51 protein-coding genes (2 of these 51 cut by a window edge) are annotated in these 57,142 nt (G+C 63.5%); 30 read left to right on the forward strand and 21 right to left on the reverse strand.

Annotated features, from left to right (window positions below; genetic code table 11):
* The 4 genes from MAFF_RS21395 to MAFF_RS21410 all read left to right on the forward strand — a co-directional run.
* Positions 1-339, forward strand: partial view of an ABC transporter ATP-binding protein gene (locus MAFF_RS21395; protein WP_010913048.1) — the final stretch only. 468 nt of this gene lie to the left of the window's left edge; only the last 339 of its 807 coding nucleotides appear in the window; its start codon lies off the left edge, out of view; its stop codon occupies positions 337-339.
* 23 nt (positions 340-362) lie between these two features.
* Positions 363-1,610: an SfnB family sulfur acquisition oxidoreductase gene (locus tag MAFF_RS21400; RefSeq protein WP_010913049.1), complete on the forward strand. Its 1,248-nt coding sequence runs from the start codon at positions 363-365 to the stop codon at positions 1,608-1,610.
* 62 nt (positions 1,611-1,672) lie between these two features.
* Entirely contained in the window at positions 1,673-2,233 is a 561-nt protein-coding gene (msuE, locus tag MAFF_RS21405; RefSeq protein ID WP_010913050.1) for an FMN reductase, read from the forward strand.
* A 115-nt stretch (positions 2,234-2,348) separates the two neighbouring features.
* A complete protein-coding gene (locus tag MAFF_RS21410; protein WP_010913051.1) occupies positions 2,349-2,834 on the forward strand; it encodes a hypothetical protein in 486 nt (161 codons plus the stop codon).
* Between the two features lie 219 nt (positions 2,835-3,053).
* Here the strand turns inward: MAFF_RS21410 and MAFF_RS21415 are convergent, their stop codons facing one another.
* From MAFF_RS21415 to MAFF_RS21435, 5 genes are all read right to left on the reverse strand, one after another.
* On the reverse strand, positions 3,054-3,596 hold the full coding sequence (locus MAFF_RS21415) for a hypothetical protein (protein ID WP_010913052.1): 543 nt from the start codon (positions 3,594-3,596) through the stop codon (positions 3,054-3,056).
* Positions 3,589-6,474 carry a sarcosine oxidase subunit alpha gene (locus tag MAFF_RS21420; protein ID WP_010913053.1) on the reverse strand — a complete coding sequence of 962 codons (2,886 nt, stop codon included), beginning with the start codon at positions 6,472-6,474 and terminating at the stop codon, positions 3,589-3,591. The genes MAFF_RS21415 and MAFF_RS21420 overlap by 8 nt, the downstream gene beginning before the upstream one ends.
* Complete coding sequence (locus tag MAFF_RS21425; protein WP_010913054.1) at positions 6,471-6,737, reverse strand: sarcosine oxidase subunit delta; 267 nt, start codon at positions 6,735-6,737, stop codon at positions 6,471-6,473. The genes MAFF_RS21420 and MAFF_RS21425 overlap by 4 nt, the downstream gene beginning before the upstream one ends.
* 20 nt (positions 6,738-6,757) lie before the next feature.
* Positions 6,758-8,011: a sarcosine oxidase subunit beta family protein gene (locus tag MAFF_RS21430; protein ID WP_010913055.1), complete on the reverse strand. Its 1,254-nt coding sequence runs from the start codon at positions 8,009-8,011 to the stop codon at positions 6,758-6,760.
* 95 nt (positions 8,012-8,106) lie between these two features.
* Positions 8,107-8,766 carry a TetR/AcrR family transcriptional regulator gene (locus MAFF_RS21435; RefSeq protein WP_010913056.1) on the reverse strand — a complete coding sequence of 220 codons (660 nt, stop codon included), beginning with the start codon at positions 8,764-8,766 and terminating at the stop codon, positions 8,107-8,109.
* 239 nt (positions 8,767-9,005) lie between these two features.
* Between MAFF_RS21435 and MAFF_RS21440 the strand changes: the two genes are divergently transcribed.
* Positions 9,006-10,445 carry an aldehyde dehydrogenase family protein gene (locus tag MAFF_RS21440; protein ID WP_010913057.1) on the forward strand — a complete coding sequence of 480 codons (1,440 nt, stop codon included), beginning with the start codon at positions 9,006-9,008 and terminating at the stop codon, positions 10,443-10,445.
* 49 nt (positions 10,446-10,494) lie between these two features.
* Positions 10,495-11,070, forward strand: coding sequence for a DUF1349 domain-containing protein (locus tag MAFF_RS21445; protein ID WP_010913058.1), 576 nt, complete (start codon positions 10,495-10,497; stop codon positions 11,068-11,070).
* A 65-nt stretch (positions 11,071-11,135) separates the two neighbouring features.
* Here MAFF_RS21445 and MAFF_RS21450 read toward each other — a convergent pair whose 3' ends face one another.
* The 5 genes from MAFF_RS21450 to MAFF_RS21470 all read right to left on the reverse strand — a co-directional run bounded on the left by MAFF_RS21450 (position 11,136) and on the right by MAFF_RS21470 (position 17,238).
* Positions 11,136-12,359: a glycosyltransferase family 4 protein gene (locus MAFF_RS21450; RefSeq protein WP_010913059.1), complete on the reverse strand. Its 1,224-nt coding sequence runs from the start codon at positions 12,357-12,359 to the stop codon at positions 11,136-11,138.
* Positions 12,360-12,521: 162 nt separating this feature from the next.
* On the reverse strand, positions 12,522-14,051 hold the full coding sequence (locus MAFF_RS21455) for a mercuric reductase (protein ID WP_010913061.1): 1,530 nt from the start codon (positions 14,049-14,051) through the stop codon (positions 12,522-12,524).
* On the reverse strand, positions 14,041-15,390 hold the full coding sequence (locus tag MAFF_RS21460) for a glucoamylase family protein (protein WP_044551129.1): 1,350 nt from the start codon (positions 15,388-15,390) through the stop codon (positions 14,041-14,043). Before MAFF_RS21460 ends, MAFF_RS21455 begins: the two co-directional genes overlap by 11 nt.
* A gap of 224 nt (positions 15,391-15,614) precedes the next feature.
* Positions 15,615-16,364, reverse strand: a complete 750-nt coding sequence (locus MAFF_RS21465) for an SDR family NAD(P)-dependent oxidoreductase (RefSeq protein ID WP_010913063.1) — start codon at positions 16,362-16,364, stop codon at positions 15,615-15,617.
* 103 nt (positions 16,365-16,467) lie between these two features.
* Entirely contained in the window at positions 16,468-17,238 is a 771-nt protein-coding gene (locus MAFF_RS21470) for a helix-turn-helix transcriptional regulator (protein ID WP_010913064.1), read from the reverse strand.
* Between the two features lie 110 nt (positions 17,239-17,348).
* On the opposite strand from MAFF_RS21470, the gene MAFF_RS21475 reads away from it, so the two are divergent.
* The 5 genes from MAFF_RS21475 to MAFF_RS21495 all read left to right on the forward strand — a co-directional run bounded on the left by MAFF_RS21475 (position 17,349) and on the right by MAFF_RS21495 (position 24,731).
* The gene (locus tag MAFF_RS21475; protein ID WP_010913065.1) at positions 17,349-19,490 is read left to right on the forward strand and encodes a hydantoinase/oxoprolinase family protein; all 2,142 of its coding nucleotides are present in this window, start codon (positions 17,349-17,351) and stop codon (positions 19,488-19,490) included.
* Between the two features lie 14 nt (positions 19,491-19,504).
* On the forward strand, positions 19,505-21,709 hold the full coding sequence (locus MAFF_RS21480) for a hydantoinase B/oxoprolinase family protein (RefSeq protein ID WP_010913066.1): 2,205 nt from the start codon (positions 19,505-19,507) through the stop codon (positions 21,707-21,709).
* On the forward strand, positions 21,706-22,191 hold the full coding sequence (locus MAFF_RS21485; RefSeq protein ID WP_010913067.1) for an acetone carboxylase subunit gamma: 486 nt from the start codon (positions 21,706-21,708) through the stop codon (positions 22,189-22,191). The genes MAFF_RS21480 and MAFF_RS21485 overlap by 4 nt, the downstream gene beginning before the upstream one ends.
* Positions 22,192-22,254: 63 nt before the next feature.
* Positions 22,255-23,082 (forward strand): SDR family NAD(P)-dependent oxidoreductase, encoded by an 828-nt coding sequence (locus MAFF_RS21490; protein ID WP_010913068.1) that lies wholly within the window; start codon positions 22,255-22,257, stop codon positions 23,080-23,082.
* Positions 23,083-23,417: 335 nt separating this feature from the next.
* Positions 23,418-24,731, forward strand: a complete 1,314-nt coding sequence (locus MAFF_RS21495) for an O-antigen ligase family protein (protein WP_010913069.1) — start codon at positions 23,418-23,420, stop codon at positions 24,729-24,731.
* Between the two features lie 313 nt (positions 24,732-25,044).
* On the opposite strand, the gene MAFF_RS21500 is transcribed toward MAFF_RS21495, so the two are convergent.
* The gene (locus MAFF_RS21500; RefSeq protein ID WP_010913070.1) at positions 25,045-26,304 is read right to left on the reverse strand and encodes a polysaccharide biosynthesis/export family protein; all 1,260 of its coding nucleotides are present in this window, start codon (positions 26,302-26,304) and stop codon (positions 25,045-25,047) included.
* A gap of 84 nt (positions 26,305-26,388) precedes the next feature.
* A complete protein-coding gene (locus tag MAFF_RS21505; RefSeq protein WP_010913071.1) occupies positions 26,389-27,066 on the reverse strand; it encodes a sugar transferase in 678 nt (225 codons plus the stop codon).
* A gap of 600 nt (positions 27,067-27,666) precedes the next feature.
* Here MAFF_RS21505 and MAFF_RS21510 point away from each other — a divergent pair.
* On the forward strand, positions 27,667-27,942 hold the full coding sequence (locus tag MAFF_RS21510) for a hypothetical protein (protein WP_010913072.1): 276 nt from the start codon (positions 27,667-27,669) through the stop codon (positions 27,940-27,942).
* Between the two features lie 24 nt (positions 27,943-27,966).
* Here the strand turns inward: MAFF_RS21510 and MAFF_RS21515 are convergent, their stop codons facing one another.
* The 6 genes from MAFF_RS21515 to MAFF_RS37875 form a co-directional block, all read right to left on the reverse strand.
* On the reverse strand, positions 27,967-29,808 hold the full coding sequence (locus MAFF_RS21515; RefSeq protein WP_010913073.1) for an ABC transporter ATP-binding protein: 1,842 nt from the start codon (positions 29,806-29,808) through the stop codon (positions 27,967-27,969).
* 8 nt (positions 29,809-29,816) lie between these two features.
* Positions 29,817-30,818: a hypothetical protein gene (locus tag MAFF_RS21520; RefSeq protein WP_010913074.1), complete on the reverse strand. Its 1,002-nt coding sequence runs from the start codon at positions 30,816-30,818 to the stop codon at positions 29,817-29,819.
* Positions 30,815-32,734 carry a lasso peptide isopeptide bond-forming cyclase gene (locus MAFF_RS21525; RefSeq protein ID WP_010913075.1) on the reverse strand — a complete coding sequence of 640 codons (1,920 nt, stop codon included), beginning with the start codon at positions 32,732-32,734 and terminating at the stop codon, positions 30,815-30,817. Before MAFF_RS21525 ends, MAFF_RS21520 begins: the two co-directional genes overlap by 4 nt.
* A complete protein-coding gene (locus MAFF_RS21530; RefSeq protein WP_244420585.1) occupies positions 32,731-33,141 on the reverse strand; it encodes a lasso peptide biosynthesis B2 protein in 411 nt (136 codons plus the stop codon). The genes MAFF_RS21525 and MAFF_RS21530 overlap by 4 nt, the downstream gene beginning before the upstream one ends.
* Positions 33,142-33,229: 88 nt before the next feature.
* On the reverse strand, positions 33,230-33,529 hold the full coding sequence (locus tag MAFF_RS21535) for a PqqD family protein (RefSeq protein ID WP_010913077.1): 300 nt from the start codon (positions 33,527-33,529) through the stop codon (positions 33,230-33,232).
* A 137-nt stretch (positions 33,530-33,666) separates the two neighbouring features.
* Positions 33,667-33,819 (reverse strand): lasso peptide, encoded by a 153-nt coding sequence (locus MAFF_RS37875; protein ID WP_010913078.1) that lies wholly within the window; start codon positions 33,817-33,819, stop codon positions 33,667-33,669.
* 516 nt (positions 33,820-34,335) lie between these two features.
* On the opposite strand from MAFF_RS37875, the gene MAFF_RS21540 reads away from it, so the two are divergent.
* From MAFF_RS21540 to MAFF_RS21575, 8 genes are all read left to right on the forward strand, one after another.
* Positions 34,336-35,460 carry a nucleotidyltransferase family protein gene (locus MAFF_RS21540; protein WP_044548789.1) on the forward strand — a complete coding sequence of 375 codons (1,125 nt, stop codon included), beginning with the start codon at positions 34,336-34,338 and terminating at the stop codon, positions 35,458-35,460.
* A gap of 64 nt (positions 35,461-35,524) precedes the next feature.
* Complete coding sequence (locus MAFF_RS21545; protein ID WP_010913080.1) at positions 35,525-36,547, forward strand: glycosyltransferase family 2 protein; 1,023 nt, start codon at positions 35,525-35,527, stop codon at positions 36,545-36,547.
* Positions 36,548-36,832: 285 nt separating this feature from the next.
* On the forward strand, positions 36,833-37,234 hold the full coding sequence (locus tag MAFF_RS21550; RefSeq protein WP_010913081.1) for a hypothetical protein: 402 nt from the start codon (positions 36,833-36,835) through the stop codon (positions 37,232-37,234).
* Between the two features lie 154 nt (positions 37,235-37,388).
* Entirely contained in the window at positions 37,389-38,270 is an 882-nt protein-coding gene (locus tag MAFF_RS21555; RefSeq protein ID WP_010913082.1) for a glycoside hydrolase family 16 protein, read from the forward strand.
* A gap of 49 nt (positions 38,271-38,319) precedes the next feature.
* Complete coding sequence (locus MAFF_RS21560; RefSeq protein WP_010913083.1) at positions 38,320-39,651, forward strand: UDP-glucose dehydrogenase family protein; 1,332 nt, start codon at positions 38,320-38,322, stop codon at positions 39,649-39,651.
* A 64-nt stretch (positions 39,652-39,715) separates the two neighbouring features.
* On the forward strand, positions 39,716-41,158 hold the full coding sequence (locus MAFF_RS21565; protein WP_044551133.1) for a GMC oxidoreductase: 1,443 nt from the start codon (positions 39,716-39,718) through the stop codon (positions 41,156-41,158).
* A 13-nt stretch (positions 41,159-41,171) separates the two neighbouring features.
* Positions 41,172-41,621, forward strand: coding sequence for a hypothetical protein (locus tag MAFF_RS21570; RefSeq protein ID WP_010913085.1), 450 nt, complete (start codon positions 41,172-41,174; stop codon positions 41,619-41,621).
* Positions 41,622-41,687: 66 nt separating this feature from the next.
* On the forward strand, positions 41,688-42,767 hold the full coding sequence (locus MAFF_RS21575) for a glycosyltransferase (RefSeq protein ID WP_010913086.1): 1,080 nt from the start codon (positions 41,688-41,690) through the stop codon (positions 42,765-42,767).
* 23 nt (positions 42,768-42,790) lie between these two features.
* On the opposite strand, the gene MAFF_RS21580 is transcribed toward MAFF_RS21575, so the two are convergent.
* On the reverse strand, positions 42,791-43,813 hold the full coding sequence (locus MAFF_RS21580; RefSeq protein WP_010913087.1) for a phosphoribosyltransferase family protein: 1,023 nt from the start codon (positions 43,811-43,813) through the stop codon (positions 42,791-42,793).
* A gap of 53 nt (positions 43,814-43,866) precedes the next feature.
* The gene (locus MAFF_RS21585) at positions 43,867-45,363 is read right to left on the reverse strand and encodes a lipopolysaccharide biosynthesis protein (RefSeq protein WP_044548796.1); all 1,497 of its coding nucleotides are present in this window, start codon (positions 45,361-45,363) and stop codon (positions 43,867-43,869) included.
* Positions 45,364-45,550: 187 nt separating this feature from the next.
* On the opposite strand from MAFF_RS21585, the gene MAFF_RS21590 reads away from it, so the two are divergent.
* The 6 genes from MAFF_RS21590 (at position 45,551) to MAFF_RS21615 (ending at position 53,280) form a co-directional block, all read left to right on the forward strand.
* Positions 45,551-46,723, forward strand: coding sequence for a hypothetical protein (locus tag MAFF_RS21590; protein WP_010913089.1), 1,173 nt, complete (start codon positions 45,551-45,553; stop codon positions 46,721-46,723).
* Between the two features lie 16 nt (positions 46,724-46,739).
* Positions 46,740-47,729 carry a glycosyltransferase family 2 protein gene (locus MAFF_RS21595; RefSeq protein ID WP_044551135.1) on the forward strand — a complete coding sequence of 330 codons (990 nt, stop codon included), beginning with the start codon at positions 46,740-46,742 and terminating at the stop codon, positions 47,727-47,729.
* Positions 47,729-48,679: a glycosyltransferase gene (locus MAFF_RS21600; RefSeq protein ID WP_010913091.1), complete on the forward strand. Its 951-nt coding sequence runs from the start codon at positions 47,729-47,731 to the stop codon at positions 48,677-48,679. The genes MAFF_RS21595 and MAFF_RS21600 overlap by 1 nt, the downstream gene beginning before the upstream one ends.
* Positions 48,669-49,637: a glycosyltransferase family 2 protein gene (locus MAFF_RS21605; RefSeq protein WP_010913092.1), complete on the forward strand. Its 969-nt coding sequence runs from the start codon at positions 48,669-48,671 to the stop codon at positions 49,635-49,637. The genes MAFF_RS21600 and MAFF_RS21605 overlap by 11 nt, the downstream gene beginning before the upstream one ends.
* Before the next feature lie 74 nt (positions 49,638-49,711).
* The gene (locus MAFF_RS21610; RefSeq protein WP_010913093.1) at positions 49,712-50,608 is read left to right on the forward strand and encodes a UTP--glucose-1-phosphate uridylyltransferase; all 897 of its coding nucleotides are present in this window, start codon (positions 49,712-49,714) and stop codon (positions 50,606-50,608) included.
* 284 nt (positions 50,609-50,892) lie between these two features.
* On the forward strand, positions 50,893-53,280 hold the full coding sequence (locus MAFF_RS21615) for a polysaccharide biosynthesis tyrosine autokinase (RefSeq protein ID WP_010913094.1): 2,388 nt from the start codon (positions 50,893-50,895) through the stop codon (positions 53,278-53,280).
* 89 nt (positions 53,281-53,369) lie between these two features.
* On the opposite strand, the gene MAFF_RS21620 is transcribed toward MAFF_RS21615, so the two are convergent.
* Positions 53,370-54,260, reverse strand: coding sequence for a LysR family transcriptional regulator (locus MAFF_RS21620; protein WP_010913095.1), 891 nt, complete (start codon positions 54,258-54,260; stop codon positions 53,370-53,372).
* Between the two features lie 290 nt (positions 54,261-54,550).
* Here MAFF_RS21620 and MAFF_RS21625 point away from each other — a divergent pair, with 290 nt between their 5' ends.
* The 4 genes from MAFF_RS21625 to MAFF_RS21640 all read left to right on the forward strand — a co-directional run.
* The gene (locus tag MAFF_RS21625; RefSeq protein WP_010913096.1) at positions 54,551-55,285 is read left to right on the forward strand and encodes an SDR family NAD(P)-dependent oxidoreductase; all 735 of its coding nucleotides are present in this window, start codon (positions 54,551-54,553) and stop codon (positions 55,283-55,285) included.
* Positions 55,286-55,333: 48 nt separating this feature from the next.
* Positions 55,334-56,086: an SDR family NAD(P)-dependent oxidoreductase gene (locus MAFF_RS21630; protein ID WP_010913097.1), complete on the forward strand. Its 753-nt coding sequence runs from the start codon at positions 55,334-55,336 to the stop codon at positions 56,084-56,086.
* Positions 56,087-56,117: 31 nt separating this feature from the next.
* Positions 56,118-56,720, forward strand: coding sequence for an NADPH-dependent F420 reductase (locus tag MAFF_RS21635; protein WP_010913098.1), 603 nt, complete (start codon positions 56,118-56,120; stop codon positions 56,718-56,720).
* An 82-nt stretch (positions 56,721-56,802) separates the two neighbouring features.
* On the forward strand, positions 56,803-57,142 hold the 5' portion of the coding sequence (locus MAFF_RS21640) for a nuclear transport factor 2 family protein (protein ID WP_010913099.1). 107 nt of this gene lie beyond the right edge of the window; only the first 340 of its 447 coding nucleotides appear in the window; its start codon is at positions 56,803-56,805; its stop codon lies beyond the right edge, outside the window.

A 57,142-nucleotide genomic window follows, 5' to 3' on the forward strand; every position in this document is an offset into this window, starting at 1 on the left:
GCGATCGGCCGCGCGCTGATGTCGCGGCCGCGCCTGCTGGTCCTCGACGAACCGTCGATGGGGCTCGCCCCACTTATCGTCCAGGACATCTTCCAGACGCTGAGAAAACTGAACCGCGAAACCGGTCTGTCGATCCTGGTCGCCGAGCAGAACTCGGCGGTCGCGCTACGATACGCCGACCACGCCACGGTGCTCGAAAACGGCGTCTCCGTTCTCTCCGGCGCCGCTGCCGATCTTCGCCAGCGCGAGGACGTGCGCGCCTTCTATCTCGGTCAATCGACCACCGGCCAACAGCCCTCGCCGGCTGCCAAACCAGCCCATCTCCATGCCGTCGCTTGAACAGAATCTCAAGGAGCAGTGAAATGACCGTCTCGACCGTCAAGACCGACCATGCTTCCGCCGCCGTGCCGCCAGTCGCAAGGCCAGCCGTACCGGCGCACATCATCAGGGATGACGCCGAGGCGATTGCGATCGCCCATGCGCTCGCCGCCGAATTCGTCAAGGAGTCGTCCAGGCGCGACCGCGAGCGGGTCTGGCCAGTCGCCGAACTCGACGCCTTCTCGCAGAGCGGACTGTGGTCGATCAACGTGCCCAAGGCATTCGGCGGCCCGGAAGTATCCTACGCGACGCTGGCCAAGGTGATCGAGATCATCTCGGCGGCGGATTCCTCGATCGGCCAAATCGCGCAGAACCATCTCGGCGTCGTCGCCGCGATCCGCACCGTTTCCGACGCGGACCAGCAGAAGCTGCTGTTCGCCGAGGTGCTGAACGGCACGCGGTTCGGCAACGCCTTTTCCGAATTCGGTTCCAAGCGCGCCGCCGATTTCGAGACCCGCTTCACCGATGCGGGCGACCACGTCGTCGTCAATGGCCGCAAATTCTATTCCTCCGGCGCGCTGCTTGCCCATCTGGTGCCGATCGTGGCGCTCGATGACGAGGGCCGCGCCTGGTATGCGATCGCCGACCGTGGCGCGCCGGGACTGACCGTCATCGACGACTGGTCGAGCTTTGGCCAGCGCACGACTTTGTCCGGCACCGTCATCATCGACAACGTCAAGGTGCCGAAGACTTTTCTCGTACCCGGCTACAAGGGCTACGACCGCCCAACCGCCGACGGCGCCATCTTCCAGATCATCCAGGTGGCGGTCGACACGGGTATCGCCCAGGCGGCCATCGACGAAACGGTTCATTTCGTCAGGACCAGAAGCCGTGCCTGGATCGACAGTGGCGTCGACAATGCCTGGGACGATCCCTACACGATCCAGGCGGTCGGCGACCTGACGCTGCGCCTGCACGCCGCGCAGGCGCTGCTTGAAAAGGCCGGTCTGGCGATCGACAAGGCTGTGGCCGAGCCGACGGCCGAGACGGTGGCGCATGCGCAGATCGTCACCGCAGAAGCAAAAATCCTGTCGACCGAGATCGCGATCGCCGCCACCAACAAGCTGTTCGAACTGGCCGGCACGCGCTCGACGCTGGCCGAGCACAATCTCGACAGGCATTGGCGCAATGCCCGCACCCACACGCTGCACGATCCGGTACGCTGGAAGTACTCGATCCTCGGCAAATATTTCCTCAATGGCGAAAATCCGCCGCTTCACGCCTGGAGCTGATTTCCCATCGGCGGGCCGGTGGCCCGCCACTTCAAACTTCGACATCCAAGAGGCCCACTGCCATGTCAAACCCCACAGTCGTCGGTTTTTCCGGCAACATCACCCGGCCGTCAAAGACACGCGCCTTCGTCGAACTGGTCACCAGGGACATCGCCGCGCGTCACGGCCTATCGGCTGTTACCTACGATATCGAGGATGTCGGCCCTTCGCTGGGCACGGCAAGATGGGCGCGCGACCTCGACAGCCAGGCGCAACCGATCCTGGCGCAAATCCTCGCGGCCGATGTGCTGGTGGTCGGTTCGCCGACCTACAAGGGCAGCTATACCGGCCTGTTCAAGCATTTCTTCGACCTGATCGATCCGGCAGCACTCCGCGGCAAGCCCATCGTGCTGACCGCGACCGGCGGCGGCGAGCGCCATGCCTTGATCGTCGAACATCAACTGCGGCCGCTGTTCGGCTTCTTCGAGGCCTTTGCCTTGCCCACAGCCGTCTATGCCACCGACAAGGATTTCACCGACGGCGTGCTGCGCTCCGAGGCGATCCTGAAGCGCGCGGCGCAGGCGGTAGACGAGGTCGGCTTCGTGCTGGCCAACCGCTCGGCAGGCAGGATCGCTGCCGAATAGCAGCCGACAGCGGATTTCGCCGATTGAAATCCGCGCGGGCGGCTCCCCCACTTACGTGCAATTTACGACCGCCCGATACAAAGTTCCTGTCTGATTCGCCCGGGACAGGAACACCATGAGCAAAGCCCTCACGACCTTCGCACTCGTCGCCGTGCTGACCGCCTTGCTCATGGCGCTGAGCCTTGCGGTGGCCCGGCACGGCTATCCCTATGGCGCGATCGGCGTCAGGCGCCTCGACGGCATTGCCGATGCCGGAACCTTCATTCCGCTGGCCGCCGTCTTTTTCTTCAGCGCGCTTTTGATGATGATCCTGCCGATCCGCGCGGCCAGCATCGTGCTGACCCATGCCGCCGACGCGATCTTCTGGACGGTGATCGTGCTGTTCGCCACCATCGTAGGCGGCCTTCTCGCCCGATGGGCTTTCGGCCAGGGCAGCGCAATGCTCGCGTTGCTGAACTGGCGGTTCCTGTTTGCCGTGGCTGTCGTTGGTTGCCACTTCGTCATGAACGAACTGCGCCGCAACGTGCTGTTGCGCAGCCTGTTCTTCGTGGTCTTCGCCGCGGCGACGCTCGCCTGCCTGTTCTGGTCGTTCACGCTCTAGAGGGCGGAAATAGTCGTTCCCTGTGCCGAGGTGGCAGGACGCTGCATCGCTTGTCGTCGTGCATCCCACAGGGCGCAATTTGCGCAAATATACAATCCGCGCGGCCGCCGTTCCTCGTGCCGTCCATTCCGGGGACTGCCTTCTCCGGCAGAACGGCTCTCTGCGCCCCACTCCGACCTGGGAGTGGCGATCAGCCAGGGCCGGCATTGTCGTGGCCGGTTAATTCTGGGATCCGGTGGCGATGTTGGCGGCAACCGTTTCCATCCATGTCCAGAGATAGGCGGCGAGGCCACGATCGACATGGATGCGCAGGCTGCGCTGACGGCGGTACACGATGGCGCCGATGCCGGCGAAGGAAAGCGTTGCACTGGCGCTTGGCGGCCCAGCGGGGTCGAGCGTCGTCCCGCGTGCGATGAAGGCATCAAGCGCCGGGCCTTCGACCTCGAACACCTGCAATCCGGCGCTGATCTCCGTCACAGCGAACCCCTCGCTGAACCACCCGGTGGCCATGCCGAAGGGCGTGGTGGAAACGGCGAGCAAGCGGTCGCGTGCCAGGCGGACCGAATAGCGCATGCCCTCCGCCAGGCCGAATGCCCCGACGGCTGGTCCATCGAAGCCGGAAGCCTCGGCCCATGCCGCAAGGTCGCCACTGACCAGGCGTTGGTGCAGCCCGGCAACGGCGCCTATTTTGAGCCCCGGCACTTCAATGGTGGCGTTCCGCCAGTCCGGTGGGACGGACCATTTTTCCGCGAGATCACGCATGGAGCCGGTCTCCTGCCGGGTCGAAGGCGCAAGGCGCGGCGATCGTCGCCGTCCTGACCTTGCCGAGATGCTGGACTTCGATCGTCTCGCCGTGGCGCGCCGCGCCGCGCTCGATCAGAGCGAGCGCGATGGGCCGGCCAAGCGTCGGGCTCCGGTAGCTCGAGGTGACGAAGCCCTGGCTGTGCAGCCTGCCGCTCTCCCGCTTGATGCCATGCGCGCCGGTTGGCAAAGGCGCTTCGCCGGACGGCACCGTCAGCCCGACAAGCTGCAGGCGATCGCCGCGCGAGGCCTCCTCGGTAAACAGCGAACGGCGGCCGACATATTCGCTCTGGCGTTTGGTGCGTGGGCCTTCGCTGCCGAGGTCGTGTGGCAGCGTGGTGCCGTCCGTATCTTTTCCAATGACGATGAAGCCTTTTTCGGCACGCAGGATCATCAGCGCTTCGAGACCGATGACGACGGCATCGAATGACTGCCCGGCTTGCCGCAGATGCGCCCATAGCGGCTCGGCGCGATCGGCGCGAATCGAAATTTCATAGCTCCTGTCGCCGGTGAAGCTGACCCGCGCGATGCGCACCGCGTCGCCGCCATAGCTGCCATGGCCGATCGCCATATGTGGCAGATCGGCATCGTCGAGCGAGAGGCCAAGATCGACTGTTTCGAGCAGCTTGCAGGCGTTCGGTCCGGAGACGGTCAGCGTCGCCATGTCCGATGTGGCGTTGTGGATATAGACGGCCTCGCGGCCAAAGCGGTCCTGGCGCCATTCCTCCAGCCGGGCATGTACGGCAGCGACATGCGAGGACGAGCACGACACGACGAAGCGATGCTCGTCCAGCCGCACCAGCACGCCGTCGTCGAAGACCACGCCATTCTCCGACAGCATGAAGCCATAGCGGCAGCGGCCCGGCTTCAGCGTCGACATGGTGTTGTAGTACAGGAAATCGACGAATGCGGCCGCCTTCGGTCCGATCACCTCGATCTTGCCGAGCGTCGAACCGTCGAACAGCGCGACCGACCGGCGCGCGCGCAACGCCTCGTCCTGGATGGCGCGATCCGTATCGGCGCCACGGCCGCCATAATGGGCAGGCCGCAGCCAGCCGCCATATTCCTGGAAGATGGCGCCGCTTTCGCGATGCACGCTCTCCAGCGGCAGCCGGCGCACCGGCGCCATCAACTCGCCAACGCGCGCGCCGGCAAAGCTCGCCAGCGGCACCGGCGTGAAGGGCGGACGGTAGGTGGTGGTGCCGACCTCCGGCACGGTGCGGCCGGTAATCCCGGCCATCAGCGCCAGGCCGGGCAGGTTGGAGGTCTTGCCCTGGTCCGTCGCCATGCCAAGCGTCGTGTAACGCTTCAGATGCTCGACCGAGACGAAGTTTTCGCGTGCCGCCAGTTCGACGTCCTTCACCGTCACGTCGTTCTGATAGTCGATCCAGATGCGCCCTTTCGAGCCGGGCACCGGCCACGCTGCAACGATGCCGCCAGTCGCCTCCGGTCCGGTGCTGCGCGGTAGGGCGGCCGTCGTCGGACCAAGCGGCGCAACAGCTGTCCGCGCGTCGGCAAACACTTCCGACAACGAGACGGAACCGGCTGCCGCACCGGCGACGGAAATGCCGTCAACGGGATCGCCCGGCAGGAAGGCGGCGCGGGCCCCGCTCCAGGCGAGCTTGCCCTTGGCCTGGCCAAACAGATGGATGGTGGGCGTCCAGCCGCCCGAGACCAGCAAGCAATCGGCGTCGAGCCTGGTGCCGTCATCCAGCGTCACGCCCTCGACGCGCAGTCTGCCCATGGCGGCCGCAAGCGGCCGCCCTTTGACCAGCCGCACCTTGGCCGGCGTTTCGGGGATGCCGTCGCGCCTGATGTCGACAAGCGTGACGTCGGCGCCAGCCTCGGCCAACGCTGCCGCGACTTCGCAAGCACTGTCATTGTTGGTCGCGACGACAACACGCCGGCCGACGAGAACCGCATGGCGCCTGAGATAGACGAGTGCCGCATCCGCCGACAGGATGCCCGGCAGGTCGTTGTTGGCGAAGGGCAAGGGCCGCTCGATGGCGCCGGTCGCCAGAACGATCCGGCGCGGCCGGACCCGCCACAGCGTGTCGCGCCGGCCATCGAAATGGCGCTGGTTCAGCCCCACCAGATTGTGGTCGTAGATGCCGAAGGCGGTGGTCGATGGCAGGATGAGGTGACCGCCGGCGGTAAGTTCCGCAACCGTCTCCTCGATCCACATGGAAGCCGGCTTGCCGTCGATCTCGCCGGCGCGATGGCCGAGCGATCCGCCCGGTTCACGCTGGTCGTCGACCAGCGTGACGGAGAGGCCCGCGCCGGCGGCCATCCTGGCTGTCGCCAGTCCGGCCGGTCCAGCGCCGACCACCAGCACGTCGCAATGATGGTTGACCTGGTCCGCCGTGCCCGGCGAGGTCCAGTCGGTGTCGACCTTGCCCAGTCCGGCCATGGCGCGGATGCGCGGCTCGAACATGTGCCAGTCCGGCCACATGAAGGTCTTGTAGTAGAACGCCGCCGGGATGAAGCGCGCAAAACGGTCGAGGAAGGCGTTGCGGTCGCTCAATGCATTCGGCATGGCGTTGACGCTTTTCGCCACCAGCCCGTCGCGCGCCGGCTCGGTCGTGGCCCGCGCGTTCGGCGTCGCCTGCGGGCCGCCAATATCGACCAGCGCGTTCGGCTCCTCGACGCCGGCACCCCAGATGCCGCGCGGCCGGTGGTATTTGAAGCTGCGGCCGACGACCGCGATATCATTTGCGAGCAGTGCCGAGGCGATGGTGTCGCCGGCAAAACCGTCCACGCTTGTGCCGTCGAAGCTGAAGCGGATCGGTCGCGAGCGGTCGATGGCGCTGCCGCCGGTGGCGAGACGCGAGGCGCTCACGCCGCGTGCTCCCCGCCAAGCGCGGTCGACGACAGCACCTCGTGGGTGACGGTGTCACGCTCCATGACGAAGAACTCGCCGCAGCTCATGTGAACCCAGATCTCGCGCGCCGTGCCCTTCGGGTTGCTGCGCAGATAGAGATAGCTTGCCCAGCTTTCGATCGGCACCTCGGCGCCGTCAGGCCTGGCGTTGCCGGCATCGCCGCCATAGTGGAATTCGGTCTCGTCGCGCGGACCGCAGAACGGGCAAGGGAAAAGCTGCATGATTGCCTCGGATTCTTGTCTCAGTGCGCGATGCCGGAGCCGGCCGCTTCGTCGATCAGCCGCCCGCTGGCGAAGCGATCGAGATCGAAGGGGCGGCTGATATCGTTGTGCTTGCCGGTCGCCAGCAGGTTCGCCAGCAGCGTGCCGCCGGCAGGAATGGCCTTGAAGCCGCCCGTGCCCCAGCCGCAATTGAGGAAGAGGTTGGGCAGCGGCGAGGGACCGATGATCGGCGAGGAGTCCGGCACGACATCGACGATCCCTGCCCATTGCCGCATCAGCTTCAGCTGGCCGAAGATCGGGAACATTTCCAGCAGCCCGGCGATCACGGTTTCCAGCGTCGGCAGATTGCCGCGCTGCGCATAGGAGGGGACGCGGTCGAGCCCGCCGCCGATGACGATCTCGCCCTTGTCCGACTGGCTGACATAGACGCCGCAGCCTGGCGACAGCACCACCGTGTCGAGGATCGGCTTCACCGGCTCGGAGACGCAGGCCTGTAGTGCATAGGAATTGATCGGCAGCCTGAAACCGGCCTTGGCCGCCAGCACCGAGGAATGGCCGGCCACGGCCATGCCGATGCGCTCGGCGCGGATCGCGCCGCGCGTCGTCTGGACGCCGCGGCAGCGGCCGCCTTCGACGATGAAATCGGTGATCTCGCAGTTCTGGATGATGTCGACGCCGAGCCGGCTCGCCGCCCGCGCATAGCCCCAGGCGACCGCGTCATGGCGCGCGGTTCCAGCCCTGCCTTGCCAGATGCCGCCGAACACCGGAAAGCGCGCATCCGGAGAGAAATTGTAGATCGGCGCCACGCGGCGCACATCCTCTGGCGAAAACAACTCCGCATCGATGCCGTTGATCTGCATGGCGTTGACGGTGCGCGCGCCGATCTCCATTTCGGCCGTCGAATGGCACAGATTGACCATGCCGCGCTGCGACAGCATGACGTTGTAATTCAGGTCCTTCGACAGGCCTTCATAGAGCCGGTGCGCCAGCCCGTAGAGTTCGACGCTTTCGGGATAATAGTAGTTGGAGCGCACCACGGTGGTGTTGCGGCCGGTATTGCCGCCGCCGATCCAGCCCTTTTCCAGCACTGCGACCCGGGTGATGCCGTGATTGTTGGCCAGGTAGTAGGCTGTCGCCAGCCCGTGGCCGCCGCCGCCGATGATGATCGCGTCGTAGGTCGGCTTCGGCTCGGGCGAGCGCCAGGCCTGCTTCCAGCCGGTCTGGCCGGCCAGGCCCTCCTTGATGAGCGACAAAGCGGAATAACGACGGGTCATGGTGTGCGGGACAAGGCTGATTTCTCAGGGCAAGCGTAATGGTATTGTACATATATGTCTAGTTCGCGGATCGATCTTGCACGCGGCGGAAGGTGCTAGCGTTTGCGCGAAGTCGTCTCTTCGACGTAGCGCGAGAACTCTTCGACATCCTCCGCCGGAGGCTCCTGGCCGGTGAAGCTACGCAGATAGGAGGCGACGTGCGCGAGTCGGGTGCTCATCGGCTCGTTGAGCTCAAGCGAGTAATAGCCGATCTGCATGAAATAGAGGACGCGAGCGCGCACGAATGCGTCCTCTTCCTCATAGCCATGACGCTTGAACATGTCGCGTATGGCATTGACGCGCTCCTCGTCGGCCTCATCGAGCGCGCGCCTGATGGCGGGTGAGCGCCGGGCCCAGGCTCTGATCGCGAAGTCCAGCCGGGGATCGAACAGCCTTTCATCGACCCAGCATTCGAAGATGCTCATCACGCCGCGGATGACGGTCGCGGAAGGCCGCGAGGCGCGTTCGACGATGAACCTTGTGTTGGTCTGCCGCCAATAGTCCAGCAACTGGTCGAGCAGATCCTGGCGGCTTTTGAAATACCAGTAGAAGCTGGAGCGCGAGACGTCGAGCTGCTGGCCAAGCGTCAGCACGCGAACGCGTTCGACGCCGTCCGAGATCAGCGTTTCAAGCGCCAGCTTCAGCCAGTCTTCACGCGTGGCCTTGATGTTGCCGGTGGCGCCGGCGCGCTGGATCGTCGTTTCGAGTGCTGCCATCGGTACGACGCATGACACGCTGCATCAGCCAAATCAAGGCTATGGACATAGGTGTGCAGGGCAATTCGCCTGGGCGGAATAACGCTCTGCGGATAGCAGCCGGGTTGGCCGTAACGGCTGGCCCGGGGACTTTTGTCGCGGCTGTTCGGCCAGTGCGTGCTTTCCCGCAAGGCATTTGTCTGGCAAATACCAGTTCACACGGATGCCGCCGCGCGGCCAACCAGCAGGAAAGAGCAGATATGGCACAATTTCGAAAGAACCTCATCGATGGCGAATGGGTCGGCGACGCCGGGTCCCACAACATCAACCCTTCGGACACAGGCGATGTCGTCGGCGAATATGCCTCGGCGGGGGTCGAACAGGCCAAGCAGGCCATCGCGGCGGCCAAGGCGGCGTTTCCTTCATGGTCCCGCTCCGGTCCATTGGCCCGCCATGCGGTGCTGAAGAAGGCCTCCGACGAGATCATGGCGCGCAAGGACGAGATCGGCCGCAATCTGGCGCGCGAGGAAGGCAAGACGCTGGCCGAAGGCATTGGCGAGACCATCCGCGCCGCCCAGATATTCGATTTCTTTGCCGGCGAAACATTGCGCCTGACCGGAGAGATGGTTCCGAGCGTGCGGCCGGGTGTCGGCGTCGAAATCACCCGCGAGGCTGTCGGCGTGGTCGGCATCATCACGCCGTGGAATTTCCCCATCGCCATCCCTGCCTGGAAGATCGCGCCGGCACTCGCCCATGGCAACACCATCGTCTTCAAGCCGGCCGAGCTGGTTCCGGAGAGCGCCTGGTCCATCGTCGATATCCTGCATCGCGCCGGCCTGCCCAAGGGTGTGCTCAACCTCGTGATGGGCAAGGGCTCGGTGGTCGGCCAGGCAATGCTCGACAGCCCCGACATCAACGCCATCACCTTCACAGGTTCGGTCGGCACGGGAAAACGCGTCGCCGCGGCAAGTGTCGAGCATATGCGCAAGTTCCAGCTCGAAATGGGCGGCAAGAACCCGCTGGTCGTGCTCGACGACGCCGATCTTGCGGTCGCCGTCGATTGCGCGCTCAACGGCGCCTTCTTCTCGACCGGCCAGCGCTGCACCGCCTCGTCCAGGCTGATCGTGACCGAAGATATCCATGACCGTTTCGTCGAGGCGCTGAAGGAGCGGATGGGCAAACTGGTGATCGGCGATGCGCTCGATGCGCAGACCCAGATCGGCCCAGTCGTCGACGCGACCCAGCTGAAGCAGGACGAGGACTATATCGCGATCGGCGTCAGGGAAGGCGCCACGCTCGCCTTCGGCGGCGAACGGCTCGACCGCAAGACGCCCGGCTTCTATCTCAGCCCGGCCCTGCTGACCGAAGCCACCAATGCCATGCGCAGCTCGCGCGAGGAGATTTTCGGACCTGTCGCCAGCGTCATCCGCGTCAAGAATTATGACGAGGCGCTTTCCGTCGCCAACGACACGCCCTTCGGGCTTACCTCGGGCATCTGCACCACGAGCCTCAAGCACGCCACGCACTTCAAGCGCAATTCGGAGGCCGGCATGGTGATGGTCAACCTGCCGACGGCGGGCGTCGATTTCCATGTTCCCTTCGGGGGCCGCAAGGGCTCGAGCTACGGCCCGCGCGAGCAGGGCCGCTATGCCACGGAGTTCTACACCACGGTGAAGACCGCCTATACATTCGCAGGCTGATCGGGCGCCGGCCTGTCAGGCCGGCGAACCTTCACCACGGCATGAGGCAATGACATTGCAGGATCTGACCTGGCTCAACCCGCCGCCGCATCACGCCATCGACGGCGATGCGGTGCGCGTGCGCACCGGCAAGGAGACCGATTTCTGGCGCGAGACCTTCTATGGCTTCTGGCGTGACAATGGCCATTTCCTGCATCGGCCGGTCGAGGGCGATTTCACTGCCGAAGTCACCGTCAAGGGCGACTACAAGGTGCTCTATGACCAGGCCGGGCTGATGGTCCGGCTCAGCGAAACGCATTGGATCAAGGCCGGCATCGAATACACCGACGGCCTAGCCTATTTCTCCGTCGTCGTCACCAACGACACGTCGGACTGGTCGCTGGTGGCCATTCATGCCAGTCCGGACGGCGTCGGCATCCGCCTGACCCGCCATGGCGAGGCGATCCGCGTCCAGTATCTCGACGCGTCGGACGGTCACTGGAAGCCGGTGCGGCTCGCCTATTTCCCGATAACGAAGACGGTCGACGTCGGCATGATGTGCTGTTCGCCGCAGCGCGAGGGTTTCGAGGTCACATTCTCCGGATTTTCGGTCGGCCCGCCGATTTCACGGGAACTCCACGACTGACGTTCCGGCCAGGACTGGCCCCGGAGATCCGCCTGGATTCCAAGTCTGGTGCAGGATTGCCGGAATCATCCGGCGGCGCCGTTTGGTCCAAGCCCGTCACGAACGGCATCGCGGATCGCTTGCGGGCCGAACCTTGCCCATACCGCCCGATGCGCCCGAAGGCGTTGCCGCGCCCTGCGTTCGGGATCGAGACAGAGTCCGATGGCCATCTCGGCAAGCGTTTCGTCGGATTGAGACAGCAGCACCTCGTCATTTTCGACCAGGTCCAGGCCTTCGGCCGCGATCGGCGTGGCGATCACCGGCACGCCCGCGGCCATTGCTTCCAGGATCTTGATGCGTGTGCCGCCGCCCGCCGTCAGCGGGACGATGGTGAGATGCGCGCTGGACAACAGTGGTGCGACATCCGCGGGATCTTCGATGAGCTCCACGCCAGGCAACCTGGCCAATGCCTGCACTTCCGGCCTCGGCGTGCGTCCCGCCAGGACAAGCCTGGCATCCGGCAGGGCGTTTCGGATACGGGGCAATATGACATTGGCCAATCGCTGCGCGGCATCGATGTTTGGCGGATAGGCGAGATGGCCGATGAACACGATCATCGGAAAGCCGTTGCCGGTCGACGGCTCGGCGGGCAGGGGCGCGAGACCGTCCCCGGTCTGCGGAATTCCGTTCGGAACAACGTCGATCGGGATCTTGTGCCGGGAAAGCGTCATCAGCTTCTGGCGATCCAGGTTCGAGCAGACCCATACCCTGTCGACAAGGGACAGTGCTTTTCTCTCGAGGAACCGGACGCTGAATGCTGCCGCGCTTCGCTTGGCACTGAGACGCTTGATCTGTCCGGCCAGGTCGGACTCGACATTGTGCATGTCGAGAATGAGCTGCTCCGCCAGCGGCCGCAGGGGCCGCAGCAGCTTGAACAGGCCGACGCCCTCGACAATGATGGTGTCAGGGCGGAATTCACGGACGAGTGCCTCAAGCCGCGTCAGCGCGGAACGCGGTATGCGATTCTCCGCCCTTGAGCGCCACCAGCCGATCGAGGCCGTGCGAGGCTCCCCCTCGATCGACAGGGCCTCGACCCGGATCAATGGATCGGGCGCATTCCTTACCTTGTTCGGCTTCACCGAAACCAGGCAGACCGGTCCGAACCTGGCGGCCGCTTCGGCGTTGCGATAGTTTCTCAGATCCGCACCTGAAGCCGGCGGAAAGCCCGGATCGTGCGACACGACCAGCGTACGCTTCTGGGCCGACCGCTCGGGGTGGCTGACAGCGGGTTGCGCGCCTGTGCCGTTCAATGCGGACGCCTGGGGCGTCGTGCCAGACAAGGGGCCTAATTCGGATGGCATTCAGAACGATTCCGTGGTTGCAAGCGCCACCTTGTTTAGCTGAACAAGGCTTTCGTCAAGCACTGCATATTTTGAATACTGTCGCCTCGAGTCCTCGGCGTGTGGCCAGGCTCATCGCCTCGACCAGGCCAGCCAGCGCGCCGCCAGACGCCTGCGCAAGGAGGTGAACCGGGTTCGCCTGTAGGCGTCGCCCGCCATCTTGATGCCTTGTGCCTGCGTCGGGAAGGCATGGATGACGTCGGCCAGGGCGTGCAATCCCATGCCCGACCTGATGGCAAGCGTCACCGCATTGATCATCTCGCCGGCATGGCTGGCGACGACCGTCGCCCCCAGGATGCGGTCGGATCCCTCCCGGACATGGATCTTGACGAACCCTTCCTCCTCGCCGTCCATCACGGCGCGGGCGACATCATGCATCAGCACCGTATAGGTCTTGACCGGAATGCCGTTCTGCCGCGCCTCGATCGGATAAAGACCGACGTGAGCGATCTCCGGATCGGTATAGGTGCACCAGGGAACGACGAGGTCACTGAGCCTTTCGCGCCCGCGAAACAGGGCATTGCGCACGACAATGCGTGCCGCTGCCTCGGCGGTATGAGTGAACTTGTATTCCAGGCACACATCGCCCGCCGCGTAGATGTGCGGATTGGTGGTCCTCAAATGATCGTCCACCTTGATGCCGTTGGCGTCATACACCACCCCGGCCTCTTCCAGTCCGAGACCCCTGACATTGGGCGAACGGCCGACGCCGGTGATGATCTCGTCAACGGAGATCGTTGTCGTGTCGCCGTCCCGCAAAAGATCGGCGAGCTTCCTGCCGCCTTCCTTGCGTACCGCCACCACCTCGGTGTTCAGGCGCACCTCCACCCCCTCGCGCGCCAGTGTGTCCGAAAGGATCTGCGCGGCGTCGCGTTCCTCGCCGGGCAGGAACATCGGGTCGCTCTGCGCCAGGATGACCTTCGCGCCGAGAAGACAGAAGGCCTGCGCCGTCTCGCAGCCAAGCGGCCCGCCGCCGATGACCAGGAGCCGCTCAGGACGCCGCGTGAGGTTGAACATGCTCTCATTGTCGAGATAGCCGGCCTCGGCAAGTCCCGGTATCGCCGGCCCGCTCGGATGCGCGCCGGTCGCGACCAGGGCCTTCTTGAAATGCAGCGTCTTGCCGGCGACTTCAACCGTGTCCGGTCCGCCAAAGCGCGCTTCACCGAAATAGAGGTCGATGCCTTCGGCTGTGATGGCCGCGGCCGAATCGGCGCGGCTGAGCCGCTGCCGGATCTGCCGCATCCGCATCATGGCCCGTTCGAAGTCCACGGGAAGACGCGCCGGCGTGTCGCCGCCGAAATTCTCGGCATCGCGCATATCGGCATAGAGCCTGGCCGTGCGGATGATCGACTTCGAGGGGACGCCGCCGACATTGACGCAGGCGCCGCCGATCAGCCCGCGCTCGATCAGTGCGACCTTTGCGCCAAGGCTTGCGGCGTCGCGTGCCGCGGTCAGGCCGGCCGGTCCGGCGCCGATGACGACGAGATTGTAGGGACCGTCGGGAGTAGGGTTCTTCCAGCGCGGCGGATGCGCGCCTCGGACCAGTTCGACGTCATTGCGGTCGACTGGGAAGGTGGCCGCCTTTGTCTGTTCACGCGCCATCGTAGGCTCCTGACGTGGAGCCTGCCGGCTGAGCCAGCCAGCCGCCGGTGAAACCCGCTTTGCCCAGGCCGCGGCGGATGTGCGGATTGGAGCGCATCAGCTCCCAGATCAGGCGCGAGCGGTGGTTCTCGATCATCATCACCACGATGCCCTGGTCCAGCCCGTAATGGCCTTCCGACACCCAGCCGTCGCGGCCGAATTTTCGCCGGTTGGCCAAGGTCGGATTGAAGCCGCTCGGCAGGCGGAAATTGTCCATCACTTGGGGATAGCGCTCGCCGAGATGACGCATGGCGGCCAGGCAGATGTCAGGCGCGAAAGGCAGCGACGCGGGATAGGACCATGGCGCGATCGTCCCGTCATCCGGCCCGAACGGTGCGCCACGCGCAGCATAGCCCGAAAACCGGTGTCTCCGTCGCTCGACACTGGCGCGGAAGCCGCCCGGCCCGTCTCCCGCCGAGAGGCCCCAAAGGTTCTCGCCATAGCCGTCGAAGCCATAGGGGTTGTGGCGGGCATAGTCGCGGTGGAGATAGGTCGAGCGGCGGCTGTTTTCGAAATAGTCCGAATTCTTCTCGCGCATGAAAGCGTCGCGGATGCCGGCGAAATCGATCCAGGCATGCGAAAACTGGTGCATGAACAGCGGGCCGCCATAGAGCACGTCATGGCCGTAGATGTTTTCCCATTGGTAGGTCGCCGTCCAGGCTTCGTAACTATCGTCGGAAGTCGGGCTGTCCGGCGAAGCCATCGACAGCACATAGAGGATGGTCGCCTCGTTGTAGCCTTCCCAGCCATAGTGGAGGAAACCGCTCTTCGGCTTCCAGCCCTGCCGCAAGGTAGGGCTGCTGCCTTGCGCCCAGCGCCAGTCGACGCGCCGGTAGAGTGCTTCGCCCAGCTGCCGGATCTCGGCCTCCCCCTCGTCCCCGCCGGAGAAATAAGCGCCGGCCACCAATATGCCGGCCATCAGCAAGGCTGTATCCACCATCGACAGCTCGCAACGCCAGACGCGCAAGCCTGTGCGCATGTCGAGGAAGTGGTAGTAGAAACCCTTATGGCCGGTGACGTTGTCACCACCGTTTTGGGGGCTGGCCGAGAAGAAACGCAGCGCCGCAAGCGTCAGCTCCACCGCCGCCGCGCGCGGCATCCAGCCGCGCTCGACACCGATCGGATAGCAGGACAGCGCAAAACCGACGACGGCGATGCTGGCCGGCGAGTTCGGCCGTGATGTATCGGCGACCAGCCCGTTGTCGGGGTTCACATTCTCCAGGAAATAGCCGAAGGCGGCGCGCTGGTAGCGGTCCAGGAGGTCGTCATCGGACAGCGCTGCGGGATTTGCTTCAGGCAAGCGATGCAATCTCCAGCCTGGTGGCCGCGACCCCTGTCGATCGCACGGCGCCGGCACGACGGCCTTGGGTCATCGCCAAACTATCTCGTCGCTTCATGGCTTTCCCGCAAACCCTGTTTCGTCGCCGCCCGTCACCGACTATATAGGCCTGTCCAATTCCCATCGTTGCCTCGTCACGCGGAATTGTAGTCGCACCGGCCAATGTGGGGATCTTCCGGCGCAGGTCAATAAGTGGCGCGGCCGCCGGAAACGTCGAAGACGGCGGCCGTCGTGAATGAGCATTCTTCCGAGGCGATCCAGCAGATCAGCGCCGCCACTTCCTCGACCTCGCCGAAGCGCGCCATCGGAATCTTCGACAGCATGAAGTCGATGTGCTCCTGGCTCATCTGCTTGAAGATCGCTGTGCGCACAGCCGCCGGCGTCACGCAATTCACCGTCACCTTGGTCTTGGCCAGTTCCTTGCCGAGCGACTTGGTCAGGCCGATCACGGCGGCCTTGGACGTGCTGTAGGCGGAAGCGTTGGGATTGCCTTCCTTGCCGGCAATCGAGGCGATGTTGACGATGCGGCCATAATTGCGCTCGAGCATATGCGGCACCAGCGCCCTGTTGCAGTAGAAGACGCCGTTGATGTTGATGTCGATGACCTTCTGCCAGTCCTCGGTCGAATAGGCCCAGGTCGTCATGTTCGGCCCGGTGATGGCCGCGCTGGTCACAAGGATGTCGACGCCGCCAAGGGCTTCGATCGTCCGTGCGGCGGCGCCTTCGACGCCGGCGGCATCGGCGACGTCGATGGCAACACCATGCAGGCCAGGGATGACAGTTTTCGCCTGTTCGATCTGGGCCGGATCACGATCCCAGACGCTGATGCGTCCACCTTCCTCGACGATCCTTTGCGCGACTGCCAGTCCGATGCCGGAGGCTCCGCCGGTGATGACGGCTGACCGGCCAGCGAAGCGTCCCGCGAAGTTCGGCATATGGTCTTCCTCCCAATCGGTGGCGAATGTGAAGTCAACCGCAACCAAGTTCAAGGCGGGATCGGGCTCGCCGAACGGGATATTGGTAGGCCAGCAGCGGGCGCTATCGGTGCTGAAAAAACTGCAGGAACAGCTCTCGCTCGGTGGTGATGTCGAGCTTCTCGTAGATGCGCCGGCGATGGTTCTTGACGGTGCCTATGGTGATGCCGAGACGCTCGGCGATGTTGGCTGTCGGATGACCGGCGAGGATCAGCTGCACCAGTTCCCGCTCGCGCTGCGACAATTCCGGCCACAGGCTTGTGGGGATGGTCGGCTTCTGCTGTGGCGAAGCGCCGGGGCCGGTCGGGGCCAAGGTGCGCGAAAAGTCGCTGCCGCGCGCCTTGATGTCGAGCGCATGCAGCGCCTCGAACACCGGCAGCCGCTCGTCCAGGAGGGCGATCTCGCTGTCCTTGAACGAACTGGTCGAACGGTCGAGGAAGATGCCCAGGCACCAGTCGCCGCCGTCAGCCAGCAGGATGCCGACCTCGTCGCAGATTTCTGACTGCGCCAGGAAGCCGGCTATGTACTGGCCGCGCCTGGCTTCTTCGTCGGCCAGCCCCTTGAGCGGCAGGATGCCGAGACGGCGCTCACGTCGCCATGAGGCGTAGAAAGGGTCGAAGACGTAGTAATTGTCGAGATAGCGCCGCACCATCTCGTCCGAGAAGCGCCGGTGCTTGACGAATTCGGGCGTCTTGGTCGCCGAGTAGCGGGTGACCGTCACCAAATCGTGCGCAATGTCGGCGCCGACCAGGTCGATCAGGCAGTCGACATGCCGATCGGTGCCGGTGGCGGCGATCGCCTTGGCCAGCGGCGCCCAGATGTTGCCCATGCGCATGCCCTTTTCTCGGCGAACCGCGCCGCGCAGTCATTGTGTCTTTAGGCATATGGCGCGATCCGCGCGATCGAATCTAGCCTGCGGTCATTCTCGAAGAGGGAAGGCGACCCGTGGACCAGATCACTACCAACCCCATCGTCATCGGCATCGACGCCGGCGGCACCATGACCGACACGATCCTTGTCGATCAGGACGGCCACTTCAAGATCGGCAAGTCGGCGACCACGCCGAAGAACGAGGCCGAAGGTTTCCTTGCCTCGGCCGAGGACGCGGCCGATGCCTGGGGCATCTCGCTGGAGCAGCTGTTCTCCGGCGTCAACGTCGTGCTCTATTCCGGCACCGGCATGCTCAACACACTGTTGTCGCGCACCGGCCGCCGGCTCGGCCTCATCACCACCAAGGGCCTGGAAGACATGATCCTGATGGGCCGCGGCCTGCAGGCCTGGGCCGACTATTCCTATGCTGATCGGCTCCACGCGGTGACGCACCAGCATCCCGACCCGCTGGTGCCGCGCCGCCGCACCCATGGCGTCACCGAGCGCATCGACCAGTTCGGCGACATCATCCTGCCGCTCTACGAGCACGAGGTCGCTGCGGCCGCCAGGAAGCTGATCGCCGACAAGGTCGAGGCGATCTGCATCATGACCATCTTCTCGCACGTCAATCCCGTGCACGAGAAGCGCATTGCCGAGATCTGCCGCGAGGAGATCGCCAAGGCCGGCGCCGACATCCTCGTCTACACCAGCCACGAGGTGCGCCCGGTCATCCGCGAACAGTCGCGGCTGAACTCCGTGCTGATCGAGGCCTATGCCACCTCGCGCGGCCGCAAGCAGCTCAAGGGCATCGAGGACGTCTCCAAGAAATACGGCTTCAAATATGGCGTGCAGACGCTGCTCTCCTTCGGCGGCCTGACATCAATCAACCATCCGCGCCTGCATGAGACGATGATCTCCGGCCCGATCGGCGGCATTCTGGGCGCGGCCTATGTCGGCAAGCTGATCGGCAACGACTCGCTGATCTGCTCGGACATGGGTGGCACCTCCTTCGACATGGGCGTCATCACCCGCGGCCAGACCCGGATCGAGAACGAGCCGCTGATGGACCGCTTCAAGCTCAATGTGCCGACGCTGCATCTCGACACGATCGGCGCCGGCGCCGGCATGATCCTGAAAGTCGATCCGCTGACCAAGAAGGTTTCGCTCGGACCGGAAAGCGCCGGCTCCGATCCCGGTCCGATCTGCTTCGCCAAGGGCGGCACCGAGCCGACCATCGCCGATTGCGACGCCATCCTCGGCCGCCTCAATCCGCACTATTTCCTTGGCGGCAAGGTCGTGTTGCAGGTCGAGAAGGCGAGGGCGGCCTTCGAGGAAAAATGTTCGCGCCTGCTTGGCGTCGGTGTCGAGGAAGCCGCCGAAGGCATGATCGAGATGCTGGAGGCCGACGCCAACAACGCGCTGCGCCGCGTCATCTCCGGCCAGGGCATCCACCCCTCGGAATTCACGCTGCTCTCCTATGGCGGTTCGGGCCCGCTGCATCTGGCCGGCTGCTCTAGGGGCATCGGCTTCAAGGACATCATCACCTTCCAGTTCGCCGCCGCCTTCTCGGCCTTCGGCTGCACCACCGCCGATTTCATGCGCCGCCACTCCGTGTCGACGCAGCACGACATCGGTGCGCGCGCCGGCGACGACGAGCTGCTCGCCTTCGGCAAGAAGGTCACCGATGTCTGGGATGATCTCACAAGGGCGGCGGTCGACGAGATGATCGTGGACGGCCACGCGCGCGACAAGATCAAGACCGTGCCGTTCCTGATGATGCGCTACACCGGCCAGCTCGAGGACGTCGAGGTGATGGCGCCGCTGCCGGCCATCCAATCGGCCGACGACATGCGCAGGGTCATCGACGAGTTCGAGGCGGTCTACGCCAAGGTCAACCATCGCGTTTCGCGCTATGGCGAAGCCGGCTTCTCGATCACCGAGCTCGGCCTCATCGCCACCGCCGACAAGGTCAAGCCGGTGCTGCTCAAGCGCCCGCTCGGCAAGTCGGATCCTTCCGCTGCCCACAAGGGGGTGCGCGAGGCCTATATTGGCGGCCGCTGGCACAAGGCCAATCTCTACGAGATGGACCGTCTGCAGCCCGGCCACGAGGTCATCGGCCCGGCCATTATCGAACATCCCGCCACCACGCTCGTCGTTCATCCGCAGGACCGTGTCCATGTCGATGAATGGACGCTGCTACACTACACCCACGCTTGAGAAGGGCGAACGCCATGCTGGACAAACCCGCCTCCGCGCTGCGCATCCGCGAACGGCTGATCGAATCCGAACGGCTCATGGAAGAGACCGGCTGCTATGACGGCATCACGGAACTCCATCTGCGCAACCAGGATCCGCTGAAATTCGAGACGCTGCACACCAAGCTGCGCGCCTATTGCGTCTCGGCGCGCGAAATGGCCCGCCGCATCTCGGCTTCGCCCGGCGTGCGCGAAGTCGGCGAAATGGTCGTCGCCATCTACACGCCGGAAGGCGATGCGATCGCGCTCTCCAACGGCATCATGGTGCATGTGCACACGATGAGCCGCTTCATCAAATGGATGATCCGCAACGGTTACGAGGAAAATCCTTGCATCCGCGACGGCGACATCTTCGCCAACAACGATGCCTTCATCGGCACCGTTCAGGTGCCCGACGTCATGGACGTGGTGCCGATCTTTCACTCCGGCAAGCTGGTCGGCTGGGCCGGCGCGGTCTGCCACGAACTCGAGGCCGGCGGCATCACTCCCGGCGGTGACGTGGCGCTGGCCCAGGAGCGCTTCACCGAGGGTCTCTTCGTCTGCGCTGAAAAGGTCGGCGAGAACGACGAGATCCGTCGCGACTATGTCATCCGCTGCGAGCGCAATTTGCGCATGCCGATCTACTGGGTGCTCGACGAGAAGGCCAAGGTCGCCTCCTGCATCGACATGCGTGAAAGCGTCAAGGCGTTGATCGACGAGATCGGCCTGGACTACTGGATGCAGGTGTCGAAGGAGTTCATCGAGGAAGGCCGCCGTGCCCAGCTCGCCCGCACGCGCCAGCTCACGGTTCCCGGCATCTATCGCGGCCACACTTTCTACGGCCATGTCACCGCGGGCAAGCCGGGCTACCAGCCGCTCGGCGATCCCGACTGGCTCTACAACATGCCGATCGAAATGGAGATCACCACCGACGGCAAGATCATCATGGATTTCGAGGGCACGCAGCCCTGGGGCTACCATTCGATGAACTGCACGCCGGCCGGCATGGATGGCGGCATGTTCGTGACCTTGACCCAGCACATGAATTTCGAAGGTCTGGTCAATGACGGCGCCTGGATGGCGACCGAGCTGAAGCTGCCGCATGGCACCTGGACCAATCCGGACAATGAGATGGTGGCGACCGCCACCTCATGGGCCTTGCTGCTGCCGGCCTATGGCGTGTTCCAGCGGCTGTTGTCGCGCTCCTTCATCGGCCGTGGCTTTGTCGAGGAAGCCTTCGTCGGCCAGGTCAACAGCCCGATGATCGAGATGGGCGGCACCAGCCAGTACGGCAAGCTGTTCGGCATGGCGCATTTCGAATGCGCCGCCGCCGGCTCCGGCGCGCTGGCGATCAAGGATGGGCTGGACACAGCCTATGTCGGGTGGAACCCCGAATCCGACATGGGCAATATCGAAATCTGGGAACAGAACATGCCGATGCTCTATATCGGCCGCTCGATCGTTCCCAATTCCGGCGGCGCCGGCAAGTATCGCGGCGGCTGCTCCTTCGTCTCGACCTGGCTGGTCAGCAAGACCGATCATCTCAGGCTGGTTACGTCAGAGCATTCCTCCCGCGTGTTCGACAATGGCGGCATGTGCGGCGGCTACCCGGCGCCGACCTGCCAAAAGCACCGCGCCGTGCGCGATAGCGACATCTTCGAACTCGCCGAAAAGCGGGCGCCGCTGGCGCATCACACCGGCACCAACCCGCATCGCTCGGAACTCGAACTGCGGCTGCAGGGCGAGCATGTGACGATGGAGGGGCCCTACATCACCGCCCCGCACAAGACCGGCGACGTCTTCACCCATTCCTACAATGGCGGTGGCGGTTATGGCGACGTGCTGGAACGCGATCCGCTCAAGACGGCCATGGATGTCGAGAACGGCTATCTCACCAAGGAAGCGGCCGAGGGCATTTTCGGCATCATGCTCGATGAGGACGAGGACGGCTATCCCGTCGCCAACCTCGAGGCCACCAAGCGCCACCGCGCCGAAATGCGCGCCAATCGCCTGGCCAAGGCAAAGCCGGTCTCCGAGTGGATCGCCAGCGAACGCGGCCGTGTCGAAAAGGCCGATTTCGCTCCGGAAGTGAAGAAAATGTATGCCAGCGCGATCAAGCTGTCGTCGCGCTTCACCAGGGAATTCAGCGATTTCTGGAACGTCGACGCCAGATCGATCTTCATGCCGGGAGCAAAGCCATGACCTCGTACAGCAAGGAAGTCATCGCCGATCTGGTCGCGGGCACTTTGCCCTGGCCGCAGACACGCCGCGTCATGAGCGCCTACAAGGATGACGACCGCTTTTTCAAGTACGTCGCGGTGCTGCAGGACCGTGTCAGCTGGAAGGACCCGATCCTGCTGCCGGTCTCGGACCACCTCTTCATCTGCCAGAGCGGCGACGAGCGCGTGACGCGCTGCGAATGCGGTCACTCCTTCGGCGACTATCGCAAGAACTGGAAGCTCAAGGCGTCGATCATCGTGCGCAACACCGAGGAGACGTTGCGCGAAATCTATCCCAGCAGCGATATCCCCGATCCGCAATGGATGGAGATCCGCGAATTCATCTGCCCGGAGTGCGGCACCATGCACGAGGTGGAAGCGGCCGCGCCCGGCTATCCCATCGTGCACGATTTCCAGCCCGATCTCGAAGGCTTCTATCGCGAATGGCTGGGCAAGCCGCTTTAGCGAACCGCGTCGACAAATACTGCGGAACCTGATTGCTTGCCCCAACCATTGGAGAAGCACGCGATGACAAACCTTGCAGGGCGCGGTGCAATCGTCACCGGCGGCTTTTCGGGCATGGGCTTCGCCATTGCCTCGGCCTTGGCTGAAGCTGGCGCCAATGTCGCCGTCGGGTCCTACATCGCGCCTGCCGGCACCGACAGATCCGACGCCGCCTATTATCCGGGCATCGACGAAATCGAGCGCGTGCGGTCGGCCTTGTCTGCCCATGGCACCAGGGTGCACGCTGCTCACCTCGATGTCCGCGACAGCGAGGTCACCAACCGTTTCGTCGCCGAAGCCGAGGCCGCCATCGGTCCTGCCGACATCCTGGTCAACGCGGCCGGCACCACCACCGAGCAACCGGTTTGCGGACATTCCGACGCGCTGTGGGACAAGATCGTCGACACCAACCTGACCGGCGCCTTCCGCACCACCCGTGCCGTGCTTCCCGGCATGATCGCGCGCGGCTGGGGCCGCATCGTCAACATCGGCTCGACCGCGGCTTCCGTCGGCTGGAAGGACAACCCCGCCTACTGCGCCTCCAAGGCCGGCCTGCTCGGCCTCACCCGCTGCGTGGCGCTGGAGGGGGCGGCGCACGGCGTCACCTGCGTCATGATCAGCCCGACCTGGGTCGAGACCGAATTGATGCGCCGCAACGTGGCACAGGTCGTCGAGCGCGAGGGCAAGGGGCGGACGGCGCAGCAAGCGATGGCCGAGATCGCCAAGGGCAACCCGCAGCAGCGCATGCTGCAGCCGCAGGAAATCGCCGCACTGGCCGTATTCCTGTGCTCGGACCTGGCCAAAGGCATCACCATGGAAAACATACAGATCACCGGCGGAGCACTCTGGTAGCATTCTCGTGCCTGATCCAGGCGGCTGTCTCGGGGCGGGCCACAGGCTGATCTCTCCCCGTTCGCCACAGTAATTCCAGGATAAGTGTGAACGGTTTTCCGTCCGAAATTGCGTCAAAACAACGAGTTAGAGCGGTTCGCCATTTCCGTGAAACGGTGGACTGCTCGGATGTAAGACAAGGTGACCGGATTTGCCATTGAGCATGCGATGCGATAGGTTATATTGCACTGCACAATGGAGATGCCGTTTATTGCACGCCCCTGTTTGCGGATATGCCGGCCGGTTTGCGGCCCGGCCGACTTGCTGGTCTTGGGCCGCGCCGACGGGACTCTGAGATGAAAATTCCAAAGTCCCTGCTGGTCGATCCCGAGAAGAACTCGGTCTACGGCGCTTTTGCCGTTGCCGTGTCGATCTGGGCGTTCTCCTATTCCGTCATTTTCGGGCAGGTGCTGATCCTGGCCTACTACGCCGTCTGGCTTCCGCTCATCCTGGTCGACTACCGGCGCTTCCTGCGCCAGTTGTCCGGCGCCTGGCTGCCTCTGCTGTTCGCGGCCTATATCTGTTTTTCCATCTTCTGGTCGCAGGCGCCCGGCGTCACCGCCAGAACGGCGGTCCAGTACCTGTCCCACATCGCCTGTGCCTATGTCGCGGCGCGTACCGTCAGCGTGCGCACCCTGACGCTCGGCGCCCTGGTCGGCATCTTCTTCGTCATGCTCTATTCGCTCAAGGTCGGGGCCTATTCCGAGGACGTCCTTGACGGCACCTACAATTTCGTCGGCGCTTTTGCCTCCAAGAACCAGATCGGCTTCGTCGGCTCGCTCGGCATCTACTTCTCCGTGGTGTTCCTCGCTTTCCTGCGGCGCGGCCGGCTGAGTTTCATACTGACTGTTCCTGTCGTGCTGTTGTCGGCCTACCTGCTGGTCATTTCGCATTCTGCCACGTCGATGGCTTCGATACCGGCGGTCCTGGCGCTGATCGCGCTTCTTGCCATGACCAAGCTTTTGTCACGGCGCTATCGCCGGGTGATCTTCGTGGTCGGCGCCGGCCTGATCGTCGTGGTGGCCTTTGTCGCCCTCAATCTCGGGCTCATGGACTTCGTGCTTGGCCTCTTCGGCAAGGATTCGACGCTCACCGGGCGAACCTATCTGTGGGAGCAGGGCTGGAACGCCGCGCAGCGCTCGCCGATCCTCGGCGTCGGCTATGCCGCCTATTGGGTGCAGGGCTTTGCCGAGGCCGAGCGGCTGTGGAATGAATTCTACATCACCACCCGCACCGGCTTCCATTTCCACAACACCTATGTCGAGGCGCTTGTCGAACTCGGCTTCACCGGAGCGGTGATGATTTCGCTGATCATGCTGCGCACGCTCTACGGCCATGTCTCGACGGTGATTTTCAAGGCATGGCAGGCCGAATCGGTGGTGCTGTTCGGCGTGATGGTGTTGCTGCTCATCCGCTCCTTCGTCGAGGTCGAGGTCCTCAACCCCTACATTATGGGCTCGTTCCTGATGTATTTCAGCTACTTCAAGCTGGCGCGGCTGCCGGTCACCCGTACGCGCTGGTCGCCGGCTTTCGAACCGGCGGATGCGGCAAGGGGCGAGCCGGCCTGGCACCGGCATGTCGGCCGTCCGGCGGCCGCCGATCCATCATGAGCCCATCCACGTCGCCCAAAGGCGCATAGCGCCTTGCGGTAACGAGAGATTCCCGCCCTTCGAGGCGGCGCGCTCTGGAGCAATTCCAGGAAAAGTGTGAGCGGCGTTTCCGGGAAAAGCGCGTAGCGGTTTCCCTTGGGAATTGCGTTAGAACAAAGAGAATAGAACGGCTCGCCGTTGCCGTGAAACGGTGAAACGCTCTATCATTCGCGCCCTGGATCGCTCATGGCAAAACCTCCACCAGGCGGGCCTGGTGGAGGTTGGAATTCCTTGTGCGATGGATCGGAGCGCTGATCGCGCCGAAGTCCGCGACCTATTGGCTGGCCAGCGGTGCCAGCTTGATCTTGATCACGTCACCGGGCAGCACCGGTGTTTCTTCCTTTGCCGCGATTTCGCTGGTCTTGCCGTCGACATTGCGAACCAGCGAATAAAGCAGCGTCGGCTGCTGGTCGTTGGTGATGGCGGCCGTCGTCCCGGGATCGCTGGCCTGGGCGATCAGGCCTTTCTGCATATTCACCTTCAGCGCGGCCTCGTTCAGGTCGGCTTCAGTCTGCTGCCGGTCGGCGGCGAGGCTAGAGCTCAACGTGTTCTGGGCATCGATGGCGTCCTGCGTCGCCTTGCTGATCGCCTGCTTGGCGGTGAGGATGGCCGTCTCGTAATCGAGGATCTTGCCCTGCAGGTCGGTGACGGACTGCTGCGAATCCAGCAGCCGCGCATTGGCGACCAGGCCCTTCTGCGCCAGCGGTCCGATGCTGGTGAGCTGCTGCTGCGCCAGGTCGACTTGCTTCTGCTGGTTGACGATCTTCTTCTGCAGCGATTCGATTTCGGCCTGAAGGACACTCTTGAGATCGTCGAGCGCCTCGAGCTTCAGCTTCAGCGCCTTCTGATCTGCCGTCAGGATCGTCATCTCGTCGGCGACGATGGTCGGCAGCCGCGGATCGCCCTCGACCTCTTTCGGCGCTTCGAAACTTGCCTTGCCGGCCAGATCGGCATCGATGCGGGCGCGCCTGACGAGCAGCCGGACGCGCTGGTCGTCGGAGATATCGAAATTGCCCTTGGCCGTGACCAGGTCCTTGCCGAGCTGGGGGCCGTAGTCGGCACTGCGCCTGATACCGCCGGCGACACTGATCGCTTTCAGCACCGTAAGATCGGGCACAAAGGGAAACTGGCCGGGGTTCTGCACTTCGCCCGAAATATAGAAGGGCCGGAACTGCGCCATCTCGACCGAGGCCTCGGGCTTGTCCGACAGGGCGAGCTTGTGCTGCAGCGCCTCGCTGATTGCCGCCGCGACTTCCGCCGTGGTCTTGCCGGCCGCCGGCAACTCGCCGACGAAAGGCACCGACAGCGTGCCGGCCGGGCCGACCGTGTATTCGCCGTTCACCGCCGTCCAGTCGCGGAACGTGCCTTCGACGGTCTGCCATTCGGCGATGCGGATGTTGAGCTTGTCCTGCGAGCCGAGATGGTATTCACCTGATATGGCGACCTGGGGAAGAAAAGCGAGCGACGTCGCAAGGCAGGTGGCCATAAGCCGAGAGCGACCGGAAAAGCGGCCGCTGCCAAAGGCTTCGAACATGTCTTTTTTCAACTGAACGTTCCGATCCGTTTTAGCCCCATCGCCCGATGAGCTTGCCTCCGGATGCCTGGTGCCGGCAGCCGGTCAGTAAGAGCCGCGGGACATCCAGACGGCCGGCACGGTCTTGATGATGATGCGCACGTCGCCGAACAGCGACCAGTTCTCGACATAATGGCGGTCGAAGGCGACGCGGCTGTCGTAGGAGACGTCGTTGCGGCCGCTGACCTGCCACAGGCCGGTCAGGCCGGGCCGCGACTTCAGATAGTAGACGGCGGCGCTGCCGTAGATTTCCAGCTCGTCGCGCACCACCGGTCGAGGCCCGACAAGGCTCATATCGCCCTGCAGGATGTTGATGATCTGCGGCAATTCGTCGAGGCTGAGCTTGCGCAGCACCGCGCCGACGCGGGTGACGCGTGGATCGTTCTTCAGCTTGCGGGTCGCTATCCATTCCGCATTGGCCTCCGGATTGGTGGCGAGATAGGCGGCCAGCACCTTGTCACCGTCCGGAACCATGGTGCGGAATTTCAGGCACGGAAAAATCCGTCCGCCGCGCCCGATTCGCCGATGGCCGTAGAAAATCGATCCACCGTCGGAAAATTTGACCAGCAGCGCTACCATGATGAACAGCGGGCTGAGAGCGATCAGACCAACCAGTGAACCGACAATATCGAAGCTGCGCTTGATGAGGCCGCCGATCGGCGGCGGAAAATCGGTGTCAGCCTGCGAAAAGTCCGCCGTGGCCGACTTGGCAATATCCCTCATGCGGAAACTCCATGCGTTGAACGAATGGTTCACCACACGATACCAAAAAAATGTTGCAGCGCAACACACAATTTCCCGGCCCACTGAAATAGTCGCGTCATGAATTGACTAAATAATAAGCTAGTGATGCACATTTTTCAGGATGTTTAGCACATTTGTGACAATAAATGGGCAAGCGTAAAAAAATGCGGACCTTTTTGGGGCGAATCAGGGGCAAGGCGTTCTCTCGGGCCCGGATTGGTACATATTAGAGCTTTAGGAAGGCCCGAAGTTCCAGACTATTAACATAAAATACTACATAATATTGGGAATTGTACTGAAGCGAGTCGGCGGCTGCAGGTTGAGTAAATTGCGGTGGTGTGCGTTGCAGCATGCCAGAGTCGATCGCGCAAGCTCAATCAAAAATATGTGCGGTTGCCCTTGCCGCCTTCTGCTCGCCTTAATAGAATTGCAAATTATACCTGTCAGAGTGGCGACAGGTTGAAAGGCCGGAAGCAACCGGTCGATAGCGGGCACCTTTACAAGCCCGCATGACAAGGGACGGCGCTCGGGTGGGGCTATCGTTTGATAAAACCCGGGCCGGTTTATGGGCTGTTGGGTATGTCGCTTCCAAAATTCATCGTTGGGATGATTTTCGCACTTGCAATCGTCGTCGCCTGGTCATGGCTTGGCGGCGCTTCGCTGGGCATGACGCTGCTGCGCGTCATCATCTGCGCCGTGATCATCCAGGCCGGCTATTTCGTCCTTGTCTATGCCATGATCGCCCGGAGCGCGCCGACGCCGGCCGACAGGCTGCGTGAAGCCGAGAGAAAGCTGAGTTCGCCCGACGTGACCGAAGGCGAGAAGCTGGGCAACGCCCGGCGCAGCCTGCACTAGTTCCTGCAAAGGATATCCGTGGCCTCAGGCCACATTGGCGGGTTCGGTTTCCGACTGTTCCCCCGACAGCATCCTCGACAGCCGGCTCGCCGGCTTCGCCTTCAGGCGCTGATACTGGCCGACCTCCACGATGCGGCCGTCTTCCATCGCCACCACCCAGTCGGCGAAAGCAATCATCGATGGCCGGTGCGCGATGGTCAGGATGGTCATCGCGCCGCGCAATCCGTCGATCGACCGGGCGATCAGCGACTGGTTCTGCCAGTCGAGCGCGCTGGTCGCCTCATCGAGGATGAGCAGCGACGGCTTGCGCAGCAACGCACGCGCCAGCGCGATGCGCTGACGCTCGCCGCCGGAGAGCCGCACGCCGCGATCGCCGACCACGGTCTCGAGCCGCTGGTCGAGCCGTTCGACGAAGTCACCGGCATGCGCGGCGCGCAGTACTGTCCACAGATCGTCGTCGCTGGCCTGGGGCGCGGCCAGGCGCAGGTTCGCCGCGATCGTGTCATGCAGCAGGAACACGTCCTGCGGCACATAGGCCACCTGATCGCGCCAGCGCCGGCGATTGCCGGCATCGATCTCGACGCCGTCGACCAGGATCTTGCCGGCGGTCGGCTCGAGCAGCCCGAGCAGCATGTCGGCGATCGTGCTCTTGCCCGATCCCGAAGGGCCGATCAGGGCCGTGACCTTGCCGGCCGGCAGGCCGAAGGTGATGTCGCTCACCACCGCCTTGCCCGAGTCATCGTAGCTGAAGGAGACGCCGCGAATGTTCAGCCCGGTATCGAGCGACAGCTTTTGCATATCCTCGGATTGGGCATGGCCGGGCTCGCGCTCGGCGTCGAAACGGGCCTGCAGGCTGCGCATGGCCGTATAGGCGGGCAGGTTGATCAGCACCTGCTGGGCCTGCGTCTGCATGTCCATGAAGCGCGGCGCGATGCGCATGAAGACGAGAAGCAGCACGACAATCTCGGCCAGTGACAGGTTGAAGCGGACCAGCGCCACATAGATGAACAGGCTGAGGCCCACAACGCTCGCCACCTGGAACACGGCGGTGCCGATCGAACTGTTGCGGACATAGTCGATGTTGTCGGCCTTCATCTTTTCCAGCGTCGACTGCAACTGCGCGAAATAACTGGCCTCGACATTCAGGCTCTTGGCCACCTTGATGCCGCCGAGGAACTCCGAGACCGTGCGGTACTGATCCTGGCGGTTGCTGGTCAGGACACGCCCGAAAGCGGTCGCGCGCGCGCGAAACGGCTGCAGCGCTATGAACATCATGATGCCGATGACGATCGCAAACGCCGTCATGACCGGCGAGATGAACATCGAGATCACGAGATAGCCCACCAAAAGCACCGCGATCTGCACCAGCATCAAAAGCGAGAAGGCGGCGCCCTGGACGCGATCGATGTCGCCGGTCAGGGCATGGTCGAGATCGGAACTGCGCATGCGCGAGAAGACGCCCCAGCGCGCCTTGCCGATGCTCTCGAACAGGTTCATGCGCAAACGGTTGATGAAATCGAAGAGAAGCCTGGCCATGTAGACCGACTTGAAGCGGTTGAACGCTGCCTGCACGGCAACGAGCCCGACCAGCGCGCACAGCACGGTGGTCAGCTGCAGCGTTCCGTCCGGCACCAGCCAGCGCACGAAATCATTGCTCGGCAGCCGCACCGCGAAATCCTGGTCGGCGCGGCCGACCAGATGCAGCAGCGGCACAAGCAGCAAGATCGAAATGCCTTCCGTCAGGCTGCCGAGGATCAGGAACAGTAGCGCCGTCCAGGTTCGCCGCCCGCCGATCTGGGCGATGACGGCGCCGAACGCGGCGACATCGCGAAACAGCGACAGGCGAAGGATCGAGGATTTCGACATGATTGCGCTCACCGCCGCCGACGGCCGGCCGCAAGATCCCCGGCCGCCAGGTCGCTTTCGACCAGCGCCACGGCCTCGCCAATCCTGTCGAGGCCGGTCGGAACTTCCAGCCGGAACACGCCGACATGGTTAGCGATTGCTGAACATTGGCGAAGATGCAGCGCCGCGAAATCGCCGGAGAGCGCCGCGCGGCCGAACCGCGTCACATAGGAGAATTTGATGATCGCCGGCAGAGCAGCGATGCCGGGCAAGGCCGTGATCGCGGCCTTCGCGCCGCGCTCGAGGACATAGATCCTGGTCGCCGGCACCATGCCGCCGGAGAAGGCGCCATGCAAGCGATGCTGCATCTTCTCGATCGCCGGATGCACTTGCGGCCGCACCTCCGCCCGGCCGAGCGAGATCGCGGCCGCGGCGTCGGCGGCAAGCTTGATCTGGGGAAACCCCGCAACGATCATCGGCGCGTCCGGTCTGGCGAGATCGAGCGCCACGACATCGTCGGTAAGCAATTCATGACCGGCCCGGATCAGCGCGCTTGCCGTCGTCGACTTGCCAGCGCCCTTGTCGCCCATGAAGATGGCGCCTTTGCCGGCCGCCGCGATGGCGCTGGCATGCAGCACGAGCAGGCCGCGCTGGTGCAGCAACAACGCCATCACCGGCCCAAGCAGCGGGAAGGCAAGCAGCGCGTCATCGACGCCGGGCGCCGGCTCGATGTCGATACGGTCGGCATCGCTGATCAGGAAGGCGCCGACGGCATGCCACGCCAGATATTGCCGGTCAGGCTCGAAGCGGAAGATCGTCGCGGCCTCGGACGAAGGCTTCGGCATGTCGATCGTGCCGATGGCGATCAGGATATCCGCCGCCGCCGGCTCCGTCGGCTCCAGCTCGGGCAATGCCACGTCGGACGCGACGGTCAGGCCATAGGCCCGGTAGTAACGTCGCTCCCTCATCATCCCGCCATGGGAAGGGGCATCGTCAAGGTATGTGGCGAGCGGCTGGTTAGGCGGCATCATGCGGGGCTCCCGCCGTGCTGGACCTGCCGCAGCCAGAGTGACAGCGAGGCCGAACGCCAGACATACTGGACATCCAGCGATGCCACCTGATCGGGTTGGCTGAGCAGCCGGGCATAGGCGGCGCTCACCTGCGGCAGGTTGACATAGGGCGCGATACGGCCGGCATCCGAAACCAGCAGCTGTTCCAGGAGGTCGCGGTGGTTGCGCACCATGCCGTTGACGAGATTGGCGGTGAAATCGATCTTGTCGCGCCGCCACTGCACCGCCGCCGGCAGGATGCCCTCCATGGCCCGGCGCAACACATAGCGGCCAAAGCCGTGGCTGAGTTTTTCCTCGCCCGGCAGCGCCAGGCAGAATTCGACCAGCGGCTTGTCCCAGAAGGGATAGCGCGGCTCGACGCCGAAATTGGCCGCCGCCTTGTCGAGGACCTCGAAAGAGTGCGGCACATAGCCGTTGGACAGGATCCAGCGATGGCTCAGCGCGTCGCTGGCCTGGACGCCGGGCGGCATGTAGCCGGCCCGATGGAAGCGGTCGATAAGTTCGGTGCGCCTGGCCAGGTCGGGATTGATCAGGTCGCGCCAGCTGCGGCCGCGCTGCATTTGCGTGGGCTTGCGTATCCTGTTCAGGGCACGGTTCGCCAGCTGTCTCGCCTTGGCGATGCGCCAGGCCGGTCCATAAAGGGTCAGGAACTGGAAATAGAGGCCGAGCGTGCTGTCGCCATAGGTGTTGGAGGCGCTGCGGACCTCGCGCCAAAGGTCCAGCCACCTTCCGCCATTGGCAAGCTCGTGCAGATGGCCATGTCCCTGTGAGACGACCTCGTCGCCGCCATGGCCGTCGAGCAGCACCTTGATGCCTTTTGCGCCCGCCGTGCGGTAGATGCCGCGGGTCAGCGTCAGGCCCGGCGCCAGGAAGGTGCCCTCCTGTTCCTCCAGCACCCGTTCGAACTCGGCGAAAGGTGCATAATTGCCGACAGGGATCAGCGTCGGGTCGGTCTTGTGCTGGTCCAGCACGGCATCGATGAAGGCCCGTTCGTCCATCGACGAGCCCTTCTCGAAAACCAGCGAAAAGGTCGGCAGCTTGGGTTTCCGCTCGGCGGCGTTCTGCAGGCCGGCGACACAGGCGATCGACGAGGAATCGAGGCCGCCGCTCAGCATCGCGCCGACCGACCGGCTTCCGCGCATGCGGTTGCGCACAGATTGCGAAAACAGATGCGCGAATTCCTCCGCCGCATCCGACCGCGCCGGTCGCACCGACGGTTCGATCTGCCAGTATCGGCGCAGCACCACCTGTTGTGCGGTGACAGTCAAGCTGTGGCGCGCCGGCAGGGTGAAGATATCGCTGTAGGGGGTGGATTGCGGGTCGTCGGGAAGCCCGGCCAGGAATCCCGAAATGCGGTGCTCGCTGATGCGCGCGCCGACCCCATCAAGCCCAAGCATAGGCCCGATCTCGGAGGCAAAGGCAAAGCGCCGGTCCGCGGCGTGGTAGTAGAATGGCTTGACCCCGAAATGGTCGCGCGCGCAAAACAACAGCTGCCGCTCGGCATCCCAGATGGCAAAGGCGAAATCGCCTTGCAGGTGCACGGGGCAGGATTCGCCCCAGCGCAGATAGGCCCGCATCAGCAAGACGGCGTCCGCAACCGACCTGTCGCGTATGCCAAGCCTCGCCATCAGCTCGTCGCGATTGTCCAGCCGGCAATCGGCGGTGATGGCGAGCTTGCCGCCGGCCATGGTCAGCGGGCCGGGGCCGGCTTCATCCGTGGTGTTGAGCCAGGCGTGGCCAAGGGCGATACCGCTGTCCAGCCACCACGAATTTCCGTCGGGACCGCGATGGCGCATGCGGGCCAGCATCCGCTGGATGTCGGTCGCCGCGTCGGCCGGCGCTTCTTGTCGCAGCAGGATTCCGGCGACGCCGCTCATCGGCTGCCGTGGTCGACCAGATGCGCGAACCCATCGACGGAGCCGCCAAGCACGACATGGTTGTCGCTGACCAGCCAGGCATGCGCCTTCAACTGCTCGCCCGTGCCGCGTTCGACGCCGATGCGGATGTTGGAGGCGTTGCCCTGGCGCGCGAGAATGTATTGGCCCGAAAGAGCCTGGGTCAGGCAAGAGGCGCGCGGCACGAACCGTGCAGCCGCGGCAACTCCCCAGGCGACGAGCCGCAACTCGCCCATGCTGGCGCACTGGCGCGCGTTGAGCCGGGTCACCATGGCGCGAACACGGTTGTAGGAGAACAAGGTCAGCCCCAGCCGGACGGTCGCGACCACCAGCAGGCAGTGGCAGAGGAAAAGGGCTTCCGAGCCGCTCAGGGACAGGACCCTGGCCAAGCTCCAGCTGGGCCGGCGTTTCGCTGGCCTCGATCTCTGGTCCGTCGCAGGTCTTTGCCGCGAAATCATGGCCTTTTGCGGAACCTGCCTAGACAAGTGCCTCATTGTGCAGCCTCGCAAGTCCGTTTTCGGCCAGGCCTTTCAGCAAGGCGTCGACGTCGGCCTTGCAGCGCTCGGCGTCGACATTGTAGCGCTCAAGCACGGCGCCGCGGATATCGGCGATCGACTTCGGCTGCTGGATCTGCTCCCAGATGAACGCGCCGACGGCGTTGAGGCTGTAGTAAATATTGGATTTCAGGTTGAGAAGCGCGAGGCCACCGCCGAATTCGCAAGCCACGGCGTCCCCGGTGGCACTTACGCAATCGTGCTCGGATGGGTTCCAGTTCATGCCAAAACCTCCTTAGCAACACACGGCCTACGCGTCGTCAGTTCGAAAGCGGAAAGTCGGGGATTTTCATCCCCGGCTCCATTTACGGTCTTCAATCCTGGAGGCCCAACGTCACTCCTCCAAAACCAAGCTAGTTCTCAGGAGAACGTCAGATCGCCAATCGGGGTGTGCGCCGGAAACGACGCGTCGATTGCCGTGCTGCCGCCACCGCCCTGGGTGATGGTTTCAATCGAACCATGTACCGTGAGGCTTGGCGTTTCGTACTCGTGCTTTTCAACATTCTGTTCCATTTTACTCTCCAATGAGGACTGGAAACGGCCTGTCGAGTGCCGTCAGCACTTTCATGCTGCGATGCAATAGCTGCATAGCAACATTTATGAGTCAAGTCTGATTTACCTCCGGTTAATCAATTACGGGTTGCGGGCGTCACCATGTGTGTTCAAATGCTCAAGATTCCGCCTTACTTGAGCCGAAGCTCGATGCAGTCTGCCTTCGGCGCGGGCGATTCTTTAAGAGATTGAATTTACTTGCATAAAAAGTCCATAGCGCTGGCGCTTTTTTAGGCATGGCTAAAAAGATGAATTCTTGTTAGCCGGCCGGGTTCGAGGATCGGCTAAAGCGCCTCGATTGGGTCGGAATTTCGGCCCTATGCTGCGCCGCTTCGGGGAAGCTCGGCAAACGCTCTGGTTGCAAAATCTCGCACTGCGAAAGGAAAGACTTTACGGCGTCGAGGTTTTTGAGGATGCTTTGTTTCGCACTTGCAGCATAAACGTCGTGCAAACCGCATTTTGGAGACTATGCACTCAATGGCCTTGCCGGAAAGTTCCTATGAACGACTGCGCGCCGCCGACTGTGCCGACGAGATTGCCTATGTGCGGGCCTGCCTGCGGTTGTATTTCTCGGGCGCGGCTGCTGCTGCCGGCGATGTGTCGATGCCGAACCTTTCCGCAGCCGCCGTCGCCGATATTGCCAGGCTGAACAAGGTCGCCACCTTCGTCCTGAAGGTGCTGTCGCGCGCCCCGGTGGGCGAAAGGCCCGCCGAGCTTTTCCAATGGCTCGACACCTATCGCCGGCGGACGGTTTCGATGAACGCCGCCTGTCTCATGGATTCGATGGTGATCCATCAGGCGCTGCGCGACAGGCAGATCGATTTCGTCTTTCTCAAAGGTCCCTTCCAGCAGCATCTGCTCTATGACGACCATTTCATGAAGCCTTCGGGCGATGTCGACATCCTGGTTTCCCCGGCCGGATTCTCGAGAGCGCGCGATGCGCTGCGCTCGATCGGCTATGAGGTCTCGGGCAAGTCACGCTCCGTCTGGTGGGTCCGCTTCCTCGGCGAACAGCACATGATCCGTGGCAACGGGCCGTCCACGGTCGACCTCCACTATCGCCTCCAGCAGCCGGGCTCACCCAGTCCGCGCGATGCCGACGGCTTCCTGCGGCGCAAGCGGCTGGTCGAGATCACCGGCACCGAAGTGCCGTTCACCTCGGCAGCCGACACGTTGATGCTGTCCTGCATCAGCGTCGCCAAGGCCCTGTTCAACCACGAACCTTGCGCCGGCTATGTCTGCGACATCAGGGCCAGCGCCAACCGTCTCGGCGAGGCCGATCAGCAACGTGTGCTGGATGCCGCGGTGAGCCAGGGGCTGGACGACACGCTGCTGCTCGGCCTGCGCGCCGCCGATGTGCTGCTGGGCGCCACCGGCACGCTTCTGTCGGAGCGGGCCAAGCCGATCCTGTCGCGCATCGGCAATGAGGACCTGCTCAACATGGTCATCGCGCCATGGCTGTCATCCTTGCGGTGGCCGCAGCGGCGAACGGTGCTATGGGAATTGTGCGGCAGGGCTCCCGTCCGCTATCTGGCCGAGGCCGCCTGGGCAGCGTCGGCGGACATCAGCCGCCGCATCTTCGAACGGCCGGCCAGCCCGTGATGGCGGTGGCGTTGCAATACGTACAGGGCGAGGGCAAATCGGAACCTGTGCAAGAGGCTAACCCATGTCGATGACGAAATCAGAGGTCTGCGTGATCATCGCGGCCAAAAATGCGGCACGCACGATCGCGGTCGCCATCGCGTCCGCGTTGCGCGAACCCGAGGCGGCGGAGGTCGTCGTCGTCGACGACGGCTCCACCGACAATACGGCCGAGGTCGCCCGCTCTGCCGACGACGGCAGCGGCCGGCTCAAGGTCATGCGCCTCGACGTCAATCGTGGCCCCTCCTTCGCGCGCAATGCCGCGATCGCCGGCTCAAAAGCGCCGTTCATAAGCATTCTGGATGCCGACGACTTCTTCCTCGAGGGCCGGTTCCGCAACCTGTTTGCCGCCGCTGACTGGGATTTCGCGGCCGACAACATCATGCTCATCAGGGATGATGCGACGAACGACGCGACCAAGATCGTCGCCCCGGATTTTGCCGCCGATCCGGAATTCCTCGACTTCGAGCGCTTCGTCGAGGGCAACATCTCCAGGCGCCGCGTGCAAAGAGGCGAGCTTGGCTTCTTGAAGCCGGTGATCAGCCGCGCCTTCCTCGACCGGCACCGATTGCGCTACGACGAAAGCCTGCGGCTGGGCGAGGATTATGAGCTCTATGCCCGCGCGGTCGCCCACGGCGCGCGCTTCAAGGTCATCCGTTCCTGCGGCTACGGCGCCATCGTTCGCGCTGATTCGCTGAGCGGCCGCCACAAGACGCAGGACCTGAAGCGGCTGGCCGACGCCGATCTGGCGCTGTTGGCGATAGACAGCCTGCCGGAAGGCTCCAAGGCGGTGCTGCGGCGGCACGAGCGGCATGTGCGCGACAAATACCGCCTGCGCAACTTTCTCGACGTGAAGGCCGAGCGCGGACTGGCTTCGGCCGCGGCCTACGCCTTTGCAAGTCAATCCAACCTGGTCCCCATCGTCCAGGGCGTGGCCTCCGACAAGCTGGAGGCGCTGTTTCGGCGCGTTGGCCTTGTGTCCAGGCAAAAGCGCGTGCCGCCGCTGCGTTTCCTGATGGCCGGGACCAGTGCGGGCAAGGAGCGGTAAGGGGCAGGAATGCCCGCATCACCGTCAAAAAGTACCCGCACTGTGCAAACCATTTCCACTGGATTTAAGAGTTTACGAATTGGGTGGTTGCCTCACGGCTCCGACGATGGCAGTCTATGTTGCGGTGCAGCAAATTGAACGACCAGCCGAACTGGCCCCCGATCGGACTGGTCCGACGTCTCTCCCGTCAAAAGGAGCTGGACAATGCGGTACGAGCTTTTCAGCCCCGTTTGCGGGGATGGCCAGTGGTCGGCAGTAAGCCGGCGATGACAGGAATTTAAGCCCATGGCCTCGATATTTGGCTTCAGATCAAGGGATCCTGCCCGCGACCGGCAGGCCGACATAGCGCGCCTCGACCGGCTGGCGAAACTGTTCGAGCAGATCGCCGCCGAGATCAAGGCAGAGAAAACCGGCCTGGAGAGCCGCTACCGCAAGACGGCGACCAATGCGGCCTTTCTCGTCGAAGCCATGGAAAACGGCTCCGCCTCTGAGAGGCGCGCATCCGAAGTCAGCGCGCTGACGCAATCGATCCTGAATTGCGAACGCCGCATCGCGGCATTGTCGCGCCAGGACGGCCTGATGAAGGAACTGCGTCATTCGCTGGATATGGTCTTCGACGAGGGTGGGGCGTCCGATTCGGCCGCAGCGGCCGATTTCGCCAGGCCTGCGGGCGCCGGCCGGGCGTGAGACTACTTCAAAGGCATGATGCAAGCTTCAAAAGCATGATGCAGACAGGAGAGGGAATCGGGAGGGTCGAAGAGGAGGCCAAGGTCGGCCCGTTTGGAAGCGGTTCAAACGTCGACTTTGGGTTGGGGACGCACAGCACAAAGGTGAGTTTGGTATGAATTTGGATCCGAAAACCACGTCCACGACAGCAATTGACGCAACCTCCGTCGCGCATGAGACCCGGCAAGCCGACCTGCGGCGGTTGGGCTTGATCGGCGGGCTGGTGCTGGCTGCTCTCGGCAGCCTCTTTGCGGCTCCCGCCCATGCGCAGGATATCCAGTCCGCTCCCTCTTTCGTCGATGATTTCAAGAGCTTCGATAAGTCGCGCTGGTATGTTTCCGACGGCTGGAGCAACGGCAGCCACCAGAATTGCACCTGGTCGAAGGGGCTGGTCGAGCTTTCAGACGGTGTGCTGTCGCTTGGTTTCGAAAAACAGAAGCTGAAGGATCGCGAGTTCGCCTGCGGCGAGATCCAGACCAAGCAGCGCTTCGGCTATGGCACCTATGAGGCGCGGCTGAAGACCGACACCGGCTCCGGTCTCAACGCGGCCTTCTTCACCTATATCGGCCCGTCGGACAAGCAGCCCTGGGACGAGATCGACTTCGAGATCCTGACCAAGGACACCTCCAAGGTGCAGGTCAACGCCTATATCGACGGCAAGGGCAAGAACGAGAAGCTGGTCGAGGTGCCGGGCGGCACTGACAAGGCCTTCAACGACTACGCCTTCGTCTGGGAAAAGGACAGTTTGCGCTGGTACGTCAACGGCCAGCTGGTGAACACCATCACCGACCCGGCGAAGCTGCCCAGCCATGCGCAGAAGATCTTCTTCAGCCTTTGGGGCAGCGAAACCATGAAGGGTTGGATGGGCGCGTTCGCGGATCCGGGCCGCAAGCTGTCGCTGCAGGTCGAACGCGTTGCCTTCACCGCGCTCGGCGAGCCATGCCAGTTTCCGGAATCGCTCGTATGCAGCGTAAAAGAGTTGGGAAAGACGAATTGAACCGGCCGGATCGAAAACAGGTCGCGGCCATGGATGGGAATGAAACCGAATGAACTTGACGGTGTTTGGAATTGGCTATGTCGGCCTCGTGCAGGCGGCGGTGCTTGCCGAGGTTGGCCACCAGGTTGTTTGCGTCGATATCGACGAAAACAAGGTGGAGCGCCTCAACCAGGGCTTCGTCCCGATCTTCGAGCCAGGCCTAGAAAGCCTCGTCCGGGAGAACCACGCCGCCGGCCGCATCAAATTCACCACCGATGCCGCAGCCGCCGTCCGGCATGGTGAAATCCAGATGATCGCGGTCGGCACGCCGCCCGGCGAAGACGGTTCGGCCGACCTCAAATATGTGCTGGCGGTCGCCGAGACCATCGGCCGTGAAATGGACACCGCCAAGATCGTCGTCGGAAAGTCGACCGTGCCGGTCGGCACCTGCGAAAAGGTGAAGGCCAAGATCGCCGAGACGCTGAAGAAGAGAGGGCGTGAAGACCTGAGCTTCGACGTCGCCTCCAATCCCGAATTCCTCAAGGAAGGCTCGGCCGTGGCCGACTGCATGAGGCCCGACCGTATCATCGTCGGCACTTCGAGCGAGGGGACCGAGGCGGTGATGCGCGAACTCTACGCGCCCTTCAACCGCAACCATGAAAAGATGATCGTGATGGACGTGCGCAGCGCCGAATTCACGAAATACGCCGCCAACTGCATGCTGGCCACCAAGATCAGCTTCATGAACGAGATGGCCAACCTGGCCGAGCAGCTCGGCGCCGACATCGAGGAGGTGCGCAAGGGCATCGGCAGCGATCCGCGCATCGGCTACCACTTTATCTATCCGGGTCTCGGCTATGGCGGCTCCTGCTTTCCCAAGGACGTCCGCGCCCTGATCAAGACCGCCGAGGGCGTCAAGTTCGACGCCAAGCTGCTGCGCGCCGTCGAGGAGCGCAACAACGACCAGAAATCCGTGCTGTTCGACAAGGTGAACCGCTATTTCAAGGGCAGTCTCAAGGGCAAGACCTTTGCGCTCTGGGGTCTGGCCTTCAAGCCCAACACCGACGACATGCGCGAGGCGCCGGCGCGTGTCCTGATGGAAGCGCTATGGAAGGCCGGAGCAACCGTGCAGGCCTATGACCCCGAGGCTATGCAGGAATGCCAGGCCATCTACGGCCTGCGCGACGACCTGCTTTTGTGCGGCACCAAGGAAGCGGCACTGCGCGGCGCCGATGCACTGCTCATCGCCACCGAATGGAAGAGTTTTCGAGCCCCGTCGTTCGATGCGTTGAAGGACGCGCTGACCACGCCGGTCATCTTCGACGGCCGCAACCTCTATGACCCCAAGGTCGTGGCGCGTTACGGCATCGAATATCACTCGATCGGCAGAATGGCGGCATGAGAGCGAGCGCGGGAAGCAAGCGGAGTTTGGCACGCGCGCCCGGCGCGGAAAGGAGTTGCAGCTGATGGTGCTGGACGTAAAGCCCGAGCAAATCACCAAGGATCATTTCGATCTCATCGCGATCGGTTCCGGTTTCGGTTCGGCCTTCTTCCTGCACGAGTTCGCCAAGCGGCGTAAGGCGCGCATCCTGATCCTGGAATGGGGTCGGCACAACACGCATGAATGGCAGCTCGGGCAGAACGCCAACACCGACATCGACGACGAGTCGACCTACAAGACCAACTCCGACAAGCCGTGGAATTACACGATCGGACTGGGTGGCGGGACCAACTGCTGGTTCGCGCAGACGCCGAGGTTCCATCCCAACGACTTCAGGCTGAAAAGCACCTATGGCATCGGCAATGACTGGCCGATCAGTTATGACGATGTCGAGCCGTTCTACTGCGATGCCGAAGAGATCATGTCGATCTCCGGCGATCCCGACATGGCGGCGATGCTGCCGCGCTCGAAACCGTTTCCGCAACCGCCGCATCGCATGTCGACGCCGGACAAGATGATGAAGGCGGCCCAGCCCGACCAGCATTTCGTCATGCCGACCGCCCGCGCCCGGGTGCCGACCGCGCAGCGCACCTCGTGCTGTGCCAATCTGCGCTGCTGGCTGTGCCCGGTCGACGCGAAATTCACCGCCAACAATGGCCTGATGCATGTCTTCGAGCATCCCGACGTTTCAGTCTGCCTTGGCGCGGAAGTGCGGCGGCTCGATCAGGTCGGCGGCACGGTCCGTTCGGTTACCTTCGTCCATGACGGCAAGGAGTATCAGGTCAGCGGCGACCTCTTCATTCTTGGCGCCAACGCCATCCAGAGCGCGGCGATCATGCTGCGCTCCGGCCTGAGAGACGAATTCGTCGGGCGCGGCCTGCATGAATCCTATGGCTGGAATTTCGAGGTCTATCTCGACGGCGTCGACAATTTCGACGGCAGCACCATCACCACCGGACTGAATTTCGGCCTCTATGACGGTCCGCACCGGTCCGAGCACGCGGCGGCGCTGGTCTATTTCGAGAACCGCTGGCAGCACGGGATGCGCGCCGAAAAGGGGCGTTTGCGGCAGACACTGCCGCTGGTCGTGGTCACTGAAAACCTGCTCGATGACGAGAATTTCGTCACCCTCGACGAGGACGACAATGCCTTCGTCTCCTTCAAGGCACCGTCGGACTATGCGGTCAAGGGCATGGCCCGGGCGCTGGACAAATTGCCGGAACTGCTTGCCCCGCTGCCGGTCGAACGGCTCTTCGACCGCGGCATAAGGCCAACGGAATCGCATGTCCAGGGCACGCTGAGGATGGGTACCGGCCCGGCTGATTCGGTGATCGACAGCAACATGATCCATCACCGGTTGAGAAACCTGGTTGTCGTCGGCACCAGCACCTATCCGAGCTGCTCCTGCGCCAACCCAAGTCTGACCGCGGCGGCTTTGTCCCTGCGGGCGGCGAGCAGGATCGCGTGAGAGGAGCGGGCCGATGATCGAAGTCACGCGGCGTTCGGCACTGGCCATCCTGGCGGGTGGCGTTGCCTCGACGGGCGTCGCCTACGCCGCCGTCTCCTCGTTTTCGGACGAGGATCTGGTTCGCGTCACGCTGGAAAAATATCTCGGCAGGCTGAATATGCGCATCGAGCATCTGCAGCAGTTCGTGCTCGAATTCCGCAACCGCAATCCCTGGATATTCCCGAGCCAAAAGCTGGGCGATGCCGTCACCTTGCTTGAAAAGACGAAGCTTGGCCGGGCGCGCGGGTTGCTGCCGCGGCAGAAGCAACATGATCTCACGCATTTCGATCGCTGGGCCGTCGCCGAGTTCCATATGCTGACGGACTACGCCTGGCGCAGTTCGCCTGACGATCCGATCCGGTTCACCGGATGGAACTCATGCACCAATCCGTTCGCGACGCTTGATCCGCCACAGAGCGCTTGAGGCGTCTTCGACGCGGCTCTTCATCGGCCGCATGACTGAAACGCGAGAAGACCAGGAGCCAGGATCATGAAAGTCCTCTTTGCCAGCGGCAACGGCTATCCGCCCGAGTTCGGTGGCGGCGTCCAATCCAGCACGCATCATCTGGTGCAGCAGCTGATCGAACATGGCCATGAAGCGTCGGTGCTCTGCGCCCTGTTCGGCGATGGCATGTTCGGCTTCAAGGCGCGCGCCAAGATGAAGCTCATGCGGCAACCGGCGGTCGTCGACAGCTTTCCCGGTTACCCGGTGATAAGGACATGGTTTCCCTGGGAGGCGGCAGGGTTTGCCGTCAAGAAACTGAAGCCGGATGTGACGGTGGTCCAGTGCCACAAATCGGTTCCGCTCGGCAAAGCGCTGCAGGCCGAGGGCGTGCCGCTGGTCGTCTATCTCAGAAATGTCGAGTTCCATGAGCTGGGCGGCGATTTGCGTGAATTGGGTTCCGCACTCTACATCGCCAATTCGGAGTTCACCGCGCGCAGCTACAAGAGGGAATTCGGCATCGAGGCGACGGTCATTCCGCCGACCATCAACCCGACGCAGTACAGCACGCCGACCACGGGCCAGTTCGTCACCCTGATCAATCCTTATGAGGAAAAAGGCTTCGAACTGGCAGTGCGCATCGCAGGCGCCTGCCCGGAAATCCCGTTCCTGTTCGTTGAAAGCTGGAAGCTGGAGGACGACCATCGCGCGCGCATCGAGGAGACGATCGCGCCGCTCGGCAATGTCACGCTGGAGAGCCGCACCAACGACATGAAGACGATCTATGGCCGCACCAGGATCCTGCTCGCGCCCTCGAAATGGGAGGAGGCCTGGGGCCGCGTCGCGTCCGAGGCCCATTGCAGCGGCATTCCGGTCGTCGGTTCGCGGCGCGGCGGCCTGCCCGAAGCCATCGGCCCCGGTGGCACGGTGCTCGACTACGATGCTCCGCTCATCGACTGGGTCGCGGCCGTCAGGCAGCTGTGGAACGACAACAAGGAATATGAGCGGGTTTCAAACTTGGCGCGCGGCTTCGCGGCGCGTCCGGAGCTCGATCCCGATCGCCAGTTCGTCACCTTCTTCTCGATACTGGACAGGGCCGTGCAGCAGCGCGCGCGCCAGGCGGCGTAGCCAGCGCCCAGCAAGGCAGCCGATCAGGCCGGGCGCTTGACCCGGCTTTTCAGCGTCTCGTAGCCGCGGGCGCCGAGCAGGGCGCGGGCCAGGGCCTTGGCGGCGCCCTTGCGGCCTTGCTGCGAGTTGATCTGCCGCAGCCTGGCTGGCAGGTTGCGCGCCGCTTGGCCGAGCGCCGGCAGCGACAGCGCATCGGGGAAGCTCACCATGTGTGTTTCGACGCACAGCACCGGCTTGCCCGACAGCTCCGTGATCTTCAGCGCCTGTGCATGCTCGCTTTCGATGAACAGGATGGCGTTGGATTTGCGGTAGAAATCGGCCTTGAAACTGCCATGCGCGCCGAGCCGCTGGCGCTCCGCCTTGCTCGGCAGGTCGAGCATGATCAGTTGGTCGTACAGGATCCCGTTCTTGGCCAGCCACGCCTCGGTCAGAGCGCGGTATTTCTCCAGCCGGCTGGTGACCAGCCAGCCGATCCTGTGGGTCGGGGCATGAAGCGGCCGCGCTTCGCTAAGGAATTTCTCATAGGCCGGACCATCGTCGTTTTCCGCCTCGGTCGGATCGAGGCACAGCACGCCGTCAATGTCGACGCAGCATTGCGCCAGGAATTTGTGGTGCATGAAGTTCCACTGGAACATGCGCGGATGCAGCACGACCTCGAAGACGACGTCGGTTTCCGGATGCTGCGCCTGCAGGCCGAACACCGCGGCATAGATGAAATCACCCTCGATCCCGGCAGCCTCGATTCGGGCACGGGCATCGCGCATGGCGTTGCCGCCGGCGATGCTGTCGTCGATCACCAGCACCTTGCGCATGTCCGAGACCTTACGGTCGAGCGCGGCGCGGCGCTTGGTGATGCCTGACGTATAGACCCGGCCCTCCAGGAAGGAATCCAGATCGGTCATCGGAATGTTCGCCGCAAGGCTGACCAGCGTCGCCGCCAGCACGCCGCTTCTGGGGACGCCGACCACCAGGTCGATGTCGCACGGCAGCCGGTGAAGGTTGCCGACGATGGTGTCGTTCATGTCGGAGATCGATCGGTAGTGCATGGATCAGACCTGATGTTCGTGTGGATATTGGGTAGCCGGCAAAGGCGCCAAAATTATTGCGCCTCGCGGGGCGTTGCCGCCGGCTGTCTTGCCGGCAGCATTTTAAGGGCCTCGCGCAAGGCTTCGCGGCCGGACGCGAAAGTCAGCGCGACGACACTGGTGATGAGGTAGGCAAGAATGGCGCCGCTTGCCAGCGCGATGACATGCTGCTGCGGCAGCATCGGCTTGATCAGCCAGACCGCCGCCAGCGCCAGATGCGCGCCGAGCACGAACGGCGTTGCGGCGCGCAGCACATGACTGGCCCGCAGCGGTCCGCTCTTGCCGACGTAGAGCCACAGGAACGGCGTGCGCAGATATTCGCTAATCGCATAGGCGATCGCCACGCCGAGCGCGCCATAGGGCAGGCCGAGCGCGAAGGCGAGCACCGAGGTCACGGCGGTGATGATGCCCCAGCGCATGAAGTCGCCGGAGCGGCCCTGGCTGACGAAAAGCCAGCCCGCCGGATTGTTGAGCGGCTGCAGCAGCCCGGCAAAGCCAAGCGCCAGGAAGATCGAGGCACTTGCGCGCCACTGTTCGCCGAGCACGAAGGGGATCAGCACATCCGACATTGCGGTGGCGAAGGCGACGCCGGGCAGCGCCACCAAAAGGATCAGCGGCATGACGCGCAGATAGGCGCTGCGGTAGCGGTCCGGCTCGTCCTTCAGCCGGGACAGCGCCGGCACCATGACCTTCGACAGCGGATTGGTGATCTGGCTGAGCGGGAACAGCAGCAGCTTGTAGGCGCGGTCATAAAGGCCGAGTTGCTGCTCGCCCCAGTATTTGCCGATCAGCACATTGTCGAGGTTGCGGGCAAAGAAATTGGCGAAGTTGAAGCCGGTGATGCCGGCGCCGAAATTGATCAGCTCGCCGATGCCGGCGACCTTGCGCGGCAGGCTGGGCCGCCAGCGCGAGCTTGCCCAGTAGCACAGCGTCGGCAGCACCGCGCCGGTCAGCGTGCCGGCAAACAGTGCCCAGTAGGAGCGGTCGATGAAGGTCCAGGCGATCGATACGGCGAGCCCGGCAACCGCACTGGCGACATCGACGATCGCCAAGCGCCCGAACTGCATGCGTCGTGTCAAAAGTGCCAGATGCTGGGCGCCAAGCCCATAGGCCATGATCTGCAGCCCGAACGCGGCGACCAGCCCGGCCACGCGCGGCTCGCCATAGAAGGCAGCGACCAAGGGGGCGGCTCCCGCGAGGACGCAGGCCAGGATCGCGCTGACCGCGACATTGATCCAGAAGAGGTAGTTCACCTCCTCATGGCGGATGCCTGATTTCTGGATCGTCGCCTGGGTCAGGCCGAAATCCTGGAACAGCGCGATGAAGGCCAGTACCGGCGCGCACATCGCCACGACGCCGAAATCCTGCGGCGACAAGAGCCGCGACAGCACAATGACGGATATGATCTGCGTCGCGACCCGCACCGATTGCGACATAGCGGTCACCACCGCGCCGCGCCCGACCGATTTACGCAGCGAGCCTTCCGGCGGATCGAATGGGTTGGCTTCCAAATTCAGGATTCCTGATTTTTGCGCGGATTTCCGAACCCTGAAAATCCACGACCGCCGCCATCCCCAAACTACGGCAATAATTTTGCAGTGCAACAGAAAATGTCCATTACCGCGCCAAAAATGTTGCGATGCAGCAAGAGCTGTACTAGCATCCCTTTGGGTGGGGTCAAACAGCGGTCGAGTTTTCATGCTGCATGTCTTGTACCTGGTGCACGATGTTTCCGATCCGGCGGTTCGCCGACGGGTCACAATGCTCAGGACAGGCGGCGCCCGGGTCACTCTGGCGGGCTTTCGCCGCACCGCCACCCCGATCGCCGATATCGAAGGATTGCAGCCGGTCGACCTCGGCGCGACGCGCGACGGCCGATTCGCCCAACGCATGGCGGCGGTGGCGAAAGCGGCGGTTTCGATAGGCTCGAAGCTGAAGGGCGCGCCGCGCCCAGATCTCATCATCGCACGCAATCTGGAAATGCTGGCGCTGGCGGGCCGAGCCAGGTCGGCTTTCGGCGCCACGGTGCCGATCGTCTATGAATGCCTCGACATCCACCGCCTGGTGCTCCGCGACGATATGCTGGGCAAGGCGCTGCGCGCCACCGAGCGCCATCTGGCGCGCGACGTGAAGCTGCTGGTGACCAGTTCGCCCGCCTTCGTCGCCAATTATTTCAAGCCCTTCCGCCAGGTCGCCGCACCCGTCGAACTGGTCGAGAACAAATATTTCGAGGCAGCGGCGATCCTGCCCGGCGAGCGTCAGGCGGTGGAAGCGCCTGCCGCCCCACCATGGCGGATCGGCTGGTTCGGAGCGCTGCGCTGCCGGCGCTCGCTCAAGCTGCTGGCCGATTTCACCCACCGGATGGATGGACGTTTCGAAATCGTGCTGCGCGGGCGCCCGGCACTCTCCGAATTCCCGGATTTCCACGCCTTCGTCGATGCCGAGCCTTATTTGTCGTTTCGTGGGCCCTACCGCAATCCGGAGGACATGGCGGCGATCTACCAGGATGTGCATTTCTCCTGGGCGATCGATTTCTTCGAGGAGGGGCAGAATTCCGAATGGCTGCTGCCCAATCGCCTCTATGAAGGCTGCCGCTTCGGCGCGGTGCCGATCTCGATGGGCCACACGGAAACCGGACGCTTCCTCAGCCAGCAGGACATCGGCATCCTGTTGCCCAAGGCGACGCCCGACGCGCTCGAAACCGCAGTCGGCAAGATGGACGAGCAGCGCTTCGGCAGGCTGAAGGCGCGCGTGCTTGCCCGCAATCCGAGGACGTGGAGCTATGATCGCAGCGACTGCAGCGCGCTGGTCGAAAAACTGCGCCGCCTGACCACCGTGCGCGAGCCCCTCGCGACCGAAGCCCTGGCATAGGATGAACATCGCCCCGATGACGCAAGCGCTTCCCTCCAGCCTGATCGTGATCCCTTGCCTGAACGAGGCAGCCCATATCGGTGCGCTGCTCGGCCAGCTCTGCCCGGCGGCGGCAAGGCTGGGCGCCCGGATCGTGGTCGCCGACGGCGGCAGCACGGACGGCACGCTGGCCATTGTCGAGCAGGTCGCTGCGAAGGACCCGCGCGTTATCCTGCTTCACAACAAGCGCCGCATCCAGAGCGCGGCGATCAATCTCGCCGTCGGCACTTTCGGCGAAGGCGCGGAGTATCTCATCCGCATCGACGCCCATGGCGGCTATCCCGACGATTATTGCGACCGGCTGCTCGAGGAAGCACTGGCCACATCAGCTGATTCGGTCGTGGTCTCGATGCTGACCAGCGGCAGCGGCGCCGTGCAGAAATCGGTTGCGGCGGCGCAGAATTCGAAACTCGGCACCGGTGGTTCCAAGCATCGTCACCTCTCCGCCGGAGAATGGGTCGACCACGGCCATCACGCGCTGATGCGGATATCGGCCTTTGGCGCTGTCGGCGGCTATGACGAGACCTTCAGCCACAATGAGGATGCCGAGCTCGACTACCGGCTGCGGCGGGCCGGCTACAGGATCTGGATGAGCGGCAAGACGCAGATGGTCTACTATCCGCGCGCCTCGCTCAAAGGTCTCTATTTCCAGTATCTCGGCTATGGTCGCGGCCGCGCCAAGAATGTGCTGAAGCACCGCGTCATCCCCAAGGTCCGGCAGATGGTGCCGCTGGCGGTCTTCCCGGTGGTTCTTCTGGCGGCCTTCTCCTTCGTGCATTGGATCGCGGCTGTGCCGCTGCTGATCTGGGCCTCGGTCTGCCTGGGCTATGGCCTGATGACGGCCATTCGCCAGCGCAATGCCGACATCGCGCTGGCCGGCGTCTCGGCCATGGTCATGCATTTCGGCTGGTCCGTCGGCTTCTGGCTGCAGCTTCTCGGCCTCGGCGCGCGACGCGGGGTGGCGTGATGGTGGTTCAGGCCAAGAACCGCAGCATCGACATCGGCGTGTGCACGTTCCGCCGGCCAGAACTGGCCGACACACTGCGCTCGCTCGCCGCCATGGCGATGCCTGAAGGTTTCGATGTCAGCGTCATTGTCGCCGACAATGACGACACGCCGAGCGCACAGGCCTTGGTGACGGCGCTGTCGCAGGAACTGGCGCTGCCGGTCCGCTACCGGCATGCCCCAGCGCGCAACATTTCGGTCGCCCGCAACGCTTGCCTCGATGCCAGCGAGGCGGATTTCCTCGCCTTCATCGATGACGACGAGACTGCCTCCACCCGTTGGCTGGCCGAACTGGTGGCGAAGGCTGAGGACAGTGGTGCAACGGCGGTGCTCGGTCCGGTGCGGGCACTCTACCGCCCGGATGCACCCGAATGGATGCGGCGGGGCGATTTTCACTCGACCTTGCCGGTTTGGGTGCGCGGCGAAATCCGCACCGGCTACACCTGCAACGTCCTGCTGCGCATGCGGTCGGACAGCCTGCGCGGCCGTCGCTTCAGCCTGGCGCGCGGCCAGACCGGCGGCGAGGACACCGAACTCTTCGATCAGATGGTCAAGGCCGGCGGCCGCATCGCCTTCGCTCAAGACGCCTGGGTGGACGAGGTGGTGCCGCGCTCAAGGGCCGCGTTCGACTGGCTCGGCCGCCGTCGTTTTCGCGTCGGCCAGACGCACGGTCACCTCTTGGGCAGCAATGCGCGTGGCATCGGGCTGATCAAGCATGTCGGCCTGGCCACCGCAAAGGCAGCCTTTTGTTTTGCCGCAGCCCTTCCCGTCGTCGCCAGCCCGGTGCGCAGGAACCGCAGCGTGCTGCGCGGCATCATGCATGTCGGCGTCGTCAGTGGCCTTGTCGGCGTCCGCGAACTCCGCCTCTACGGTCAATCGTCACCTGGGGAAGGAGGCAAGCGTGCAGCCTGACGTTTCCTTCGCCCCCGATGTTTCCTTTGTGATCGCCTCCTACAATGCCGAGGCGACGCTCGACCGTGCGATTGCCAGCGCCATTGCGCAGAAGGGTGTTAGTGTCGAGATCATCGTCGTCGACGACCAGTCGCGCGACGCCACGCTCGATGTGGCGCGGGCCTATCCTGGGGACATTGTGCGCGTCGTCGCGCTTGCCAAGAATCGCGGTCCTGGCGGCGCCCGGAATGCCGGGCTCGACGTCGCGCGCGGCAGGTGGATCGCGGTTCTCGATTCCGACGATGCCGTCTTTCCCGGCCGTCTCGCCGCCATGATCAGCCGCGCCGAGAAAGCGGATGCCCAGATCGCCGTCGACAATCTCCAGGTCATCCGCGAGGATGGCGTTGTCGAGGATGCGATGTTCCCGCGTCAGTATCTGGAAGGCCTGCGCGAGATCTCGCTGGCCACCTATATTGCCGGCAACGTCGTCTTCGAATCGAAGTTCAATCTCGGCTACCTCAAGCCTATCTTCCAGCGCCGGTTCCTCGATGAAAACCGGCTTCGCTATGACGAGCAACTGAGGATCGGCGAGGACTACATCCTGTTTGCCGAGGCCCTCGCCAAGGGCGGCAGATGCGTGGTCGAGCCGGCGATCGGCTACGCCTATCATATTCGCAGCGGCTCCATCTCGCGCGTGCTCGAGCTTCACCATGTCGAAGCGATGCGCAAGGCGGATGCCGTATTCGCTCAGACCCATCGGATGGACGAGGCGGCCCAGGTGGCCTTTGCCCGGCGCGGCCGCAGCCTGCGCAAGGCAGCCTCCTTCCTGGCGATGGTACAGCACATCAAGGCGCGGTCCCCGCTCAAGGCGATCCGGACGGCGCTCAGCGACCCGGCGGCGGTAAGGCATATGGGCATGCCGATCGCCGTGCGGTTGCGACGAGTAGCGGCACAGTTTGCCGTGGGGGCGGGGAGGTGAAGATGCAGGCACATGGAGGGGTTTTTCGTGGCCTGTGAATGGACTGAAGTCGATCTCCTCAGAAGGAATTTGCGATGAAGAAAATCAGGAAGGCCGTGATACCGGTGGCGGGGCTTGGAACACGGTTCCTGCCGGCGACCAAGTCGATGCCGAAGGAAATGCTCCCGGTGGTCGACAGGCCCGTCGTGCAATATGCGGTGGACGAGGCCTTCGAAGCCGGCATCGAGCACATCGTGTTCGTGACCGGCCGCAACAAGGCGGTCATCGAGGACTATTTCGACCTGCATCCGGAATTGATCGGAACCTTGGAGCAGACCGGCAAGAAGACCCAGCTGGAGGCGCTCGAAAGCATGCTGCCGGTGGCCGGCGCCACCTCCTTCATCCGCCAGCAATCCCCGCAGGGCCTCGGCCACGCCGTCTGGTGCGCCCGCGAGGTCATCGGCAACGAACCCTTCGCTTTGCTTTTGCCAGACATGGTCTCCTTCGGCGGGCGCGGCTGTCTGGCCGAAACCGTCGACCTCTATGAGCGCACCGGCGGCAACGTCATCGCCGTCGAGCGTTGTGATCCGAGCGAGACCAACAAATACGGCATTGTCGGCCGCGGCGCCGACATTGGCGGCGGTTTCGAGGTCACGGCCATGGTCGAAAAGCCGGCCCCGGCCAACGCGCCGTCAAATTTCTACATCAACGGCCGCTACATCCTGCAGCCTGAGATCTTCGCGCTGCTGGGCAACCAGCAGCGTGGCGCCGGCAACGAGATCCAGCTGACGGACGCCATGGTTCGCCTGTCGAAGGACCAGCCGTTCTTTGCCCAGCCTTTCCTGGGCCGCATGTTCGACTGCGGATCCAAGGAAGGCTTCATCCAGGCCAACATCGCCTTCGCGCTGGCGCGCAACGACATGAAGGGCCCGGTTTTCGAGATGCTTCAGGAGTTCGTCCGGTCGCATGAACGTCAGGAAGAAGCCGCATAATGTCCATCTTTCGGGAGTATTGCCGGATGGCTGGCGGCGAGGGGCCGACAGGCCCCCGTCGTCTGGCATGAAGCTTGCGTTGCTTCTTGGCAATGCTCCCGACCGTTGAGGCGTCTGCAAGCCCAAGCGTGATCCCGAAAAGTGGCTCCCGGTTTGCGGGATCATGCTTAAAAACTGAGACAAGCCATGATCCCGGACGTTTCCGAAAAGATCATGCCCAAACAAAGAGATAGAGCCTCAACCCGATGATCGGGAACGCAACGGGCTCTGGGATTGGACCGACGATGAATTATGCCAACTTTCCTCTCGACAAGAGGATGCCATTGCCGAATTCGGACGCAGGAAACGGCGAAGACTTCATCGACGTCGAGCGGCTGCTTGGCATGGCTGCACGGCAGGCCAAGGTGGTTGCCGTGTGTGCCGTCATCGGTCTTTTCCTGGGCATGCTCTATTTGCAGACAACGCCGCCTAAATATGTGTCGGTCTCGAGCGTGCTGATCGACGAGGGCCTGAACAAGATCGTCGACGACATTTCAGCCGCGTCGACGACCATGCAGACCGATTCCGCCATTCTGAGCCAGATCGAGATCCTGACCTCGACGCGGCTCGCCGCGGTGGTCGTCGACAAGCTCAAGCTCGACCAGAACGATGCGTTCATGAACCCGCCGCAGTCCGGGCTTGCCCAGGGCGTCAGCCTGATCCGCGGCCTGATCCAGTATGTCCATCCGAGCTCGCCCATGCCGGGCATGGGTGACATCAGCAAGCTCGACCCCGCCACCCGCGATGCCCTGATCGCTGCGTCGCGCCGCGACTACGCGATCCTCAAGCTGCAGAACGAGATCCGCGCGGATCGTGTCGGAAGAAGCTACGTCATCGCGCTTGGCTATCAGGCGACGGATCCGGGCCTGGCGAAAGCGATCACCAAGGCCTATGCCGATGCCTATCTTGCCGATCAGCTCGATGCCAGCTTCGACGCCACCGAGCGCGCGGCGGTCTGGCTGCAGGGCCGGCTGACGGAACTGCGCGAAAGCTCGCAGCAGGCATCGCTGGCAGTCGAGAAATTCAGGGCCGAACATGGCCTGTCCGCCAACAGCGACGGCCAGCTGATGAGCGACAAGCAGCTCGCCGACCTCAACGCCCAGCTCATCGTGGCGCAGGCCGACACGGCGCGCGCCAGCGCCCGCTACCAGCAGTACAAGTCGATCGTCGACAGCGGCTCCGACAACGCCTTCAACGATGCCGCCATTTCGAGCGACCAGCCGAGCAGCTCGGTCATTTCGTCGCTCAAGACCCGCTACCTCGCCGTCGCCAAGCGGCAGCAGGATGTCGAGGCCAATTTCGGTCCCCAACATCCGCAGGCCGTGGCACTGGCCAAGGAAAAGGCCGACATATCGGCGCAGATTTTCGGTGAGCTGAAGCAGCTCACCGAAAGCTATCGCAACGAGTATGAAGTGGCGCTGGCGCGCGAGACCGCGCTCAGGGCCAATGTTGCCGCCGCTCAGGGCAAGAGTTCCATCGACAACCAGTCGCAGGTGCAGTTGCGCGACCTCGACCAGAAGGCGACGGCGCTCACCACGCTCTATCAGACGTTCCTCGGCCGCTACGAGGAAGCCGCGCAGCAGCGATCCTTCCCGGTCGGCAAGATCCGCATCATCTCGGACGCCTCGACGCCGCTCTCCGCCTCGAGCCCGCGCACGGTCATCGTGCTCGGACTGTCGCTCGTGCTCGGAGTGCTGATGGGTGCCGGCTTCGGCGGCCTCAACGAATTCAACGAGCGGTTCTTCCGGACCGGCGAGGAGGTCCGCGACCGCGTCGGCCTCAAATTCCTCGGCTATTTGCCGAGTATCGGCAGCAGACCCGCCAAGGATGACAAGCCGGCCGAGGCTCAGCCTGATGTCAAGGCAGCGAGGTCGCCGGCCGCCCTCGAAAGGCGCGCACGCATGCGGGTGAGCATCGACGCTCCGGCATCGATGTTCTCCGAAACGCTGCGCAGCGCCAAGATCGCCTTCGATGTCGTCATGGAAGGACAAGGCAGCCGCGTCGTCGGTGTCATCTCGGTGCTTCCCGGCGAAGGCAAGTCGACGGTCGCGGCCAATCTCGCCGGGCTGCTGGCCGCCAACGGCGCCAGGACGCTGCTTATCGACGGTGACCTGCGCAATCCGGGCTTGAGCCGCAGCCTCGGCATGGAGGCCGAGCAGGGCCTGATGGAGGCCGTGGTCAACGGCCAGACCTGGCAATCCGTCGGCAAGATCGACCGGCAGACCAAGCTTGCCATCATCCCCGCCGTGCTGCGCGGCAACTTCTCGCACACCAGCGAGCTGTTGTCCTCGGCCGGAATGCGGCGCTTCATCGAGAATGCCAAGGAGACGTTCGAATATATCGTCGTCGATCTGCCGCCGCTCGGTCCGGTGGTCGACGCCAAGGCCTTCGCGCCGTTGGTCGACGGCTTCGTGCTCGTCACCGAATGGGGCCGCACGCCGCGCGCCATGGTGCGGTCGATGCTGGAATCCGAACCCTATGTCGCCAACAAGATCGTCGGCGCGGTGCTGAACAAGGTCGACCTCAAGAAGCTCGCCAAATACGGATCGTTCGGCGCGTCGGAAAAATTCTTCGACAAATATTCGAGCTACTATCTCGACAAGTCCGAAGTGCGCAGCAAGGCAACGGTCTAGGCAGCGGCAAACTGGATTTCCGTCTTGACGGAATTGGCGATGAAGCACTGTTCATGCGCCAAGGCCGGAATCCCGGAGACCTGCGCGTATCAGTCGCGCGATATGGACAGCCCCGTGAGAAGCGGAGCGTAGGCGGCGAGCCTGCGGGATACGAACTCGGTGAAGAGCCGCACGCGCTTCGTCTTGCGTGTCTCGCCCTGTGTGAGAAGCCAGAGCGTTCCGTACATGTGCAGGTCGGTGCCTGGCACCCTCACCAGCAGGGGGTCGGCATCTCCGATGAAGCACGGCAGTGTCGTCATCCCGAGCCCCTGCCGTACGGCAACGATCTGCGCCTCGCCGTCCGTGGTCCTGAACGGAACCCCCGTAGTGGGAACCTCGCGGGCCCAATCCGGGATTCCATGATTGCTTATGACGATCCACCGAATGGGATCAGGAGCGCCCGCACGCGACACGGTTAGCCGATCCCGGGACATGTAGACACCTCCGAACAGCTCCGGTCCCTTCAGTCCGTGAAGATTGAGCGGCAAAGTTTTGCGGTCGTAGACGACGCGGATCGCGACGTCGGCCTCTCGGTTGGTCAGATTTGCCAGCTCGCCGGACGACAGGATTTCCATCTCGATGTCCGGATGCAGACGTGCGAAATCGGCAAAGTCCGGCATGAGCAGGTGTGTCGCGAGGGTCGGTGCCAGCGTCACCCGCAGAAGCCCGCGCACGCTCTGGTCGCGCCCGAAGACGCGCGTCTCCAGCTGGTGCGACGACGCTTCCATCTGGTTTGCGAGCTCGAGGACCTCCTCCCCCGCAGCCGTCAGGCGGTAGCCCGAAGGCAGCTTTTCGAACATGTGCGCCCCAAGGCGTTCCTCGAGTTGGGCGATGCGTCGCAGCACGGTCGAATGATTCACCCCGAGGTGCACGGCGGCAGCCCGCACCGAGCCTCCGCGCGCGACGGCAAGAAAGTAGCGAACGTCATCCCAGTCGATCATGGTGCAATCCCGCACCGCGCGGTGCGCCTTCCAAAGCCCTAACTCGTCGTACAACAGTACGGGGCGGCGGCCATCATAACATTTGTCGACATAACATTTTGTCGACGAGCGGAGCCTAATTCCGAACGGCGGAACCTTATCGTCGCGGCTGCCGTTAACAGCCGTACCGGATCGATTTCGCACCACCGATGTGCGCACTTCCTCACTCAACGCCTGATCCCGGCAAACCCATCTTGGGGTCTCGGGGCTTTCCCGAATGACCAAGGCGGAAGCCTGGAAGGATGCACGTCATGACCAGACTGAATGGAAAGACCGCCGTCATCACCGGCGGCGCTACCGGCATCGGCCGCGCCGCGGCAACGCGCTTCATCGAGGAGGGCGCCTTCGTCTTCATCTATGGCCGCCGGCAGGAAGCGCTCGACGCCGCTGTGGCCGACCTCGGGGCCAATGCCCGCGCGGTGAAGGGCTCGGTCTCCGATCTGGCCGACCTCGACCGGCTCTACGCGGCGGTGAAGGCCGAGCGCGGAACCCTCGATATCGTCTTCGCCAATGCCGGGGCCGGAGGCCCGCTTCCGCTCGGCCAGATCACCGCCGAGCACATTGATGAAACATTCGACACCAATGTGAAGGGTACGATCTTCACGGTCCAGCAGGCGTTGCCGCTGATGGGCCCGGGCGGTTCGATCATCCTGACCGGATCGAGCGCCGGCACCACGGGCGCCCCGGGATTCACTGCCTACAGCGCGAGCAAGGCGGCCGTGCGCAACCTCGCACGGACCTGGGCCGAGGATCTTAAGGGCACCGGCATTCGGGTAAACGTGCTGTCGCCCGGGGCGACGGCGACTGAACTCGCAAAGGAAGCGCTGGGCGAGGAGGGCCAGAAGGCCTACGGCGCGATGACCCCGCTCCAGCGCATGGCCGATCCGGCGGAGATCGGGGCCGTGGCTGCCTTTCTCGCGTCGTCGGACAGCAGCTTCATGACCGCCAGCGAAGTCGCCGTCGACGGCGGCCTGGCGCAACTTTGACCTCAGCGCGGTCCGTGCCTTGCCCGCGTGCAAAGAAAGACAAAGATTATGAAAAAACTCGAAGGTAAGATCGCAGTCATCACGGGCGGAAGCAGCGGGATTGGATTGGCCACAGCCAAGCGCTTCGTAGAAGAAGGAGCGCACGTCGTGATCACCGGGCGAAGAGAGAAAGAGTTGAAGGAGGCCGCAGCCTTCATCATGAGAAACGTTACGACGGTCGTGGGTGACGTGTCGCTCTTGGAAGATCTGGATCGCCTCTATGCCGTCGTGAAAGAGAAACATGGTCACATCGACGTTCTCTTCGCGAACGCTGGCGCGGGGACAATCGCACCGCTCGCGGCAGCCACTGAGGCCCACTTCGATCAGACCTTCGACGTGAACGTGAAGGGGCTGTTCTTCACGGTGCAGAAGGCCCTTCCCCTCTTCAAAGACGGCGGTTCGATTATTCTGAATTCTTCGGTTTCGAACGTGTTGGGATTGCCGGGGTTTAGCACATACGCCGCGAGTAAGGCGGCGGTGCGCAACTTCTCGCGCGCTTGGACGCTAGAGCTGAAAGACCGCAAAATCCGAGTGAATACGATGAGCCCCGGAGCAATCGAGACCCCTGCGTTGGAGACAACAACGGGCCTTACCCCTGAGCAAGCCGAGCAAGCGGTCGCCCAGTTTGCGTCACAGATCCCAATGGGTCGCAGGGGCAAACCGGAGGAAATCGCGGCTGCCGTCACGTTCCTCGCCTCCGACGACAGTTCCTACGTCACCGGTGTGGATCTCGCCGTCGACGGAGGCATGGCGCAGGTCTAACCCGGCGTTAAAACAAGATCGGAGAAGCATTATGAGCTATTCAATTATAGGATTCGGCAATATTGGCCAGGCCCTGGCCAAGGCGTTTGCCCGCAAGGGCATAGACGTGTCCGTTGCAACCACGCGCGACCCGGAAAGCTTTGCAGCAGATGCGGCCGCGATCGGACCCACGATCATTCCCAAGAAGCTGGCCGACGCGGTCAAGGCGGACATCATCTTCTTGGCTGTCCGTTTCGAGTCGCACCCTGAGGTTGCGAAGGCGCTCGCCACCTGGCAGGGGAAGACCATCGTCGATGTGACCAATGCCTATGGCGTGCCTCCTGAAAAACTGGGGGGACAGCCTTCTTCCAAGTTCATCGCACAGGCATTCTCGGGTGCAAAACTGGTCAAGGGCTTCAACCATCTGGTCGCTGCCGTCCTTGATCAGGGTCCCGCCGTGCATGGTGGCAAGAGAGTCGTGTTCCTGGCGAGCGACGATGACGCCGCCGCAGCGGAGATCGGCGTGCTTGCGGAAAAGCTCGGCTTCGCGCCGATCAAGCTTGGCGGGCTGGCGGAAGGCGGACTGCTGGTCCATGCGCGCGGAAATAGCTGGGGTCAACTGATCTTCAAGGACCTGGTCAAGTTCGACGCATGAACACGGACATGCCCACCGACAGGGCCACGTTGCACGGGTCGGATCGAGCACGATCCGATCCGTGCGAAATGGAGAAATTCCCATGAGCATTGAGAAGAACATCCAGACCGTGAAGGACTTCTTCGCCGCGATCGGCCGCGGCGACAGGGAGGCTCTGCTGGCGCTGGCCGCCGAAGACATCGAGTGGATCATTCCGGGCAAAGACTGGCCGTTGGCCGGAACGCGCCACGGACACGCCGGGCTGGCGGATTTGCTCGAGACAGCATCCAAGTCGATAGAAACGTCCACCGAACCCCAGGAATTCGTCGCGCAGGGGGACCGGGTCCTCGTCGTCGGCTTCGCGAGGGGAAAGATCAAAGCTACGAACAAGGTATTCGAGGACGACTGGGTCTTCGCCATCACGGTCCGGGACGGCAGGTTGA

This window comes from Mesorhizobium japonicum MAFF 303099, assembly GCF_000009625.1.
GTDB lineage: Bacteria > Pseudomonadota > Alphaproteobacteria > Rhizobiales > Rhizobiaceae > Mesorhizobium > Mesorhizobium japonicum.

Excerpts from the sequence above, each read along its gene's own strand:
- MAFF_RS21440 (WP_010913057.1), top strand. The coding sequence starts at position 9,006 with ATGGCACAATTTCGAAAGAACCTCATCGATGGCGAATGGGTCGGCGAC.
- MAFF_RS21495 (WP_010913069.1), top strand. The coding sequence starts at position 23,418 with ATGAAAATTCCAAAGTCCCTGCTGGTCGATCCCGAGAAGAACTCGGTC.
- MAFF_RS21435 (WP_010913056.1), bottom strand. The coding sequence starts at position 8,766 with ATGGCAGCACTCGAAACGACGATCCAGCGCGCCGGCGCCACCGGCAAC.
- MAFF_RS21465 (WP_010913063.1), bottom strand. The coding sequence starts at position 16,364 with ATGCCGAACTTCGCGGGACGCTTCGCTGGCCGGTCAGCCGTCATCACC.
- MAFF_RS21540 (WP_044548789.1), top strand. The coding sequence starts at position 34,336 with ATGGCCTTGCCGGAAAGTTCCTATGAACGACTGCGCGCCGCCGACTGT.
- MAFF_RS21510 (WP_010913072.1), top strand. The coding sequence starts at position 27,667 with ATGTCGCTTCCAAAATTCATCGTTGGGATGATTTTCGCACTTGCAATC.
- MAFF_RS21400 (WP_010913049.1), top strand. The coding sequence starts at position 363 with ATGACCGTCTCGACCGTCAAGACCGACCATGCTTCCGCCGCCGTGCCG.
- MAFF_RS21480 (WP_010913066.1), top strand. The coding sequence starts at position 19,505 with ATGCTGGACAAACCCGCCTCCGCGCTGCGCATCCGCGAACGGCTGATC.
- MAFF_RS21570 (WP_010913085.1), top strand. The coding sequence starts at position 41,172 with ATGATCGAAGTCACGCGGCGTTCGGCACTGGCCATCCTGGCGGGTGGC.
- MAFF_RS21500 (WP_010913070.1), bottom strand. The coding sequence starts at position 26,304 with ATGTTCGAAGCCTTTGGCAGCGGCCGCTTTTCCGGTCGCTCTCGGCTT.
- MAFF_RS21520 (WP_010913074.1), bottom strand. The coding sequence starts at position 30,818 with ATGATGCCGCCTAACCAGCCGCTCGCCACATACCTTGACGATGCCCCT.
- MAFF_RS21410 (WP_010913051.1), top strand. The coding sequence starts at position 2,349 with ATGAGCAAAGCCCTCACGACCTTCGCACTCGTCGCCGTGCTGACCGCC.
- MAFF_RS21425 (WP_010913054.1), bottom strand. The coding sequence starts at position 6,737 with ATGCAGCTTTTCCCTTGCCCGTTCTGCGGTCCGCGCGACGAGACCGAA.
- MAFF_RS21485 (WP_010913067.1), top strand. The coding sequence starts at position 21,706 with ATGACCTCGTACAGCAAGGAAGTCATCGCCGATCTGGTCGCGGGCACT.
- msuE (WP_010913050.1), top strand. The coding sequence starts at position 1,673 with ATGTCAAACCCCACAGTCGTCGGTTTTTCCGGCAACATCACCCGGCCG.
- MAFF_RS21550 (WP_010913081.1), top strand. The coding sequence starts at position 36,833 with ATGGCCTCGATATTTGGCTTCAGATCAAGGGATCCTGCCCGCGACCGG.
- MAFF_RS21545 (WP_010913080.1), top strand. The coding sequence starts at position 35,525 with ATGTCGATGACGAAATCAGAGGTCTGCGTGATCATCGCGGCCAAAAAT.
- MAFF_RS21595 (WP_044551135.1), top strand. The coding sequence starts at position 46,740 with ATGACGCAAGCGCTTCCCTCCAGCCTGATCGTGATCCCTTGCCTGAAC.
- MAFF_RS21590 (WP_010913089.1), top strand. The coding sequence starts at position 45,551 with ATGCTGCATGTCTTGTACCTGGTGCACGATGTTTCCGATCCGGCGGTT.
- MAFF_RS21535 (WP_010913077.1), bottom strand. The coding sequence starts at position 33,529 with ATGAACTGGAACCCATCCGAGCACGATTGCGTAAGTGCCACCGGGGAC.
- MAFF_RS21515 (WP_010913073.1), bottom strand. The coding sequence starts at position 29,808 with ATGTCGAAATCCTCGATCCTTCGCCTGTCGCTGTTTCGCGATGTCGCC.
- MAFF_RS21620 (WP_010913095.1), bottom strand. The coding sequence starts at position 54,260 with ATGATCGACTGGGATGACGTTCGCTACTTTCTTGCCGTCGCGCGCGGA.
- MAFF_RS21610 (WP_010913093.1), top strand. The coding sequence starts at position 49,712 with ATGAAGAAAATCAGGAAGGCCGTGATACCGGTGGCGGGGCTTGGAACA.
- MAFF_RS21565 (WP_044551133.1), top strand. The coding sequence starts at position 39,716 with ATGGTGCTGGACGTAAAGCCCGAGCAAATCACCAAGGATCATTTCGAT.
- MAFF_RS21505 (WP_010913071.1), bottom strand. The coding sequence starts at position 27,066 with ATGAGGGATATTGCCAAGTCGGCCACGGCGGACTTTTCGCAGGCTGAC.
- MAFF_RS21430 (WP_010913055.1), bottom strand. The coding sequence starts at position 8,011 with ATGACCCGTCGTTATTCCGCTTTGTCGCTCATCAAGGAGGGCCTGGCC.
- MAFF_RS21560 (WP_010913083.1), top strand. The coding sequence starts at position 38,320 with ATGAACTTGACGGTGTTTGGAATTGGCTATGTCGGCCTCGTGCAGGCG.
- MAFF_RS21470 (WP_010913064.1), bottom strand. The coding sequence starts at position 17,238 with ATGCGCATGGGCAACATCTGGGCGCCGCTGGCCAAGGCGATCGCCGCC.
- MAFF_RS21635 (WP_010913098.1), top strand. The coding sequence starts at position 56,118 with ATGAGCTATTCAATTATAGGATTCGGCAATATTGGCCAGGCCCTGGCC.
- MAFF_RS21555 (WP_010913082.1), top strand. The coding sequence starts at position 37,389 with ATGAATTTGGATCCGAAAACCACGTCCACGACAGCAATTGACGCAACC.
- MAFF_RS21525 (WP_010913075.1), bottom strand. The coding sequence starts at position 32,734 with ATGAGCGGCGTCGCCGGAATCCTGCTGCGACAAGAAGCGCCGGCCGAC.
- MAFF_RS21615 (WP_010913094.1), top strand. The coding sequence starts at position 50,893 with ATGAATTATGCCAACTTTCCTCTCGACAAGAGGATGCCATTGCCGAAT.
- MAFF_RS21600 (WP_010913091.1), top strand. The coding sequence starts at position 47,729 with ATGGTGGTTCAGGCCAAGAACCGCAGCATCGACATCGGCGTGTGCACG.
- MAFF_RS21415 (WP_010913052.1), bottom strand. The coding sequence starts at position 3,596 with ATGCGTGATCTCGCGGAAAAATGGTCCGTCCCACCGGACTGGCGGAAC.
- MAFF_RS21445 (WP_010913058.1), top strand. The coding sequence starts at position 10,495 with ATGACATTGCAGGATCTGACCTGGCTCAACCCGCCGCCGCATCACGCC.
- MAFF_RS21625 (WP_010913096.1), top strand. The coding sequence starts at position 54,551 with ATGACCAGACTGAATGGAAAGACCGCCGTCATCACCGGCGGCGCTACC.
- MAFF_RS21490 (WP_010913068.1), top strand. The coding sequence starts at position 22,255 with ATGACAAACCTTGCAGGGCGCGGTGCAATCGTCACCGGCGGCTTTTCG.
- MAFF_RS21455 (WP_010913061.1), bottom strand. The coding sequence starts at position 14,051 with ATGGCGCGTGAACAGACAAAGGCGGCCACCTTCCCAGTCGACCGCAAT.
- MAFF_RS21575 (WP_010913086.1), top strand. The coding sequence starts at position 41,688 with ATGAAAGTCCTCTTTGCCAGCGGCAACGGCTATCCGCCCGAGTTCGGT.
- MAFF_RS37875 (WP_010913078.1), bottom strand. The coding sequence starts at position 33,819 with ATGGAACAGAATGTTGAAAAGCACGAGTACGAAACGCCAAGCCTCACG.
- MAFF_RS21580 (WP_010913087.1), bottom strand. The coding sequence starts at position 43,813 with ATGCACTACCGATCGATCTCCGACATGAACGACACCATCGTCGGCAAC.
- MAFF_RS21630 (WP_010913097.1), top strand. The coding sequence starts at position 55,334 with ATGAAAAAACTCGAAGGTAAGATCGCAGTCATCACGGGCGGAAGCAGC.